Raw genomic sequence first — 57,671 nt, 5'->3', positions numbered from 1 at the left:
CGAAGTCGATATTGACCGGCAGACCCAGCTTGATCGCACTTGGCCCGACCGTCATCAGGGGCCGGACATAGCTGTAGGACAAGTCGCCCTCACCTTCTTCCACATGCCGGCTGGGGTTGGCGGCGAAAATAAAGTCAGCCTTGCCGAATTCTCTGGGAAGCACTTCCGACAGTTCTATGGCCCGGTTGAGCCCTTGGCAGTTCAACTGCCCCAACCCCATCGCCGGTTTTTCGGCGTGGCGAAGAAAGACCAGAGTCTGGGTGCCGTTCTTGGGTTCGGCATGCACCCCTTTACCCATGGCAAACAGAACCAGTGCAGATGCCACAAGCACTGACGGGAAAAAGAACCAGGCGATGCGGCGCTGAAGACGGGCGGTCAAAGGCATTTTTGGAATATTCATTATCTTCTGAGTCCGTTGCGCATTTGAAAGGGATCAGCCCATTGGCTGGTGCGAATGTGCAAGCGTGTGCAGTTCGTCCCGAGAGTTTCTGCGGATCAGTAGAGCAAGGGCGCAATAGCGAGCACCCCTGACCACGCGCGAATCTTAGTGCGCACATGTTTCGAAATTAAGAATGTGGACGATTAAGAGTGTCAAAAAGCGATTCTGTTGCAATCGCCATGAAAAAAACCGTCCCGCGTACAGAGAGAACTGTCAGAAAACCGTCGAAAGCAGAGTAATAAGGCCTACTGTTGCTCGCCCAACAGCAAACTCACAGGCTGCTACCTGTTCAACAACGCGTTGTACTGAGAAACGTCCCGAGCCCTTGCCTGCCAAAGGCTTCAGGTCATTGGCACAGAGCGTGCAATATTCCATTTTGTGAATTTCACACACTTTGGACTGCTGATTTTGAATATACAAATCAGTCATTGCAGCCCTGTTCCTTTATCTGGACGCCCACTATGACACACCCCCCCGTTTCTTATCGGCTGCTGACCTCACGCCGTCTCGTCCGCTGGGTGGCCGCGGCCTGTGCAATCGCGTGGAGCCTGCAAGGCGTGGTTCAGGGCGCAGAAACGGCGCCTGCCGAAGTGCGCCTGGATTATGCCTATTACTCGCCGGTCAGCCTGGCGCTCAAGCATTTCGGCTGGCTGGAGAAAGCTCTGCCGGATGCCAAAGTCACTTGGGTACTGAGTCAGGGCAGTAACCGCTCGCTGGAATATCTGAACAGCGGCAGCGTCGATTTTGCTTCGTCGGCCAGCCTGTCCGCGGTACTGGCCAAGGCCAACGGCAGCCCGATCAAGTCGGTCTACGTCTATAGCCGTGCAGAATGGACGGCTTTGGTGGTGCGCAAGGACTCAACCCTGCAATCGGTCGCCGAACTCAAAGGCAAGAAAATCGCCGCGACCAAGGGCACCGATCCTTACCTGTTCACCTTGCGTGCCCTGCAACAGGCCGGGTTGAAAAAAGATGATGTCGAGCTGCTGCACCTGCAGCATCCAGATGGCCGTACCGCGCTTGAGAAAGGTGACGTGGACGCGTGGGCCGGGCTTGACCCACATATGGCGGCCAGTGAAATCCAGTCCGGCGCTCGCTTGCTTTACCGCAATAAGGACTTCAACAGTTATGGCGTTCTGAGTGTCATTGAAACCTATGCCAAAGAGCACCCGCAAGCGATCAGGACTGTATTGGCCGCCTATGAAAAAGCCCGTGAGTGGGCGGTGAAAAACCCCGATGAGCTGGCAAAATTGCTGGCCACCGAGTCGGGCCTGCCGCTGGATGTCGCCAGGCTGCAATTGTCACGCACAGACCTGAGCAATCCGCAATTGAGCGCAAAAGACGTGGAAGCGTCCAGGTTGGCAGCACCGATTCTGGTGTCTGAGGACTTGGTGCGCAAAGGTGTGAATGTCGAACAGGTGATTGATCAGTTGATCACGCCTGAATTTTCCAGAGCCGTGACCGCGAACCCATGACCAGCCGAGACAAATCGTTACCCGCCTCGGCGCCGCCAGTACTGTCTGACGAGGCGCAACGCACACTCTGGCAGCGCTACAAAACGCCACTCAAGGGCCTGGTCGTGCCTGCGGTGATCGTTGTGTTGCTGGAAATAATCGTACGCATCGGCTGGTTGCCGTCCTATCAGATGCCAGCCCCCAGCGACATCCTGCTGACGCTGCGGGATCTGGCAGATGGCGCACTGTGGAAGCACATCAGTGCCAGCCTGTTGCGCGTGCTCAGCGGATTTTTCATCGGCGCCGGTCTGGCCTTGGTGTTTGCCGCCTGGGTGGGCCTCAGTCGAGAGGCAGAGGCTTATCTGGAACCGACCTTCGCCGGCCTTCGCTCCATACCGAGCCTGGCTTGGGTGCCGCTTCTGCTGCTATGGCTGGGCATTGGCGAAACCTCGAAAGTCGTATTGATTGCGATCGGGGCGTTTTTCCCTGTTTACCTCAACGGCGTGGCAGCGATTCGAGGCATTGACCGCAAGCTGGTGGAGGTCGGGCAGATGTATGGCTTCAATCGTTACCGCCTCACTCGGCGCATATTGTTGCCTGCCGCCCTGCCCGGTCTGTTCACCGGACTGCGTAGCGGCATGAGCCTGGCCTGGATGTTTCTGGTGGCCGCCGAGTTGATCGCAGCCACCAAAGGCCTGGGTTATTTGCTCAGTGACGGCCGCGAAACCTCGCGCCCGGACATCGTGCTGGCCGCCATCATCGTTCTGGCAACACTGGGCAAGTTGAGCGACAGCGTGCTGGCGGGTCTCGAAAAACGCTTTCTCGCCTGGCGAGACACCTTCAAGGGTCAGGGGGATTGATCAATGCCGGATGTGTTGATGGATATTCGAGTGGAACGCAAGGCTTTTGCTGGCGATACAGTATTGCGTGACATAGCCCTGTCATTGCGGTTGGGTGAAGTCGTGAGTCTGCTGGGCCCCAGCGGCTGCGGTAAAAGCACCCTGCTCCGAATCGTCGCCCGACTGGAGCAGGACTTTCGGGGTTCGGTGGAGCGGGTACAGGGCGAGGTTGCGTTCGTGTTTCAGGAGCCGCGCCTGATGCCCTGGCTGACCGTCGAACAGAATATCGGTTTCAGCGACGATGACAGCTACGATCGCGCCTGGGTCAAGCAACTGATCGAGGAAGTGGGTCTGTCGGGGTTTGCCGATGCCTTGCCCAAAGCGCTGTCAGGGGGAATGGCGCAACGCGTGGCACTCGCCCGAGGCCTGTATTCGCATCCGGCAATATTGCTGCTTGATGAGCCATTCAGCGCGGTGGATGCATTTACCCGCATGAAGCTCCAGGACCTGCTGCTGCAACTGGCTCGGCGTCATGCCATCGCACTGTTGCTGGTCACTCACGATGTCGACGAGGCGTTGTACCTGAGCGACCGGGTGCTGGTCATGGGCAACCGCCCCGGCACCATCACCCATGAACTGCTGGTCGAAGTGCCAGCACCCAGAGATCGCCGAGATCCGTTGCTGGCTCGCCTGAAGGCCCAGGCACTGACCGGCCTGCATCAGGCGCATGTCATTTGACACGCCAGACAGCAGATGGTCGGCCCTTCAGGGGGTGTTTTTGAAGGTGTCCCAGATGCCCAGGCGCAGGACTTCGATATTGATCGGCACCTGCACCATGACAAACAACCGGCTCAGCATCTCGGCATCGGGGTATACGTCGGTATCAGTCCAGAGCGCAGGACTGATCAAGGCATCTGCTTTCTCGTTACCGTTGGCGTAATGCACGGTATTGGTGATGTTGGCGATCACTTCCGGCCGCAGCAGATAATTCATGAAGGCGTAAGCGCCCTTGGTGTTCGGGGCATCAGCAGGAATGGCAATCATGTCGAACCACATCGGAGCCCCCTCCCTGGGCACCACGTAGGTGATGTTCGGACCGTCTGCGACTTTCTTGGCCAACTCCTGAGCCTGGGAAATATCGCCCGAATAACCTACCGCTACGCAGATTTTGCCCGCAGCCAGGTCGGCGATGTAATCGGCCGAGCTGAAATTGCGAATATATGGCCTTACGCTGTCGAGCACTTTCCTGGCCTGCGCATAGTCGCTTGGTACTTCACTGTGCGGCTGCAAGCCGAGGTAATTGAGGGTAATGGGCAGCAGCGCAGGCGCGCTGTCCAGAAACGCAACGCCGCATTGGGCAAGTTTTTTCATGTTTTCCGGTTTCAGGACCAGCCCCCAGGAGTCAACCGGCGCATCTTTGCCGAGCAGCGCTTTGACCTTGACGGCGTCGTAGCCGATTCCGGTGCTGCCCCAGAGGTAAGGAAAACCATGTTGGTTGCCAGGATCGCCAGCCTCGAGAACCTTGAGCAATACCGGATTGAGGTTTTTCCAATTGGGCAACTGGCTTCTGTCGAGGGTCTTGAGCAGGCCCTTGTCGATCTGCCGCCCCATGAAGTGGATGGACGGAAAGACCAGGTCATAGCCCGAATGACCCGCCACCAGCTTTGCGTCCAGCGCTTCGTTGCTTTCGAAAGTCTCATAAGTGGTCTTGAAGCCACTGGCCGCTTCGAATTTTTCGAGCGTGTCCGGAGCAATATAGTCTGTCCAGTTATATATATTGACCGTTTCAGCCGCATGGCTGGTCGAGGCAAGCAGCATCAGTGCAGCAAAGGATCTTTTCAGCATGCGCAGTTCCTCGGGTCAGTAGTGACAGCTTGCCCGAGGTGCTACGGGAAAACCAATGTGGTACGGGGGATATCCACGCCCTCAAAGTCGTTAATAACTGTATGGCGCGACCCTATCAATACCTTTTAATGATACCGCTCATATAATTGAATTTTTTCATCAAGCGTCATAAAAATTTTTTCCAGCAAAAGCCTGACTGATGCTATTTTCAGTGTTCGTCAGATCGCTCAGTAAACCTGCTGGAAAGCAGCGTCCCGACAGATGATTGGCAAGGCCGCTCATCGTCTGGTCATCATGACTTTGCCAGACACATCCTGACTGGTCTGCCTACCCCATGGAGCATTGGAAGCTCGGTTGATTCAGGTGGGCCATCGCTATGAACAAAGTCACCTTTCCCAACGCCTGCCAGTTGATGCGCTGGCACTTTCATCCAGTTGGCTTCGAAGCCTCGATGGATGCGCCTGGCAGCATGATTGCCCGACTGTTCGATCGCGCAAGTGGCGAAACGGTAGTGGCGATTGCCGGCTTGCCTTGCTCCACGGTGATGAACGCAGCCGACGTAGAGCGCATCATCGAAGCGATTGAGGACGAGCTCGAATTGTTCGGTTCAAGCACGCATCAGCAGATAACCAGCTTCTCCTGAGCATGTAGTCGAAGTGAAATCATCGACTGCACCTGGGCTCAGCCAGCCTGAACCCTGCCACGCAGATCATCAAAGAACGGCTTATCCCGGGCAATACGGTCTGATGCCTTGGGCATGTGAGCACTGTCGGCCGCCGCTGCACCTGCTGTTTCGTCTATGTACCAATAACAATGCCGTGCCGAGCGGGTGATGGCCACGTAAGCGAGACGCAAGACTTCATCCTTTTGCGCGGTATCGAACGGCTGAAGATCGTTCGCGTCGCCCAGACCGGCAAGCCGATAGACCTGATTCTTGTAAGGCGAGACGGTGAGGTGCTGACAATCGCCCAACAGGAATACGGCATCTGCCTGCAGCCCTTTGGAACTGTGGTAGGTGAGCGTCCTGATACGCCGACCCTGATTGCCCGTTGCAGCGTCGGCATCGATCAACGCCTGCAGACGCTCGGCAAACCGGGCTTTCTCGCTACCCTTGCGATAGAGCAACAGAATCGAATCGCCGTCGTTGTAGTGCTCGGCCACACGCTCGGCCAGCTCGTTCTCGTCGCGGTCCAGTACTTTGACAGGCAACAACTCCTGAGGCGCACCGCTGGCACGGGCTTTCTTGCCGGGAATGGCCGGTGCGGCACGAACAATATGCTCGGCCGCGTCGATGATGTGTTGATGGCTGCGAAAATTCTCGCTGAGCATGACCTTGGTGGTCGCCGGAGAGGAAAACTCCTTGGCGAACTCCATGAAGTACTTCGGCGAACTGCCCCGCCACCCATAGATCGATTGCCAGTCATCACCCACGCACAGCAATGATGAATGCTGCGCGATACGCCCGACGTGCATTGCGGGACCACGACGCCTGATCTCTCGCAAACTGGCGCGAATCCACGAAACGATCTGTGGCGAAACGTCCTGAAATTCGTCGATCATCAAATGTGACAGCGGTCTCAACATCTCGTCACTGACGTGTTTGAGGTTTTCCGGCGAGGTTTCTCCGAACAATGCAAACATGCGGTTGTAGGTCATGATCGGAGGCGTCTGGGCCTGAAGGTGTTGTTCGAAGGCTTTCCAGAACAGGCTGAGCGCCTCGAAGAAGAAGCGGTCCGGGTCATCGCTGGCGAAACTCATTTCGGCGACGGCGTCTGGCACATCCAGCCCGAGGTTCTCGATGAAGCCGGCGGCGCTGACAAAGCAGTCCAGCAACGGTGCTGCGCTCAACTCGCCTTTGACACGATAATCGAATCCCGGCCCGGCCACTGCAGCCCCGGACAACGACTGCAACACCTCGCTGGCTGATCGATAGTTATCTAACCATATCAATGGCTTACTGCAGAAAGCTTGAAACAGGGTGCGCTTTATGACGCCTTCGGCCCAGACTGGCAGTTTGGCGCCCGGGCGTTTCAGCTGCTGGTCCTCACTGGCGTCCAGGCCCAATACGACCCAGGCATCCAGCTCCGCGATATAACCGTGAAAATGAAACGGAAAACCATTTATTTCAACGGTTTGGCGCATAGGCTCAATGCCCTTTATAGGCCAGACCCCGGCGCGGATCCACAGGTCCTCGACAGTGTCACACCACTCTTCATCCCGTTTCGAGGACAGTTCGGTCACCGTGACGCGCTTTTGCACGTCAGGGTGATCGCGGTCCAGCTCCTTGAGCTGCAAGGAGTGTCGATAAAGCGGCGCCATAACCTCGCGAAAACGCTCATTGCTGGCGTACAGGTCGCGATAACACAGGTTCAACTGCTGGCGCTGAGCGTCGTTGATCCGCAGATCAAAGGGGTTGCTGTCCGCATCCTCTGCCCCCGCAGACTGATTGCCAAGGTTCTCGAACGCTCGCAGCTGATCAAACCCCGGCAGGCTGCGCACCAGCGGCAGAATGCGCGAGTGGAAGGTGCGCACCAGGTCCCGGGCCTGTTTTTGCCCCATTGCATGCCCCCACAAGGCCATGACATCGATCAGCTTGCTGATGAAATCCTTGCGCGATTCCCGGGTGAAGGTCACCACCGTCATCGCGTTCAGCTCAAAGCCCAGATAGTGATGCAGCAGCAGGATACGCAATACCAGCGATGTAGATTTGCCCGCCCCGGCACCTGCGATCACGTAAGTGGACGGCGTGTCACTGAAAATCATCTTCCATTGCGCGGCACTGGGCTGAGCCTGCGCAGGCAGCTTTTCGGCCACGTCACTCTTGACGCGCTTCTTCAGCTCAGGCGTCAGCGCAACACGCCAGTCATCGAACAGATGATCGTCCACTTTAGGACCGCGATGCAGAGCCGGACGCTTGTCATTGATGACCAGAACCTGACGACCCTGCTCCTGGCCATCGAGATAGCCTTCGGCATAACCCTCGCTGACCCCTTCGATATGACCGTTCAGGTAGCCGTCGGCGTGCCCCTGAAACCACGACGGCGTGTGCTGCGCGCTCAGCCTGGTCAGACCGCGCGCCATCACACGCGCCAGCAGACGTTTGAGAAACGGCAGCTGGCGCGGCGGCAGCAGATCGACATCCAGGTCATGGGGAAGCTCGGAAGGCAGATCGTCGGGCACGCAGACTCCATTGGTGGCTTGCAGACAGAATACAGGCGCCTATGGTGGCTGGATTCGTCTGCAGGTTCCAGTGAAATGCTTTGCTGTCAGTGCGTTAGCCGATCAACTGCATGCAATGTAGCAGGTGCTGTCAAAGCGGCATGACTGTTTTCGGTATCAATGCACCCCGATGCTGAATGACCACGCCGGCAAGCCGATGCCCTGCTTCGGCGGCCTGTAAAGGGTTTTCACCCAGCAGTCGCGCAGCCAGGTAGGCAGCGCTGAATGAGTCTCCGGCTGCCGTTGTATCGACAATGTTCTTGACGCGTTGAGGCGCAACTTCAAAGCGCTCGCTACCCGCCTCGATCAGGCAGCTCTGCGCACCGCGCTTGACCACCACCTCTCCGATGCCGCGATCGCGATAAGCTGCGAGCAATTGCTCGCTGTCGGTGTAACCGTAAAGCGCCTGCTCGTCATCATCGGTCAGCAGCGCCAGATCCACATACGGCAAGCACGCCTGGTAGGCCTCGCGTGCCTGCTCGACACTGGCCCACAGCCGAGGCCGATAGTTGTTGTCGAATGCCACCCTGACGCCGCGCGCGCGGGCACGGCCCAGCGCTTCCAGCAGGCGCGCACGCCCCTGTTCGCCCAGCACCGCCAGCGTAATGCCGCTGAAGTACAACACGTCATAGCTGGCCAGTGCCGCAAGAATCGGTTCGGCAGCCGGCGTCATGAAACAGTCGCGCACGGCGGCCTCATTACGCCAGTAAAGAAAACGACGCTCACCACTGGCATCGGTCTGAATGCAGTACAACCCCGGCAACCGGCCCGACATACGCTGCACTTTGCCCAGACCAATGCCCTCGTCGGCCCACGCCCGGCACATGGCATCGCTGAAACTGTCGTCGCCCAGCGCAGTGACATAGTCAACCTTGGCGCGCTCTCCCAGCAGACGGGAGAGATAGACGGCGGTATTCAGAGTGTCACCACCAAAGCTCTGGTGCAGGCTGCCGTCGGCATGCTGTTGCAACTCAATCATGCATTCGCCGATCAGGGCGATTCGTGGAAGGCTCATAGCGTTGACTCCTGCAAAAGCTTGAACTAGAAACAGGTAGTGAAAGGTTCGATAACCCGCAGGTCATCATCCACCAGGCAACCTGAACGCCACTTGTCGAAGGTCAGACACGGGTGCGAGGTGCCGAAAGAAATGATATCGCCCACGCGCAGCTCGCAGCCGGGCGCAACTGTCATGAAGGCATGCTGATCCATCACCGCAGTGACCTGGCAGGCGCTGACATCGACCCCTGAACCGGGCGACGCACCCGGTTTGTAGCACAACAGCGGGTTGGGCAGCCCTGCATCGTAGGCAACATCGCGCTTGCCCATGGCAATGACCGCGAAACCTGTTTCAGGCATGGACTGCACATGCGCCCAGACTTCAAGGGCCGGACGCAGCGCCTCGCTCAACTCGGCGCGCCGGTCCAGCACGCAGCATTGCGCATCCTTGTAGATACCGTGGTCATGCACCACGTAGCTGCCGGGCCGCAGAACGCTGAGGAACCGCTCGCGAACCGCCTGAGCGTCGAAGGCTTCGGCGATCAGGTCATACCAGGCCGAGCCTGAAGCCGTCACGATCGGGCGATTCAGGGCGAAGGCGCCTTTGTTCTGCAACTCGACCGCCAGGCGCACCAGCGACGCAGCGAATTCCTTGATGCCGGCAACCGCCTGATCACCATGGATGACGCCCTCGTACCCCTCAATGCCGGTCAACGCCAGCGCCGGTTGAGCCTGAACGGCGTCAGCCAGGGCCAGCACCTGAGCTTCGCTACGGCAGCCGCAGCGCCCGCCCGGCACACCGTATTCGATCATCACGTTCAAACGCAGCCCGCGCGATGCAAAAAACGCCCCCAGCGCTGCCACGTTGTCCGGGTGATCGACCATGCAGTGAAATTCAAACATCGGATCAGCCAGCAGCTCGGCGATCACTGCCATGTTCGGCGTTCCGACCAACTGGTTAGCCATCAGCACACGCCTTACACCATGAGCATAGGCAGCCTGGGTCTGCACAGCGGTCGCCAGGGTCATGCCCCAGGCACCGGCGTCCAGTTGGCGGCGGAACAATGCCGGGACCATGCTGGTCTTGCCATGCGGCGCCAGCTCCGCACCGCTATCGGTGACAAAGCGCTGCATCCAGCGAATATTGTGCTCCAGTGCCTGATTGTGAATGACCAGCGCGGGCAGGCTGACATCGCTGACCAGGCTGTTCCCCGGTTGCGCATTACCTTTTTCCATGACGGCGGTGCTCATCGGTAACCTCCTGCAATTATTCGTTGATTCGGCGAGCCAGGCCATTGGCACTGTCGATCAGCACCCGCCGGTAGTCGTCGTAATGGGTTTTTGCGTCAGCACGTGGCGCCACGATGCACAGGGTTGCAATGCACTGACCCCGCTCGTCCTTGACCGGCGCGGCAAAGCAATGGGTGAAGGTATCGGCCACGCTGTCGAAAGAGAAAAAGCCCTCTTCGCCTGCCTTGCGGATTTCCCGCAAAAAAGTTTCCAGCGGCAAACGCTCACCGCCCGGCAGAATGAAATCATCGGGATCGATCAGGTCGATGATTTGCTGATCGGTCAGGTGACTGAGCAATAAACGTCCGGAAGCGGTCCAGGGGATCGGTGCGTTTTCGCCGATGTCCGAAGAAATCCGAAAATGCCTTTCGCCCTCCTTCATCAATGCCACTGTGTATTTGCGGCCGTTGAGCAGGCACATCTGCGCGGTTTCTCGGGTCTGACTGACGATGTCGCCCAAGCAGGCTTCCGCCTCGCGTGTGAAATCGAAATGGCGCAAGTGTGCTTGGCCGAGAAAATACAGCTGACGACCGAGATAGACGTGCCCTTCTTTGCCGACCGACTCCAGAATCCGCCGCTCCAGCAACGACGCCACCAACTCATAGACAGTCGACTTGGGGCTGCCAATGCCGCTGGCTATTTCATTGGGGCGCATAGGCCTGGCCTTTTCCTTGAGGAAATCCAGAATATCGAACGCCCGGTCCAACCCACGCGCCCGGCGTTTGATCACGTCTTCAGTCATGCCGATTCCTTAAGAAAACTTCACACGGCAAGCTCAGGCCGAAAGCCCTGTCGCCTGCCGCTTTGCGCTGACTGCTACTACTTCCGCTTGTAGGCAATACAGTCGATTTCGACTTTGCAGTCGACCATCATGCTGGCTTGTACGCAAGCGCGAGCGGGGGCATGTTCAGGGCTGAAGTATTCGCCGAACACCTTGTTGAAACTCCAGAAATCCCGAGGATCTTCCAGCCACACACCGACGCGCACTACGTCCTTGATGTCATAACCGGCCTCTTCGAGAATGGCGATCAGATTGCGCATGGTCTGGTGCGTCTGCTCGACAATGCCGCCAACGATGATCTCGCCGTCCTGCGCGGGGACCTGCCCGGAAACATGCAGCCAGCCATCTGCTTCGACAGCTCGGGCGAATGGGCGCGGCTGGCCGCCACCTGCGGTGCTGCCAGCGCCATAACGGGTAATAGTCATGAGGTTTTCCTTGGTTGAACGTTGAACATGATGAAACGTTAAAAGCGGATGTTCTTGAGAAATTCGCTCAAGCGTGCCGATTTCGGCTGCTCGAACAAGGCTTTTGGTGGCCCCTGCTCCTCGATGCGACCCTGATTCATGAAGACGATCTGATCTGACACTTCATAGGCAAAACGCATTTCGTGGGTGACCAGCAACATGGTCATGCCCTCCTCGGCCAGGTCCTTTATCACACTCAGCACCTCGCCCACCAGTTCAGGGTCCAGTGCCGAGGTCACTTCATCGAACAGCATCAGGCTGGGATTCATGGCAATGGCGCGAGCGATGGCTACACGCTGCTGCTGGCCGCCGGACAACTGGCCGGGAAAGTGGTTGCGCCGCTCCAGCAGCCCGACGCGATCCAGCCATTTTTCGGCGAGTGCAATCGCCTGGTCCTTTTGCATCTTCTTGACCTTGAGCAGGCCAAGGGTCACGTTCTGCAAGGCACTGAGGTGTGGGAACAGGTTGAATTGCTGAAACGCCATCCCGGTCATGGCACGGTGCTGTGCAATCAGACGTTCCGGGTGACGAACACGCTTGCCGTCTATGTGGCTGTAGCCGATATCCTGACCTTCGAGGCGGATATGACCGCCCTGAAACTCTTCCAGCAGGTTGACGCAGCGCAGCAAAGTGGTCTTTCCAGACCCGCTGGAGCCGATCAGGGTCACGACATTGCCTTTCTGCATACGCAGGTCGACGCCCTTGAGCACCTCTAGATTGCCATAGGATTTATGCAGGCCCTCAATGCTGAGCAGCGCCGGGCCGGGGGTTGCAGTCTGAGTCAATGTCATGGCAAGGCCACCCGTTTTTCGATTTGTCGCCCGAGAAGCTCGATGGCGTAGTTGATAAGGAAGAACAGGAAGCCTGCAAACAGATAGAACTCCAGGGTCATGAACGTCCGGGCGATCACTTGCTGCGTGCTCAAGAGCAGTTCAGCGACGCCGATGACCGAAAGCAAGGTCGAGGCCTTGACGATCTCGGTCGACGAGTTGACCCAGGTCGGCAGGATCTGGCGCATGGCCTGTGGCAGCAGCACGTAGCGAAGCGTTTGACTGAAACGCAAACCTATCGCCTTGCCTGCCTCGATCTGGCCGGGAGGAATGGCCTGTAGCGCACCTCGCACGATCTCTGAAACATGAGAGCCGCAGAACAGCGTCAAGCCTATTGCTCCGGCCTGAAAGGCGCTGATATGCCAGCCCAGCGCCGGTACCATGTAAAAAACCGCCAGCACCAGGACAAATACCGGCGTGCCGCGAATCAGATCCACGTAGAGGCGGACCGGAAGTCGTGCGAAAAAACCGCCATAGGTCAGCACCAGACCGGCCAGCATGCCGATCAGCGTGCCCGCGACAATCGCCAGCGCCGAGCATTGAATGCTGGTCAAAAAGCCCGACCAGAGTACTTCTCGTGCCGTCCATAATTCCTGCAACCAGCCAGGGGGTTGGTACATGATGGCCTCCTAGCGGCGAATCGCCAGACGTTGTTCGAGCGCACGTAAAAGCATCGCAATCACGTAGCAGGCCACCACATACAGCGCGGTGGTCACCAGCCAGGTCTCGATCACCCGGTAGCTCTCGACGTTGATCTTGCGTGCGTAATAGGTCAGTTCCGGGACAGCAATGGCGGCCGCCAGCGACGTGTCCTTGAACAACGAAATGAAGTTGTTGGAAAGCGCAGGCAACACATTGCGCAGCATGACCGGCACGGTTATGTAGGCCCTGACCTGCCATTCGCCCAAACCAATCGCCAAACCCGCTTCACGCTGGCCTTTGTGAATGCTCAGCAGCCCGGCCCGGAAGACCTCGGTCAGGTAGGCACCAGCGTACAGCGACAGCGTGACAATGAACGAGGCCAGCTTGTCCAGGCGTATACCCAGCCCTGGCAAGGCAAAGTAGATCAGCAGGATCAACACCAGAATCGGCGTATTGCGCACTACCGTCACGTAGATGGACGCCACAATGCGCAGTGCCCGATAACGCGATAACAGCGCGAAAGCGTTCATCAGGCCGATCACGCAACCGATGGCGATCGAGATCAGGGCCAATTCCAGGCCCAGCCCCAAACCCGCCAACAGGCTGGGAAAGTCGCGCCATACGGCGTCAAAATTCAATTGATAATTCATGCTTGCCCGTACCTGACAGGGGCAGGCCTGATGGCCTGCCCTGCCCTTGAAGGTCAAAGTGGACTTATTTGTATTCCATCGGAAAGCCGATTGCTGGCACAGGCAGATCAACGCCGAACCACTGCTTGAACGAAGCGGCATAAGCCGGGAATTCGACGCCGGTCATGGCTTCATGCAAGGCGGTGTTGACGAAGTTCAGCCAGTCCTGGTCGCCACGTTTGACGGCGCATGCGTAGGTTTGCGGGCTCCAGGCAAAAGACGGTGAGCGATAGCGACCTGGGTTTTGCACCATCAGGTACTTGACCGAAGACTGGTCGGTCGCGGCCGTATCGGCGCGACCAGAGTTGATCGCCTGGTACATCAGATCGACGCTGTCGTACTGGTCGACCTTGGCCTTGGGCAGTGCCTGATGCACCAGTTCTTCGGCATAGACGTTTTGCAGTACGGCAACGGTGACGCCATCGCCCGCCGCTTTCAGGTCATCGATTTCCTTGTACTTGCTGTTCGCAGGCAGCAGCAGCGCTACACCCTCGCGGTAGTACGGCAGTGTGAATGCCACCTGCTGCGCACGGCTGGCGGTGACGGTGATGAACTGGCAACTGATATCGACCTTGTCAGTCAGCAGATTGGGGATCCGGGCGTCCGAAGACTGCACCACGAACTCGACCTTGCTCGGGTCATTGAACAGGCCTTTGGCGATGATCCGACCGATATCGATATCAAAGCCCTGCAACTTCCCGTCCGCGCCTTGAAAATGCCACGGCGCATTGGTACTGCCTGTGCCGACGACAAGGTTGCCGCGTTTCAATACTGCTTCAAGTTTACTTCCCTGGGCCGCCTGCCCGGTATTAGTCAGGCTGAATGAGGCTGCAAGAACAAACGCACAAGCTTTCAGAAAAGAAGGTCCGCGATGCATGACATAAACTCCGCCGAGGTACTGGTTATTCCGCTATAGCGGACTCTGGTATGTAACAACGGAATAGGCAGCAGAAAGTGTGCCATAAATGGCAAACTAAAAACATCGAGTAAATAAACCGAGATAAAACAACAGCCTGAAAACAAATGTACGGCAGCCGATTGCAAGCGGATTTTTAACGACCCGCTACTGGCTGTCACAATTGAGTGGTAAGGCCCCATTCCTGTGCGGGTACGCTGCAATGGGTGGCAGCGCTACAGTCCGGAATGATGTTGCGCGATGCTGAAGATGTGTGCTTGGTGCGCCGTGGGATGCATGCCAATGCAGGGCATAGGCATGCGGGCGAGCCTTGGGCAGCTCAAAGGCAGGTAGCAATCGCCGCAGAACGCAATGCCGCTTGGGAATCGCCTTGTGGCGCATAAAACTCGACGGTGGTGGCCGGGCCTTTCGCGTGCACATCTGCGAAATAAGTCGATTCGGTGGTGAATACGGTGAAGCCGCCGCCTGACAAGTCATGCAGGAATACATCCGAAGACGTACCGAACATGGCTTCGTTTTGCCAAGTCACCTGAATGCACTGGGCGACAGCGCTATCCTGCTTGGCGCTGGACAGCACCTTTACAGGCCCTGCCGAGCGTGCCGAAGCAGAAGGCGCTGCGCACCCGCTCAACGCGGCAGCTGCAACCAGGGTAAAGCTCGCTAAAAACAGAAACTTCATGTCATGCCCACGCTGATAAAAAGCCGATTCTAGCATTGCAGCGAAGTATCAGCCCTCAGCCAATTGTTCTTCGTACTCCTTAACGTACTCGCCAGCCAGCGTCTGTTTCTGCTTTTCGTCGAGTAACTTTCCCGCCATCTGGAAAAACTTCTGCTCTTCTTCCTTCAAGTGATGATGCACTTTTTCCGATAGCTTTTTCGCCGTTGCCAGCCAGGCCGGGCTCGACATTTCGGTCTCGTCGAGTTCTTCCATCATTTCATCCATTTCATGGTGCTCGGAAATGGCATGACGGCTCAGGTCCACGCCATTGTCGTGAGCCATCAACGGAATGTAGAAATGACGCTCTTCAGCAGTTTCATGGGCCTGAAGCTCTTCCTTGAGCTGCTTGTAGGCTTTCTCGCGCTCGGCGCTGTCGCCGCTGGTCTGGATCAGCGCATCGGCATAGCCACGTTGACGGTCATGGCTTTCGCGCAGGGCTTCGAAAATATTCAAGGTCGGGTCTCCGGGTCGGCTTCCGGGACATGGAAGCATTGTGGACTAGACCCCTGACCAGGATCAGCAGTTCAAAGAAATGCTGGCAAACTACCATTGCACTGTAAAAGCATGCTCAGGCCAGTTCGAAAACCACGTCCTGAGCGCCTTCCCAAAGAGTCTTGACGCCCAGTTTGCGCAGGTTTTCCTTGCCATGAGTGATGGTCAAAAAATGATTACCTGCCAACTGCCCCATCTTGCTGGCAAAACAGCAAGAACCATAGGCCAGGATAATCTCGGTTTCGCTGTAGCCGCCTGGATAGAAAAGAATATCGCCCACCGAAGGATGGCTGGTTGCGTTCTCGAAACCGATCAGTTTGTCATCCAGCTTCAACTGATAATCATCCAGCGGCACCCAACAGCCTTCACCGCTCCAGCGCACATGGATGAACTTCTGCCGATAAGGCAACAACTTCAGAAACGCCTCGACAGTCTGTGGCGCATCCGGGTTGGCTTCAGCCAGAAACTCATATCCGCCAGTGGTGATTCTGATAGTGGTCACTGAAAGAGCTCCTTTAAAGCGTAGGGACCCGAAACGGGTGCAAAAGAATAAACGCGGCCGTAACGCAGAGTCACGGAGTTCCGTTGCGGCCATACAAGAGATAGCCGGGCCGACTGCTCAAACGCTCGTAGTACATATTTACAGCAGGCAGATCCGGATGATCGAGCGGTGTCTCGAACCAGCGATTGACCGAAAGCCCGACGGGAATATCGGCCAGCGTGAACGTTTCTCCGCTCACATAAGCGCCTGTCATTTCCAACTGTTGATCAAGTATCTGCATGTACCGGACCCAATTCGCACACGATGCAGCGGTAGCAACGACGTCCTGATGATCGGCCGAACGGCGTACCAGCGACATGAATGCATAGCCCCATGCCGGGTTCAGATCAGCGCTTTGCCAGTCGATCCATTGATCGATACGCGCTCTGGCAATTGGCTCGAATGGGTAAAGATGACAGCCGTTGTAACGGGCAGCCAGATAGCGAAGGATGCTATTGGACTCCCACAGTACAAAGCCGTCATCGATGATAACCGGGACCATTGCGTTGGGGTTGAGGGCAAGAAACTCCTCAGTATCGGTCGATTTGAAGCCACTGCCCCACTCTTCCCGACTGAACGAAATATTAAGTTCCTCACATGCCCAAAGCACTTTCCGTACATTGATGGACGATGCCTTCCCGAGTATCCGTAGCATTGAAGCCCCCTCTGCAGAGCAACAGTCTTAGCGCTCTAACGGCATCAGATGTTTGCCGAACAAGTGATTTTCATGAACCTCACCCTGAAACTCATAATGAGGTGATCCTTTCATCGCATACCCTTGGCGCGGATAAAACCCCAGCGCACGCTCGTTACCGACCCAGACCGTCGCCCAAAGCAGTGAAGCATGGTGGGCGGCGGCGTGCTGCTCGGCAGCCTTGAGCAATAAGCGTCCGGCACCGCGCCCGGTGAAACGCTCTTGCACATAAAGGCGCTGCAACTCAGCGGCAGTCGAGATGCCCAGCATCGGGTGATCAGTGCGTAAGGTGACCTGAGCAAAGCCGATCAGATGGCCGTCTGACTCTGCCACCGCAATAAGTGTTGCAGGCTCGGCAAGCAGGCGCGCAAAGGCCTGAGGAGAGAACGCGTCGAGGGCTTCGCGGGCGATGGACTCCCGAATGCCCTGCGTCGCGTAGGTGTCGAGAAAAACCTGTATGCCGAGCGCGCTGAGGCAGACCGTGTCTGTGGCAGAGGCCTCACGCAATGTGATGGTGTGGCAAGGAGTGGCGTTCATTACATCAGTTGACCCGGGGGCCGAGGGCTTGAACCCGGATCATACCCGACAGGCAGGCCTGGCACGCAAGCCAGGCCGCCAGCCTCAGCGTCCGGTCATGAGCGACTGCAGACGAGCCTGAGCTTGCTGAGCGTTTTTGCCTTGCTCATTCAGCTCTTGCAGCAATTTGTTGAGTTCTGTCTGTACTACCGGGTCCTTGACGGTAATTGCCGAACCCGAGATATCGATTTGCGACTTGTGCGCCTGAACGTAATCAGCAACCTTCAAGCCACTGGCAAAAGTACCTTTGATCTGTGGCAGTACTTCACGGAACGTGTTCGCCGGTACGCTGACCGTGCGGTCATAAGCCTTGTCGTAGACAACTTTCAAATCATCAGGCTGCTTCAGTTTCGCGTGTGCAGCATCTGCCTTTCCCTGCTCGACAGTCAGTTTTTCACCGACTTCATCAAGGCCTGTCTGCACCGCAACCAGGTCTGCACGACGCTCAAGGACATCGCTGACCGACCGAAACGAACCCTTCTGCATCAAGCCACTGAGTGGCTGCACCGCAGTATCCATGCCGGCTCCGAAATCTGAAATCACAGCATAGTGGGAGCTGTAATCGCCGAAGGCTTTTTTCTCGTCGTCCGTCAGCTTGGGTACATGCAGGCCAGGCTTGTCGATAATGCGGGTTTGCAGGAACTGAGTGAACGCGGTGCGCTGCTCAGGCTCCTTGTCGCCACAACCAGCCAGCAACAAGGGTAACGCGACAGCCAGCAACAAGCCTGGACGGAAAAGGGACTTCATGTCATGAACCTCCGAGATCATAAGAATGCCTGTTCAGCCAAACCGCTCACTGAACATACGCGTGCTTATAGTCTCGCAGTGACATCATCTAGTTCCGTGATGACTGAAAAGATAGGGCACAACACTGTTCCCACATGCGGTCAGAGCGTCGACTTGCCAGCAGCGGGAGCAAGTGCCACTGGCGTCGCAATCAGACGCGAATCAAGGCGTTCTGGAAGTGTGTACATGGCGCCCGTCAGTGGATCGACGATCAACATTCCGATAAGGCCACCGAACACGATATTGCCCCAATACCAGCCGTCTATACCGGAATTCAGCGTCTGCATGTTGCTGGCGTATCCATCCTTGCGGAAAGTCACTTTGTACAATTCGCCATCGAAGTAGCCAGCACCGGCGCGCAAGGTGACCTGATCAGGCGTAACACCGGAATAAACCGACACACCGCTTTGATTGACGATTTCGTAGGCAGCCCCGGAGGGGCTGGACGTGATCGATACCGGGTATTTCGAGTCGCTGACGATGCTGGCACAGCCCGTTACCGCCGCAGCAGCCAGGATGACCGAGATTTTCATGAATGTAGCCAAACGCATTTCGCAGCTCCGTTGCCTGAATTTAACGAAATGATATCACGATGATATTATTTTCATAAGAATCTTTTAATGATCAGCACGTTAGAGGGGCTTTGCTGCTGAGCATCAGGTCACGCGCTGCGTTTACGTCGCTTCATTTGAGCCCAGTTTCAAAGGTGCGCAAAAAAGTTCCTTAACAATTCTTCATGTGATGAACCGTTTCAGCGGCTAGCCTTTACCGGACCAGCAACGTGAACAACAGGAGTCAATCACGATGTTTGCACACGAGGGCCTAGGCCTGATTCTTATCTCCATCGTCTTTCTGCTTGGAGCGATTGCGATGTTCATCCACCCATTTCATGCACTGGGAAACTGGTTCAGGAAGAGAAAGCAGGAGCGAAAATCCAGGTAATACCCTTTTTGACGGCTGGCGTTATTCCCCGTCAGCAGGCAGCCCGGTGATGCCGGGCTACCTGAGAAAACCTCTCTCTTGATACTCCGCACTACTATTGACACCGCGACAGGCATTGATGCACTGATCAAGTGCAACATTAGAGAAATAATCCTCAGGCAAAATATAGCTGCAGTGTTTTAGTGCATCTAAGCCCAAGTTAATACTCAGCGTATCAACCCGAACACATATAATATCAAAACAATATCAGCACACCGATATGGGCAACGCACCCTCTGCATTAGTTGCAGATTGAGATAACAGGCTCTCGAAAATTCGCCACCGCCTATAGCCAAGTGTTTCCAGTATGGTACTCTTTTGAAATTCTTTGATATTGAAATAGTGGCAACTAGCTAATAATATCGCGCACAGAATGTCCCAACTAATTTGCCACTAGTGCTTGCAGGGCAGTCATGACCAGTCAATTATTCAATGCAACCGAGCGCCTCCGGAAAATAGTTGAACATCATGCGCTATCCCCGGCGTGCGTGCTTGATTTCGGCAAATGCAAAGCCAGCCGCAAGGGCCCGGTGTTCCTCATCGGGTCAGGCAGCTCGGCCAGAGACTTCCCGATAAAGGAGTTTGCGGACGTTCCCATGATTACCATGAACGGTGCGTTCTCGATGTTTTCGGGAACCTGCATCAAACCGTTTTTCTATGTTTGCTCCGATAGAGATTTCCCCAATCAACAACCCGAGCTTTTTGCCGCAGCCATGCGTGCCAGTGAAAACGTCGGCCTGTGGGAAGACCAACTTAGAACTGGCATCGCAAAACCCGCCGGACGTGCCTATGCATTGAAGAAGTCACCGCCGGTGTCGACAGTGGCAGCTCTGTGTTCACGAGAAGAGGCATTGGTCAGAAAGCTGTCGCTGTGGAGCAGCCGCAGCAGAGGCATCGGTTTCAGCAAGAACCTTGAATTGGGTTTCTTCGACGCCCGTACAGTCATGTACCTGGCGCTACAGTTGTCCTGTCACCTTGGTTTCGAGAAAGTATTTCTGGTCGGCTTCGATTTGAACCAGTCTGCTGGTCGCTTCTATGAGAGACCTGGCGACAAGTGCTCACCGTGCGGTCTGGATCAACACTACGAATCAAGAATTCTGCCCTCTCTCGAACTGATGGCAAAGCATGTAGTGTGCGACGACTTTCAAGTGTTCAACCTGTCCGAACAATCTCGAGTGCCCGGTGAGATGATCCCGAAACTGAGTATCGATGAAGCCAGGCGCATGCTCAGCGGCATGGACATCGAACAGATGTAACTAAAGACAGCAGCGACGTTGCCGCTGAAACACGTTGCCCAAGCGGGCATCGACATTGCGCAGAATCCGTATATCAGGCGCAGACCGCCATACACCTGACGCCACACCTATGCGACAATGCGCGCCAATGTCTGGCATGAACCCCCACATTCATATCCCGGCAACGCAGTCATGGCAGGCTGACGTTGCTGTCGACGTATGCCCGTTGGATCAGCTCATGCTCAGGCGGAGCAAGCTGAACAGCTACGGCCAGTACCCCAAGCGGTACGCGCTGCTGACCCCGGCGCTCCTCCAGTTATTGCCCAAGTTATTGATAGGTAAAGTAATTGATCTCCACAGCTAACATCACGATGCAGTTCGGCCCCAAACCCTTGTTCGAGAACGTCTCGGTCAAGTTCGGCGCCGGTAACCGTTACGGCCTGATTGGCGCTAACGGCTGCGGTAAATCCACCTTCATGAAAATCCTCGGTGGCGACCTTGAGCCTTCGGGTGGTCAGGTGATGCTGGAGCCGAACGTGCGTCTGGGCAAGCTGCGCCAGGATCAGTTCGCCTACGAAGAATTCACTGTTCTCGACACCGTCATCATGGGTCACGAAGAGCTGTGGAAGGTCAAGGCCGAGCGCGACCGTATTTACTCGCTGCCGGAAATGAGCGAAGACGACGGCATGGCCGTCGCCGAGCTGGAAACCGAGTTTGCGGAAATGGACGGTTACACCGCCGAGTCGCGTGCCGGTGAATTGCTGCTGGGCCTGGGTATCGGCATCGAGCAGCACAACGGCCCGATGAGCGAAGTATCGCCCGGCTGGAAGCTGCGCGTACTGCTGGCTCAGGCACTGTTCTCAGACCCGGAAGTGCTGTTGCTCGACGAACCGACCAACCACCTGGACATCAACACCATTCGCTGGCTGGAAAACATCCTGACCCAGCGTAACAGCCTGATGATCATCATCTCCCACGACCGTCACTTCCTGAACAGCGTGTGCACCCACATGGCTGACCTGGATTACGGCGAGTTGCGCCTGTTCCCGGGCAACTACGATGAATACATGACGGTGGCCACCCAGTCGCGGGAGCAACTGCTATCGGACAACGCCAAGAAGAAGGCGCAGATCTCCGAACTGCAATCGTTCGTCAGCCGTTTCTCGGCCAACGCATCGAAAGCCAAGCAGGCCACTTCTCGTGCCAAGGCAATCGACAAGATCCAGCTGGCCGAGGTCAAGCCTTCGAGCCGTGTCAGCCCGTTCATCCGTTTTGAGCAGACCAAAAAGCTGCACCGCCAGGCGGTCATCGTTGATCGCATGGCCAAAGGCTTCGACGGCAAGACGCTGTTCAAGGATTTCAGCTTCCAGGTTGAAGCAGGCGAACGTGTTGCGATCATCGGCCCGAACGGCATCGGCAAGACGACCCTGCTGCGCACCCTGGTCAGTGAGCTGACTCCAGATGCTGGCACTGTGAAGTGGACCGATGCAGCAGAACTCGGCTACTACGCTCAGGACCACGCCCACGACTTTGAAGATGACTGCACCCTATTCGACTGGATGGGCCAGTGGACGCAAGGCGGTGAGCAAATGGTACGCGGCACGCTGGGCCGCATGCTGTTCTCCAACGACGAGATCCTCAAATCGGTGAAGGTGATTTCCGGTGGTGAACAGGGCCGCATGCTGTTCGGCAAGCTGATCCTGCAAAAGCCGAACGTACTGATCATGGATGAACCCACCAACCACCTGGACATGGAATCCATCGAAGCGCTGAACCTGGCGCTGGAGAACTACCCGGGCACGCTGATTTTCGTCAGCCACGACCGCGAGTTCGTGTCTTCCCTGGCCACCCGCATCATCGAGCTCAGCCCAAGCGGCGTGACCGACTTTAGCGGCACCTACGACGACTACCTGCGCAGCCAGGGCGTATCGTTCTAAGCCCTGACAGCCTGCGACACCCCGAAAGCCCTGTCTTCTGGCAGGGCTTTTTATTTTCAGCCAGGCTACTGGTCTGGCTGGCTGAGCATCTCGATCCACAGCGCGCCCTTGCCCGACGGTGCTTCGCTGACCCGCTGCAAGGCTCCGTCCGAGGCAATGGCATAACTGCCGACCTTATCGCTTTTTTCGCCACTGACCAGCAACCAGCGTCCGTTGGGGGACACAGCGATATTGCGCGGCTGTTGTTCCTGGACCGGATAGTTTTCAACAAACGTCACCTTGCCACTGGCAGGATCAACCTTGAAGACCGAAACGCTGCTGGTGGTCCGCTCACTGGTGAACAGCCACTTGCCATTCGGCGCCAAACGTATGTCCGCAGCCCAGATGCGCGGCGTAGGGTCATCCTTGAGATCATTGTTGCGTGCATCGCGGGCCTGCCCCGGCGCCAGGTTCAAGCGCTTTGGAACGCCGGCTGCCTGGCTGGTCTGCTTCAACGCTCCGGTTTTCCGGTTTATCGCAAAGGAGGTGACGGTGCCGCTCATTTCGCCCACTACGTACAGAAATCTGCCGTCGGACGAGAACGCGAGGTGGCGCGGACCGGTATTCTCGGGAACTGCGACAAAGCCTTCGCCAATGGGCACGAGCTTGCCGTCCTTGGGCTCAAGCCGATATTGCAGGATGCGATCGACCCCGAGATTGCCTGCATAGACGAAGCGATTGCTCGGGTCGGTGCGTACCGAATGCGCATGCATGCCGGTCTTGTAGGTCTGAATACTGTCGCTCGGACGATGCTGCGCATCGATAGGCTGAACACTGAGCAGGTCAGCGCCATAAGAAGCGCCGAACAGGAAGCGCCCACTGCGGTCAGTCGAAAGGTACGCCAGACTCTCCGCCAAGGGTGCCTGACTCAGCGCTTTCAGATGCCCCGTTACAGGCTCAATGGAGAAGCTCAGCACCTTATAAGGCTTTGCACGCAGCGCAGCAAACAATGCCTTGCCGTCAGGCGAGATGGCCATCGGATTGACCTGGTCACCCGCCTTTGTCTGCTCCACGAGGCTGAGTGCCCCGCTTTGCTCGTCCAGCCGGTACTGAGAGATCAGTCCATCAGCCGGGCTGGAAATGTAAGCGAAGGTGGAAGCCTGAACAGGCAAACCGAACGTACAACCGACCGCTGCAGCCAGCATCAGGGTTTTTCTCATGACGGACCTTTTTATTGTTTTGGTGTGATTTGGTTTACAGCGTGATCAGTCATCCTATGACCACTTCTGTTTAACAGCAACTGCATCATGATGCCTCCGGGTCTGGCTGAAAACGTTAGCCTGCTTTCATTTTTTGGCTCCGCGAGCCATGATGAAGCACTCCCACCGCCGCCAGCGAAGAGTCCAATGCCTGTCGCGCAACCCGGTTCCATGACGGTCACTTTGCAGATTGTTTCCATCGTCTTCTACACCTTCATCGCCTTTCTGTGCATCGGCCTGCCGATCGCAGTAATGCCAGGTTATGTCCACGATCAGTTGGGCTTCAGCCCGCTGGTTGCCGGTCTGACAATCGCTTCGCAGTATCTGGCTACGCTGCTGAGCCGGCCCTTCGCCGGACGGGCGACGGACACACTGGGCAGCAAGCGTTCGATCGTATTCGGGCTGTGGGGCATCGGCATCAGCGGTGCACTGACACTGCTGGCCACCCTGCTCCAGGAATTTGCAACAGTCAGCCTGTCGATTCTCATCGTCGCGCGACTGTTTCTGGGCGTGTCGCAAGGTTTGATCGGGGTAGGCACCATCAGTTGGTGCATCGGCAAGGTCGGCCCGGATCACACTGCCCGGTCCATCTCATGGAACGGTATTGCTTCCTATGGCGCCATTGCCATTGGTGCGCCGTTGGGGGTGGTTGTCATAAAGGCTTTGGGTTTCAACAGCCTGGGAGTCGCCTTGATAGCCATGTCGGGTCTGGCACTGTGGCTGATTCGCCACAAACCGTCAGTGCCGATAATAACTGGCGAGCGGCTGCCCTACTGGTCAGTATTCGGCAGAATCGCGCCCTTTGGACTGGGTCTGACGTTGTCCTCTATCGGCTATGGCACGCTGACCACGTTCATCACGCTGTTTTACCTGAGCCGAGGCTGGGAAGGAGCCGCCTACTGCCTGAGCATGTTCGGCGTGTGCTTTATCCTTGCGCGCCTGCTGTTTATCGGAGCTATCAATCGGCTTGGCGGCTACAACGCAGCCATTTTGTGCATGGCTATTGAAACGTGCGGACTAGTGATGCTTTGGCTGTCATCGAGCAACGGCATGGCCCTGGCTGGCGCCGGATTGACCGGTGTGGGGTTGTCGCTGGTTTATCCGGCACTGGGCGTAGAAGCCATCAAAAACGTACCCACGCCCAGTCGCGGCGCAGGACTGAGTGCCTACGCAGTGTTCTTCGACCTGGCACTGGCAATTGCAGGCCCGCTCATGGGCGCTATCGCCCTGGGTCAAGGTTATGACTGGATATTTTTCTATGCCTCGCTGCTTTCGTTGTGCGCACTCGGCCTGACCCTCTGGCTGTCCCGCAAAGCCAGTCGGCAACCTTACGGGGATATGCATGGGTGATGTTATGGAATAAGATTTTTGCTTTTTGTTCCGATAGTTAGCAGATAAAACCGAAATAACGCCACCGGTCGGTCAAGTTCTTGACGTCCTGATGAAGAGCTTCTTGACTTGGTGCTGCAAGCCTCGACAAAAGGCTCGCCAAGCCGTCGTCGCGCGCATTCATGCGACGGCCAAATGTGTGGCAGTTCGGCGCTTCCCCTTCTTCAACGGCCTCTCTGTCCGCTCGACCGGGAGAGCCGTCATGAGATTCTGCAGTCGTCCTCTGTGCCATACCCGCAATGTTCTGCCCGCTTTTATTCTGGCGGTCATACCACACACTGCTGAAGGGGCCTGCAATCTCGCCCCAACTGACAATAATCCGATTCAGCTGTGCGAAAGCGGCACCAGTGGCCCTTATACCGACGTGAATTCAGCTTCGCATAATCTGGTGTTTCCACAGGCCGGCACAGCGACCGTCAATGGCAATATCAATTACGGGGCGCAGGCAGACCGCATAGAGATGGCGTCAGGTCGGGTCTTTGGCAGCGTCAATCAGGGCGCAGGTGGCGATACATTTCTGTTTTACAGTGGCGAGATCACCGGTGAAATAAGCCAGGGCCTCTCCCGACACTTTCACCATGACCGGTGGCACGTTGGGTTCACTGGCTCAGGGCGACGGGCTGGACACCTTCCTGATGACCGGGGGCACGATTATCCGCGCGTTCGAGGATGGCGACCGGGCTGTCATGACCGGAGGCAGTATCGGCCGGGTGGACATGAAGCTCGACAATAACGTATTCGAATTGTCGGGCGGCAGCATCACTAACAACCTTGTCGCAGGCTTTGGTCAGGACACGATTATCGTGTCGGGCGGGAGTATCGGTGGCGCGGTCAGCGTCAGCGGTGGTGATGACAGGATATCCCTCAGCGGTGGGGAAATTCGCGGCGAGGTGCGCACCAGCTTTGGCAATGACCGTTTCGAGTGGTTGAGCAATGGTTACGTGCGCAACAGTGTGTTGATGGCAGATGGCAACGACACAGCGCGGCTTTACAACCTCAGCGAATACCTGACCAACTCCAATCCGCTGCTGGACGGCGGCCTTGGCGACGATGTTCTGACGTTTGACAGCACAACGCTTTCCCACCCGAATCGTTATCCCGCCTGGGAAACAGTCAATCTCTTCAACGGGTCACAACTGGACATGGTCGGAACACTGACTCTCGGCGATGACCTCAGCCAGACCGGTATCCTGAATATCGACGCCACCAGCACCCTGCGTTCAACATCCGGCAGCATTGTCGCGTTCAACACCGCATCCCGTGCGACTCTCGACAACGCCGGGACGCTTGACCTGACCGGCAGCGGTAGCTCGGTAACCGATACCCTTACCATCAACGGCAACTACTTTGGTCGGGCTGGACGGTTACTGCTGCAGTCGACGCTGGGAGACGAAAATTCGCCCAGCGATAAACTGGTGGTGTCACAGGGCACCATCGGCGGTACGACCAGCATGCTGGTCAGCAATATCAATGGTCTGGGGGCACTCACCCAAGGCAACGGAATAGAGGTGGTGCAGGCGACCCGAGGCGCTACCAGCGAGGCGACTGCATTTTCGTTACAAAACTCGCTGTCCGTTGGTGCGTATGACTATTACCTGTTCAAGGGTGGCGCTACGGCGGGCAGCGAAAACAGCTGGTTTCTGCGCTCGGCAGTGATTGCACCGCCTCTGCCCGAAACGCTGCCACCGAGCGAATCTGTTCCTGGGCCGGACCCTGCGCCCATAGCGGAACCATCACCCCCGACAATGCCCGCCTCCCCTCTACCAACCGAACCCGCCGTGCCCCCGGCACAACCGCCACCCACTCATCCCATACTCGCACCTGCACAACTTCCGGCAACCACGCTGCCCGTAGCGGCAATCGGCACGCCATCGCTGCCGGAGCCGATTCGCGGCGCGGCCCCTGTGCCGCTGTACCGACCGGAAGTCGCCAATTACGCGATTGTCCCGCCCGCCGCAGCGACGCTGGCGCTGACTTCGCTGGGCACCTTCCATGAGCGTCAGGGCGATCAGAGCCTGCTGGCACAATCCGGGGCAGCGCCGGCTGGCTGGGCGCGGGTGTTTGGCAGTGACTTCAAACAGCAGTGGTCAGGCACGGTCAGCCCCGGCCTGGACGCATCGCTCAAGGGCTATCAGATCGGCCATGACGTGTACGCCTGGTCACTCGATGCACAGCGGACCCTGCGGGTCGGTCTGTTCGTCGCCCAAAACCGCCTGGGCGGCGAGGTGCGGGGCTTTGCCGGTGGTTTTCAAAAGCGGCAAACCGGACGAATAAAACTGCGTGGCGACAGCGTAGGCGCCTACTGGACACTCTCAACGCTTGCCAACGGTTACATCGATGCGCTGGTGATGAGCACGCGCCTGGACGGCTACAGTCGCTCTGACCGAGGCCTGCGCATCGACACTGATGGTCATGCGCTGAGCCTGTCCCTGGAAGCCGGTTACCCGCTTGCACTGTCATCGCGATGGATCGCCGAACCGCAGGCGCAGATCATTCATCAGCGCATTGATCTTGATGATCAGCACGACGGTATTGCACGGGTGGGTTTTGACAGCCAGCCCTACAACACCGGGCGACTGGGCGTACGATTCAAGGGCCGATACGCGATGGCGGGCATGCCCATCGAGCCCTACCTTCGGGTCAATGTCTGGCGCAATGAAGGGGGGCATGACACGGTAATATTCGATCACACACAACGCGTCAGGACAGCCCACCGATCAACGACGGGCAGCCTGGGCGCAGGAATAGTCATCAAAATCGCCAATGAAACCAGCGTGTACTGGAGCGCGGATTACAACCGTGATCTGGACAATCAGGTGTTCAACGGAATAAACGCCAGCCTGGGGGTCAGGCTGGCGTGGTAGCGCGGAGGAATGATCGGACGTGCCAGGTCCGACCTTACTCAGTTGTTTGCAGGCTTTAGAATCAGCACAGCAAGTGGTGGCAAGTTCAGAGTAACGGACGCCGACAGGCCATGAGCAGGCTCGTCTTCGCTGATCACCTCACCGCCGTTACCTAAGTTGGAGCCTGCGTACGTTCCGGAATCGCTGTTCAGCAGCTCTGTCCAGGCGCCCTGCACAGGCACGCCGACGCGGTAGCCCATACGTGGCACTGGTGTCATGTTGACCACCACCAGAACCGGGTCGCCTTCGCGGCCCTTGCGCAGGTAGGCAAATACGCTATTGGCCTTGTCGTCACCGATCAGCCACTGGAAACCGGCCGGATCGGAGTCGAGTTCATGCAGCGCCCTTTCATCGCGGTATAGCTTGTTCAGGTCAGTGACCAGCTGTTTGACGCCGACATGCTCGGCATACTGCAGCAAATACCAGTCAAGCTCCCGATCGTGGTCCCATTCACGCCATTGACCGAATTCGCAGCCCATGAACAGCAGCTTCTTGCCCGGATGAGTCCACATGAAGGACAAGTACGCACGCAGATTGGCGAACTTCTGCCAATGGTCGCCAGGCATCTTGTCGATCAGCGAATGCTTGCCATGAACGACTTCATCGTGCGAGATCGGCAGCACGAAACGTTCCGAATAGGCGTACACCAGGCTGAACGTCAATTCGCCGTGGTGGTGCTCACGGTGAATCGGGTCCTGCTCCATGTAGCGAAGCGAATCGTTCATCCAGCCCATGTTCCACTTGTAATTGAACCCGAGACCGCCTTCCTGGGTAGGCTTGCTGACACCGGGCCATGCAGTGGACTCTTCGGCAATGACCATCGTGCCCGGTGCTTCCAGCGCAACAACGTCATTGAGGTGACGCAGAAAATCGATCGCTTCAAGGTTTTCGCGGCCGCCATGCCGATTCGGCACCCACTCGCCAGCCTTGCGCGAATAGTCGCGATACAACATCGAAGCCACGGCATCCACCCGCAGGCCGTCGATGTGGTAATGCTTGAGCCAGTGCAGTGCCGAGGCCAGCATGAAGCCATGAACCTCAGTACGGCCCAGGTTGTAAATCAGCGTGTTCCAGTCCTGGTGGAAGCCTTCCTTGGGGTCCACGTACTCATACAGAGCAGTGCCATCGAACTGCGCCAACCCGTGCGTATCGGTCGGAAAGTGCGCAGGCACCCAGTCGAGGATGACGCCGATTTCTGCCTGGTGGCAGGCATTTACAAATGCTGCGAAGTCTTCAGGTGAACCGTAGCGTGCCGTCGGCGCGAACTGGGCCAGTAACTGGTAGCCCCACGAGCCACCAAACGGGTGCTCCATGATCGGCATCAGCTCGATATGGGTAAAACCGAGTTCCTTGACGTAAGGGATCAATCGGTCCGCGAGCTCGCGCCAATTGAACTGACGCCATTGACCTTCTTCGTTCTGCTCCATGCGCCAGGAGCCGGCATGCAGCTCGTAGATCGACATCGGCGCCGTGACTGCGTGGCGTCCCTCGCGCGATTTCAGCCATTCATCGTCATGCCACTCGAACTGCAACGGCGCGGAAATTTTCGACGCAGTGTCAGGCGGCAGCGTGGTAGCGAGTGCCATCGGGTCGCTCTTGAGCGGCAAAATTCCGTGGGCACCCAGGATTTCATATTTGTAAACCTCTCCCGGCTGCAGGCGCGGGACAAATATCTCCCATACCCCAGTGGGATGCCGCAGACGCATTGGGTGACGTCGGCCGTCCCAGCTGTTGAAGCTGCCGACCACAGACACACGGCGCGCGTTTGGCGCCCAGACGGCAAAACGCACACCGGCGACGCCATCAACCGTGGTCACTTGCGCACCCAAGCAGCTGCTCAGATCACGGTGATTGCCTTCGGCAAACAGGTACAGGTCCATTTCGCCCAACAACGGGGCGAAGCTGTAAGGGTCTTCGGTGATTTGCTCACCGCCGGCCCAATTTATTTTCAGCAGGTAAGGCTGCGGCTGCTCGAGATGGCCCACAAAAAAACCCGGGACCTCGCTCATCTCCATTTCGCCAAGTTCTCTACCGTCATCCCTTGCCAGCAGGCGTGCGCTCAGGGCGCCGGGCAGATAGGCTCGGACAAACTGACCGCTTTCACCATCGCCATGCGGACCCAGGATCGAAAACGGGTCACGATGTTCAGCACGGATCAGCGCATCCAGATCTACGGCAGCGGGGATCGCGCGGCGACCCTTGGCGGTTTTTTCAGGCGCATTCATATTGGCTCTCCATCAGACGGTTGCAGCAACCCACGCAAGCCTTGCAAGGGAACGGCCAGCCACGCTGGGCGATTCTCGGCTTCGTAGATCACTTCATAAGCGGCTTTTTCCAGGGTGAACAGTTCCAGTGCAGCGTCCTCCCCTTTTGCATCCTTCCAGGCATGGGCCATCTCGGTGGTTGCCGAGCGATAGCCTTCGATGAAGGCGGCGCGGGCCTGCGACAGGTAAGTTTCGGCGACACGCTTGCGCGCCGCTGCCGCTTCCGGCGATGTGTCGACACTTTGCGCACTGCGTACGGCCATCGCCGCCGCATAGTCGAAGGAGCGAAGCACCCCACTCACATCCTTGAAAGGGCTGTGCTTGGCGCGACGCTCTTCAAGCGCACGAGCCGGCTCCCCTTCGAAATCGATCAGGTAGGCATCGCCCTTGACCACCAGTACCTGCCCCAGGTGCAGGTCACCATGTACGCGGATACGCAGGCCGCCGGCAGAGCGTTTGGCAAGGGTGTCGATACGCTGACGAATCTGCTTGCGATGCGCCAGCAAATCACTGACCAGCTGCTGATCGTGTTTTTCCAGATCGCCCTTGCGCTGCTCGAGCAACTGCAACGCGCGCTCAAGCTGAGCGTTTACGCTGGCACCAGAGGTCTTGCTGTCCGGTGCGCTGGTGACTTCAACGGCAAAGTCCGGGTTATCAGTAGGCGCGGCGAGGATCTGGTGCATTTCACCCAGGCGCTGGCCCAGGCTGCGTGAAAAGTCCGCGAGCTCCAGCAGGGCGTTGTAATGCTGTTCCTGGCCAGACACGCCATGCGCCAGCTCGTCGCGGACCGCACGTTCGAGGTTGTTCTGCGTCCATTCCCAAGCATCGCCCTGATTGCTCAGATAGCCTTGAGCAATCATCAAAAGATTCGGCTTGCCGTCGTTACCGACGCGCACCAGCGATCCCAGCAGTGGCGAAATATTCTTGAAACCGGCCTGAGTAAGAAAGGCGCCCATCTCCAGCTCAGGGTGCGTCCCGGCACTGACCTTGCGGATCAGCTTGAGTACCAGGCTGCTGCCTACCACCACCGAACTGTTGGACTGCTCGGCGGACAGATAGCGAACTTCCGACTCGTTGTTCAGACCCAACGGTGCCAGCTGCGAACTTTGTTCAAAACGCAGCTCACCATCGGCACACGGAATCACGGTGTCCGACTGCATGCCTTGAATGACTGCACGAATGAAGGTTTCCAGCGTGAAGCCATCGGTGATCAGGCCGACATCGCGGTTGCGGCGAACCCTGGCGAGCGCCAGCTGTTGCGGCAGTGCGCTACTGATGTCGTCTTCGGCCAACAGACCGAATGGCAACTGATAACGCTCGGTCTGGCCATCTGCCGTAACCTCGATCTCGCTGAGCAAAACCGGATGAGCTTCGTCGCCAAAGCGTACTGCGTAGGCGATCTTGACCTGCTCGATGGGCTTGTCCTTGCCACCGAACCAGCGGCGTTTGGGCAAGTAATTAGCGAGCGAGGTGTTTTCCATGGTGCCGCGCAGCGGCTCGTCGAGCAATTCTTCAAGATGCTTTTTAAGCACCAGGGTCGGAAAGTCCGGCATGCTTTGCGCGGGTTCAATGTGCCAACTGGGCATTTGATTCTCCGGGGCCAATAGAAACCAATAAAAACCATACGGTGGGAGCGTGAGTAGATAGCTCAACTGACCGATAGGCGGAAACGCACTGCCGCCGAGCATCTCTACCGGAACCGTGCCAGCGTAAGCAGACAGTTCCAGCTCGGCCGCTTGCGCAGCGCTGGACATGTTGGCGACACACAACACGATCTCGTTGTGACCATCGGGAGCGGTGTATTCGCGGGTATAGGCAAGAATTCGCCGATTCGACGGCGAGAGCATTTTCAGCGTGCCGCGGCCAAACGCCTTCTGCTGCTTGCGCACAGCCAGCATGCGCCGGTTCCAGTTCAGCAGCGAATGCGGGTCGCGCTCCTGACTCTCGACGTTGACTGACTGAAAGCCATACATCGGGTCCATGATCGGCGGCAGCACAAGGCTGGCCGGATCGGCACGCGAGAACCCGCCATTGCGGTCGATGGACCATTGCATCGGCGTGCGCACACCGTCCCGGTCGCCCAGGTAAATGTTGTCGCCCATGCCGATCTCATCGCCGTAGTACAGGGTTGGTGTACCCGGCATCGACAGCAGCATGCTATTGAGCAATTCGACGCGACGGCGGTCACGATCAACGAGTGGCGCCAGTCGGCGGCGAATGCCCAGGTTGATACGCGCGCGGCGATCGGCGGCGTAATAATTCCACAGGTAATCCCGTTCACGGTCAGTGACCATTTCGAGGGTCAGCTCATCGTGGTTACGCAGGAAAATCGCCCATTGGCAGTTTTCCGGAATCTCCGGCGTCTGGCGCAAGATGTCGGTGATCGGAAAGCGGTCTTCCTGCGCCAATGCCATATACATACGCGGCATCAAGGGGAAGTGAAACGCCATGTGACATTCGTCACCGTCCGGCCCTTTGCTGTCGCCGAAATACAGTTGCGTGTCTTCCGGCCACTGATTCGCCTCGGCCAGCAGCATGCGGTCCGGATAGTTCGCGTCGATCTCGGCACGAATGCGTTTGAGCACCTGATGGGTCTCCGGCAGGTTCTCATTGTTGGTGCCATCACGCTCGATCAGATACGGGATGGCATCCAGCCGCAGACCGTCGATGCCCAGGTCCAGCCAGAAGCGCATGACTTCAAGTACCGCTTCCAGGACGTGCGGGTTGTCGAAGTTGAGGTCCGGCTGATGGGAGTAGAAACGGTGCCAGAAATACTGCCCCGCCACCGGATCCCAGGTCCAGTTCGAGGTTTCGGTGTCCAGAAAGATGATCCGCGTACCGTCGTATTTCTGATCGGTATCTGACCAGACGTAGAAGTCCCGCGCCTTGGAGCCAGGCTTGGCATTGCGGGCTTTCTGAAACCAGGGGTGCTGGTCCGACGTGTGATTGATGACCAGTTCGCTGATCACCCGCAGGCCACGCTTGTGCGCCTGGGCAATAAAGCGCTTGGCGTCGGCCATCGTGCCGTAGTCGTCGTGGACGTCCCGGTATTCGGAAATGTCGTAGCCATCATCCCGGCGCGGCGACGGATAGAACGGCAAAAGCCAGATCGTGTTGACGCCTAGAGCAGCGATGTAATCAAGCTTTTCAATCAGGCCTGCAAAATCGCCAATGCCGTCGTTATTGGCATCGAAAAACGATTTCACATGGACCTGATAAATCACCGCATCCTTGTACCAGAGCGGGTCTTTGATAAATGTCGCTTCACCGGGTTTCTTAGCCATTGCTGACTCCTTGGGAGTATTACTGCGAGGCCTGGATACGCCAGATTCCGAAAGGTTGCGACGGGTCGAGACGCGTATGCTGGTACTTGCCATACCAGGTCCAGCGATGACCGGTCATCAAGTCTTCGCCAGAGGTCGCGGCATCGTCGGCCAGGCCCATTTCCCAAAGAGGCAATTCAAAATCCGCTTCCTGCGCGTTGTGCGGATCAAGATTGATGGCCACCAGAACAAAGTTGCTGCCATCGGCAGAACGCTTGCCAAAGTACAGAATGTTGTCATTCCAAGCGTTGTACAGCTTCAAGCCCAAGTGGGTCTGCAGCGCCGGGTTCTGTCTGCGAATGCGGTTGAGCTGAGCTATTTCGGCGATGATGTTGCCGGGCGCGGCATAGTCACGAACGCGGATCTCGTACTTCTCCGAGTCCAGATATTCTTCTTTACCGGGGATCGGTGCGGCTTCACATAATTCGAACCCTGAGTACATGCCCCACAGGCCTGACCCCATGGTCGCGAGCGCAGCACGGATCAAGAACCCGGCCCGGCCGGAATCGTGCAGGAAGCGCGGATTGATATCCGGTGTGTTGACGAAGAAGTTCGGGCGATAGCAATCGCGCCACGGCACGTCGTTGAGTTCAGTGAAGTATTCCGACAACTCGGCCTTGGTGTTTCGCCAGGTGAAGTAGGTGTAGCTCTGGGTGTAGCCGACCTTGCCCAGGCGCGCCATCATTGCTGGCTTGGTGAACGCTTCGGCCAAGAACATCACTTCAGGGTGCTGGCTGCGCACTTCCCCGATCATCCACTGCCAGAACGGCAACGGCTTGGTGTGCGGGTTGTCGACGCGGAAAATCTTCACGCCTTCCTTGACCCAGCCCAGCACGATGTCACGCAGTTCAAGCCACAGGCCTGGAATGGCATCGGGGGCATAGAAATCGACGTTGACGATGTCCTGATACTTTTTCGGCGGGTTTTCTGCATAACGAATGGTGCCGTCCGGACGCCACGAGAACCAGCCCGAGTGCTGCTTGAGCCAAGGGTGGTCCTGTGAGCACTGAATGGCAAAATCCAGGGCGATCTCAAGACCGTGATCAGCTGCAGCTTTGACCAGGTTGCGGAAGTCTTCGCGACTGCCCAACTGCGGATGGATGGCTTCATGGCCGCCATCTTCACTGCCGATTGCATACGGGCTGCCCGGATCATCAGGGCCTGCAGTCAGAGAGTTGTTAGGCCCCTTGCGGTGGGCGCGGCCGATCGGGTGGATCGGCGGGAAATACAGCACGTCGAAACCCATGTCGCGAATCATTGGCAGACGCGAGTGGACGTCGTTGAAAGTACCGTGACGTGACTTGTCGTCTGTCATCGAACGCGGAAACAACTCATACCAACTGGCGAACTGCGCCAGCTCGCGCTCGACATCCAGGGGGAACTCCACGCTGCGGCTCAAAAACGCCTGATTGTCTGCCTGCTTCATCAGGTTCGCGGTGTCGCTGTGCAACAGCAGCGCTACCTTCTCGTCGCTGTCGGATTTTTCAAGCCGCCCTACCAGGTCTTCGATGTGCTGACGCTGTTCACCCTGACTGCGCTCTGCAGCATGCACCAGATGAATACGCCCTTCTTCCAGCTCCAGTTTGATGGACACACCGGCGCCGAACTTCTTTTCCAGTTCGTAGCGATAGCTGCCAAATTGGTCGATCCAGGCTTCAAGGCGAAACACATGGCGGCAGACAGATGTCGGGGTGAACTCACCGATCCAGCTGTCGTTGCCCAGTTCGCGCATGGGGGCCGTGTGCCAGTATTCTTCATCGGCAGCGCGCCAGCGAATGTTGACCGCCATCTTGTCATGCCCATCGGCGTAGACCTTGCTGGTGACCGTAACCGCTTGCCCGGTGATTGCCTTCGCCGCAAACAGCCCACCGTCAATGACCGGCGACGTGTCTTCGATCACGATGCGGGGCAATTGCAGCGCTTGGGTAAGAGACAAAGGAAGGGTTGGGTGCGGGACATCGGTGGCCAGAGAATCCGGACCGTATGGCTGTTCATTCATCGAGCATCACTCCTCACGCCCCAAGGACGCTCCTGTGCATTCCATGCAATGGAAAAATTGACGGTATGGCAGCAGATGATCTAATTCAGCTGCCTAGGTTCCGAGCTGTCAACGAAAGTAAAGTTCAAAGGTTTTACGGTTGTTTGACCGGTGTGTCGAGGTGTGGGGTCAAGGTGCGAGCGAAGTGCGCTCGGGAAATCGGTGAGCAAGTGCGATAGGTAAAACGATTGAATCATCAATACGCAGCGGCAGTCGAAAGCTGCACCCACAAGGAGGCTGATGCCATGACGTTACCCAACCCGACAGAAGTGCCAGAGCCGAACATCGATGATCCCATCCTGCCTGATCCGCCGCCTGAGCAGAAACCGCCTCCATCGACACCTCCCCCCAACGAAACTCCCGTGGGCGACCCGCCAGCCAATGCGCCGCCCGTCGTGGTGTGAGCCGTATAAGGCAGTGCGATGGTGCCTGTGTTTCAAGCACAGGCGCCCTCAGCGCCCTCCCGCCACATCGATGAACGTGCCCGTCGCATAGGACGCCTTGTCCGATAGCAGCCAGAGGATGGCTTCGGCCACTTCTTCTGCGGTGCCGCCACGGCCCATTGGCAATGCCCCCTCCAGCTTGCTGACGCGGAACGGATCGCCGCTCAGGGCGTGAAAGTCAGTAAAGATAAAGCCCGGCCTGACTGCGTTGACACGAATGTTCTCCCCCGCCACTTCTTTGGACAGCCCGATGGTGAAGGTGTCCAGCGCGCCTTTGGAGGCGGCGTAATCAACGTACTCGCCAGCCGAACCCAGTCGCGATGCCAGCGAGGACACATTGACAATGCTGCCACCGTGCCCGCCATGTCGAGGCAGCATGCGCAGCAGGGCGTGTTTACTGCACAACATGGGGCCGACCACGTTGTTCATCATCATCTTGAGCATGCGAAACTCGGACATATCCTCGACCCTCGAAGCCTGGGCCAGAGTGCCTGCGTTGTTGACCAGATGAGTGACATGACCAAGTTCCGAGTCGACTCTGGCAAACAGCCGCATTATTTCATCTTCGTTGCTGACGTCGGCCTGCACGGTGATCGCGTGCGCGCCCAGCGCTCTGACCTGCCCGGCGGTCTTTTCCGCCGAGGCGTGGTCGGACAGGTAGTTGATACAGATCCGGTAGCCCTGAGAGGCGGCAAGACGCGCAGTGGCGGCGCCGATCCCGCGCGAACCGCCGGTGATGATGAGGACTTTTTCCATGGGCTTTCTCGTATTTTTTCTGAAGCCGGCGTTGAGGCGCAGTGGACACCTGCACGTTCGCCAGACTCCGCTGATCGTGCCAGCCTTTGTCATCCAGCGCCATCAAAGCGTGTCAGAAAACCTCTGCCTGCCATCGTCAACACCGGAGGCGCCCTTGGCTTCGGTTGCCCGGATCTCGTCGAGAAACTGCTGCGCAGGCAAAGGGTGACCGAGCAGGAAGCCTTGCAGAGCGTGGCAGCCCAGGTGGGTCAGAAAGCGCTGCTGCACGGCGGTTTCCACGCCTTCGGCGACGATTCGCAGGTTCAATGCCTGGCCTACGGCGACGATGGCCGACACGATGGCAGCGTCGTCGGTGTCGTGCTCAAGATCACGCACGAACCCTCGATCAATCTTGATTTCATTGGCCGGTAGCCGCTTGAGATACATCAGGCTGGAGTAACCCGTACCGAAATCATCGATCGACAGGTCAACGTCCATCTCCGAAAGCCTTTTCAGCACTGCCAGGCTGACATCAGCGTCATGCATGGCGGTGGTCTCGGTAATTTCCAGCGTCAGACAGTTGGCCGGAAGCTGATGGCGGTCCAGGGTGTCAGCTACTGCCGTGACCAGCCCGGAATGGCAGAACTGCAAGGCCGACAGGTTCACCGATATGCGCCAGTGAGGGTAACCCTGGGTGTACCATTCGCGCATTTGTCTACAGGCTTCGTCCAGCACCCATTCGCCGATCTGGATGATCAGGCCGGTCTTCTCGGCCAAACCGATGAACAGGTCCGGGCCCAGCAGACCGCGTTGCGGATGGTTCCAGCGCAACAGCGCCTCTGCCCCGACCGGCAAGCCGCTCAATGCGTCGAATTTGGGTTGGTAGTACAGACAGAAATGCTTCTGCTTGAGTGCCACGCGCAAGTCCTGCGACAGCTGAAGCTGGTTGAGTGCATTGCTGTTCATCGAGGCATCGAAACAACTGAAACCGTTCTTGCCCGCTGCCTTGGTGTGGTACATCGCCGCATCGGCGTTGACCAGCAGTTCGTGCTGCGTCACGCCATTGCCAGGATAGACGCAGATACCGATGCTCAACGAAATCTGCAGTTGATGCCCGCCTATTTCGAAGGGATGACTGATCACGCTGACCTGGCGTGCAGCGACCAACGTTGCTTCCTGGGGATCGTTCAGCTCGACCAGCAGCACGAACTCATCGCCCCCGACCCGCGCAAGCGTGTCCTCGCGATGCAGGTTCTCGCGCAGCCGTATCGCCACCTGTCGCAGCAGCAAGTCGCCGACATGATGGCCAAAAGCATCATTGACCGGTTTGAAACCGTCCAGATCCATGAACATCAGCGCAAAACAGCCGCCCTGCTCCCGGGTCTTCTGCATCGCATGCTCTATACGGTCGGTCAGCAGCACGCGATTCGGCAAACCTGTCAGTTTGTCGTGCAAGGCCAAGTGGGTCAGTTCCAGGTTCGCCTGAGTCAGCGAATTCGCGAGCACCGCAGTGCGCGCCTCCAGGTGGGAGTCAAGAAGGCAGGTCAGCAAGGTGATACTCAGCACTGCCAGGCTGGTGACGAGTACAAGGGGGTTGAGATCATCCGCACTCACACCGCTGCTCCATGCCCCGCAGAAGCTGCCATCGGCAAAGTGGGCAGCGGCCATACCGGTGTAATGCATGCCGACGATGGCCACACCAAGCACCACCGCTGCTGCAGTTCGAGCCAGATAGACGCGCGGTCGTTGCTGGCGAAGCATGAAGCCCATCCTCAAGCCGGCGGCCGATGCCAGGACGGCAATGATCAGAGACAGGATCAGCCATCCCGTGTCGTACTCGATGGCAGGCTGCATGCGCATTGCCGCCATGGCGATGTAATGCATCGAGCTGATACCGAGACCGAGCAGCAGTGCGCCCAAGCACAGCGGCAGTGCGGTCAGCTGCCGCTGGCTCACCAGCCACAAGGCAAATCCGGATGACAGGATTCCGATTACCAGAGAACACAACAGCAGCGCAATGTCATACGCCAGCTCGAACGGCAGCGCGAACGCCGACATGCCGATGAAATGCACGGACCACATACCGACGCCCATTGCGAACGCACCGCCTGCGATCCACACATACAATGTCTTGCCGTTGGCAGAGACGATTCGCCCGGCAAGATCGAGTGAGATATAGGACGCTAGTACCGCAACAACGACGGAGATCATGACAAGCGAGGGGGTGTAACTGCCAATCAACATAAACGCACCTGGAGCCCAATGAGCGCGTCCATGCCGATCTTGCGGACGATTGTACGCAATAGCCACCAAATGTCGCGGCACCTGGTCTAAAAGGATGGCTAAACGCCATTAATTTTGTATTTATGAGCGCTACGTCGAAGAAAGTCGTCCGCGGCGCTTTAAAACTTACTCTCTAAGCGTCAGGCCACTGTCTGCATCCCAGCCACCGCCCAATGCGGCAATCAACTGAACACTGGCAATCAGCCTGCTTTGTAACACGCTCAGCACACTACGCTCATTGCTAAGTGCAGTGGCCTGGACGTTGACGACATCCAGATAGCCGATCAGTCCGGCTTTGTACTGGTTACTGGTCAAGCGCAACGAGTCTCTAGCGGAAACCAGCGCCTCCTGGCGCACGGCAGCCTCCTGCTCGTATACCTTGAGCTGTATAAGGTAGTTTTCTACCTCCTGAAAACCGTTGAGAACCGTTTGCCGATACTGAGCAACGGTCTGGTCGTAGACGGCCTCGGAGCGGTCGACCTCCGCCGTCCGCCGTCCGCCATCGAACAGGGTCATCGCCAGCTGCGGTCCTACCGACCAGAAACGGTTGGGCAGGCTGATCCAGTTGGCGAAGGTACTGCTGTTGTAGCCACCGCTCATGCTCAAGGTGAAGTCCGGATAGTATGCAGCCTTGGCAACCCCGATGTTGGCGTTGGCGGCCATCACCGAGCGCTCGGCGGCAGCGATATCAGGTCTACGCTCCAGCAGCTGGGAAGGCAGACCGGGTGGAATCTGCGGTAATTGCGGTATCGATGTCGTGGCGGCCAGACTGAACTCTGCTGGCGCCATCCCCATCAGCACGGCAATGGCGTTCTCGAACTGGGCACGTTGCCAGGCCAGATCGATCAGGTCGGCCTGGGTGCTTTTCAACTGAGTCTGCGCTTGCGCCACCGCATCACTGCCCGAGATACCTGCACGGTACTGGTTCCGGGTCAGGTTCAGTGAGCGCTGATAGGCTTCGACAGTGGATTCAAGCAGGCGCTTCTGCTCGTCGATGACCCGCAGCTGCAAATAGTTCTGTACCAGCTCCGATTGCAGACTAAGACGCATGGCAGCCAGGTCAGCAAGGCTCGCCTGTGCGCTGGCAGTGTCGGCTTCAAGCCCGCGACGCAACTTGCCCCAGATATCCGCCTCCCAACTGACGCCGAGCTGTGCGTTATAACTGTTGCGGATGCCCGACACACTGTTGCCACTATTCGATGTACCGGTGCCCTGCCCTGAACGGGTCTTGCCGGTGGTCAGGTCCAGAGTCGGAAAGAATGCGCCTCTGGAACTGCGCACCAGCGCTTGCGCCTGTCGATACTGCGCGTCGTATTGAGCGACGGTCTGGTTAGAGGTATTGAGCCGCTCGACCAGCGCGTTCAATTGAGGGTCTCCGTACACCTCCCACCAGGCGCCTTTGACCATTGCGTCACTCGGCGTGGCCGCACGCCAGCCCGCGGCGGCCTTGAAATGCACGGGCGCTGCCGCTGACGGCTTCTGGTAGTCCGGCCCGACCGCGCAGGCACTCAGCAGCACGATGCAGAGCCCCAGCCCGATTGGACGAATCAGCCCCTTCGGGCGGGATATGAATGCCAGGCGTTCGGTCATAGCGGGGTTTCCAGAGCAGCATCGGTACGCACGCCGCGCCATTTGTTGTAACGATGGCGCAGACGGTCGAGATAAAGGTAAACCACCGGAGTGGTATAGAGGGTCAGAATCTGGCTGAAGATGAGCCCGCCAATGATCGTCAAACCCAGGGGTTTGCGCATCTCGGCACCTTCGGCGGTGCTCAGCAGCAGCGGCAAGGCGCCGAGAATCGCCGCCATCGTGGTCATCAGAATCGGGCGCAGGCGTTGCAGACAAGCGCTGCGGATCGAGTCCTGAGGGGTCATGCCCTGATCGCGTTCCAGGTGCAGCGCCAGGTCGATCATCATGATGGCGTTCTTCTTCACCACGCCGATCAGCAAAAACAGCCCCAGCAGGGAGATCAGGCTGAATTCGCTGCCCAGCACATAGATCGTCAGCAGTGCGCCAACTCCCGCCGATGGCAGGGTCGAGAGAATCGTCAACGGATGAATGTAGCTTTCATAAAGGATCCCCAGCACCAGATACACCGCCAGCAACGAGCCGAGGATCATCCACGGCTGGCTTTCCTGGGTCGAGGCGAATGCGTTGGCGGTGCCAGCCATCTTCGAAATGATGTCGGCCGGCAGACCGATAGCGGCAATGGCCCGCTCTATAGCTACTGTCGCCTTGTCGAGGCTGGCACCCTCGGCCAGATCGAAGGAAATGTTCTCGGCCGCGAACTGACCGTCATGAGACACCCGGTCATTCGCCAGACTACGCTCGTAATGGGCGATGCTCGACAGCGGCACGCGCTGCCCGTCGGATGTGATCACCTGAACCTGCTCCAGGGTCACAGGGTCCCGAGCGTATTTGGGGCTGACCTCCATGACCACCTTGTACTGGTTGAGGCTGTCATAGATGGTCGACACCTGACGTTGACTGTAAGCATTGTTGAGCACCGCCGTGACCATGTTCATGTCGATACCCAGCCGTTTGGCTGTGTCGCGATTGACTACCAGAGTGACCTGTTGCGCGCCGCGACCTTCCCGTGCATCGATGGCCGTCAGTTCCGGGACCGACTTGAGCGCCGCCACGATTTTCGGGTACCACTGGCGCAGGCTGGCAAGGTCGGCACTCTGCACGATGTATTGATACTGCGAGCTGGTCTGTTCACGTCCGCCGCCCAGTTGCAGATCCTGATCCGGGGCCAGGAACAGCCTGCCGCCCGGCACATGCGGCATATTCTTGCGCAGGCGTTCCACTACCTTTTCAGCAGAAAGCTTACGCTCCCCGATCGGCTTGAGGCGCACGATCATGAACGCGTTGTTGGTGCCGCCACTGCCACCGATGAAACCGGCGACACTTTCCACCGCAGGATCGGCCAGCACCGAGCGGCGAAAGGTTTCCATTTTTGGCTGCATGACCGAAAAAGACAGGCCGTCATCGCCACGCACAAAGCCCATCAGTTGCCCGGTGTCCTGCTGTGGCAGAAAGGTTTTGGGCACTACCACATACAGCGCGACATTGACGATGACAGTGATCAGCAGACTGAGCAACGTCAGCCGCGGGTGACGCAGCACCCAGCCCAGCGAGCGATCGTAGCCTGCCACCATGCGGTCGTTGACGCGTTCGCTCCAGCGCTGAAAGGCGTTTTCTGCGGCCGCGTCGTGGGGCTTCAGCCAGCGCGCGCACAACATCGGGGTCAGGGTCAGGGACACAATCAGCGAGACAATGATCGCTACCGACAAGGTGATGGAAAACTCGCGAAACAGACTTTCGACCAGTCCGCCCATGAAAAGTATGGAAATGAACACCGCGACCAGCGAAACGTTCATCGACAGCAAGGTGAAGCCCACCTCCCTGGCCCCCAGAAAAGCTGCTTTCATGGGGTCAAGACCGTTGTGTATGTGCCTGGAGATGTTTTCCAGCACCACAATGGCGTCGTCGACCACCAGCCCGGTGGCGAGGATCAAGGCCATCAACGACAGGTTGTTCAGGGAAAAGCCGAACAGGTGCATGATCGCAAAGGTGCCCACCAGCGATACGGGAACCGCCAGGGTGGGAATCAGCGAGGCCCGAAAACTGCCGAGGAACAGAAAGACCACCATGACCACCAGTACCACGGCGATCAGCAGTGTCATTTCGGCCTCGTGCAGCGTCGCCTTGATCACCGGCGAGCGGTCCATGGCGATATTGAGACTGACACTGGCAGGCAGCACAGCGCGCAAGGCCGGCAACTGTGCCTTGATCTGCGCCACGGTCTCGATGATGTTGGCACCCGCCTGACGGTTCACGACCAGCAAAACCGCCTGATCATTGTTGTAGAAGCCGCTGTTGTAACGGTCCTCTACTGCGTCGCTGACTTTCGCGACATCCTTCAGGCGCAGCGTCGCGCCATCCTTGTAGCGGATGATCAGCGGAGCATAGTCCTTGGCGGTTTCAAGCTGGTCGTTGGCCTGAACCTGCCAGTTGTGCTGATCATCTTCAACAAAGCCTTTGGGCCGCCGCACGTTGGAACCGGTGATGGCGGTACGTACATCGTCAAGCGATATGCCGTACTGGGACAGCATCTGCGGCTCAAGTTCGATACGCACTGCAGGCAACGAACTGCCGCCGATCTGCACTTCCCCTACCCCGGGCACCTGCGACAGGCTCTGTGACAGGATGGTCGAGGCGATGTCGTACAGCTGGCCCTTTTCAAGCACCGTCGACGTCATCGACAGGACCATGATCGGAGCCTGGGACGGGTTGACCTTCTTGTAGGTGGGCATGCTGCGCATACCACTAGGCAGCAGGTTGCGCGAAGCATTGATGGCCGCCTGGACTTCACGAGCCGCGCCGTTTATGTCGCGTTCCAGATCGAACTGCAGAATGATCCGAGTCGTTCCCTGGCTAGAATTGCTGGTCATGGTATTGACCCCGGCAATGCTGCCCAGCGAACGCTCCAGTGGGGTGGCCACGGTGGAGGCCATTACTTCGGGACTGGCACCCGCAAGGCTCGCCGATACCACAATGACCGGGAAGTCCATGTTCGGCAAAGGCGCCACCGGCAGCAGGCGGAAGCTGACGGCCCCCAGCAGCATGATCGCCAGGCTCAGCAGTACAGTCGCCACCGGGCGACGGATAAACGGCGCTGACAGGTTCATGTGTCAGCCCGCTCCATTCGGTCCTGACCGGCAGGCTTGCGACTCCAGCGGCGGCCCAGACGGTCGAAGTAAAGGTAGATGACAGGTGTGGTAAACAGCGTCAGAACCTGACTGAGCAACAACCCCCCGACCATCACCAAACCCAGCGGCTGACGCAGTTCGGCACCGGAGCCGCTAGCCAGCATCAGCGGAATGGCACCGAAAAGCGCAGCCAGCGTGGTCATCAGAATGGGCCGAAAGCGCAGCAGTGCAGCTTCATAGATCGCTTTCTCGGGCGCCACGCCCCGGTTGCGTTCCGCATCCAGCGCGAAGTCGATCATCATGATGGCGTTTTTCTTGACGATGCCGATCAGCAGAATGATGCCGATGATAGCGATCATTCCCAGATCGTTACCGCTGATCAACAGCGCCAGTAACGCACCGACCGCCGCCGAAGGCAGGGTCGAAAGTATTGTAATCGGGTGAATGTAGCTCTCGTAAAGCACGCCCAGCACGATGTACATGGTTACAACCGCTGCCAGAACCAGCAGCAGCGTGCTGGACAGCGATGCCTGAAAGGCTTCCGCGGCCCCCTGAAACTGCGTCTGAACGCCAATCGGCATGCCTATTTCGTGCTGAACCTGCTCGATGACTTCGACCGCCTTGCCCAGTGCGATACCGGGCGCAAGGTTGAACGACATCATGACCGCCGGAAACTGCCCGAGGTGGGCAATGGCCAGTTGTGCCTGACGCTGCTCCACCCGAGCCAGGCTCGACAGCTTTACCTGTGCGCCATCGGTGGTCTTGACGTGGATCTGCTCGAGCGCTTCAGGACCCAGCTCACTGGCCGATGCGGCCTGCAGCACCACCCGGTACTGACTGGCCTGGGTGTAGATGGTGGATATCTGTCGCTGGCCAAAAGCGTCGTACAGCGCGTCGGTAATAGAGGCGACAGTAACGCCTACCCGGCTGGCTGCGTCGCGATCAATGTTCAGATACACCTGCAAGCCCTTGTCCTGCAGGTCGCTGGCTACATCGGTCAACTCGGGTCGTTTGTCCAGCGCGTCCACCAGCTTCGCGCTCCACGTCGCCAGCAACTCGGCATCGGGAGAAGACATGCTGAACTGATACTGGGTACGGCTGACCCGGTCTTCGATGGTCAGGTCCTGCACCGGCTGCATGAACAGGCGAATATCCGAAAGTTTGTCGACTTCCGGTTGCAGGCGCTGAATCACCTCGCTCGCGGTAAGGTCGCGGGCGCTGTGGGGCTTGAGGTTGATCAGCAGGCGGCCGCTGTTGAGTGTTGCGTTGTCGCCATCGACGCCGATGTAGGACGACAGACTGACCACCGCAGGGTCTTTCAGGATGATGTCCGCCAGGGCCTGTTGACGCTGGCTCATGGCTGCAAACGAAACCGACTGCGGCGCTTCGGAAATGCCCTGAATCACGCCGGTGTCCTGCACCGGAAAGAACCCCTTGGGCACCGCGATATAGAGCAGCACGGTCAGCGCCAGAGTGCCTACGGCCACCAGCAGAGTCAGGGGCTGATGCTTGAGTACCCAACGCAGCCTGCCTGCATACACATCGATCAACCAGTCGATCCACGCGCCGCTGGCGCGGTAAAAACGGCTCTGGTCCTCCTCCTTGGGCTCGCGCTTGAGCAGGCGCGCGCACATCATCGGTGTCAGGGTCAGCGATACCACAAGCGATATCAGGATCGCGACCGCCAGGGTGATGGCGAACTCGCGAAACAGACGCCCTACCACATCGGCCATGAACAACAGCGGGATAAGCACCGCTATCAGCGACAGGGTCAGGGATATGAGGGTGAAACCGATCTGCTTGGCGCCCTTGAGCGCGGCCTGCATGGGCGTCTCGCCCTCTTCAATGTGCCGGGAGATGTTTTCCAGCATCACAATGGCGTCATCGACCACGAAGCCGGTCGCAATAGTCAATGCCATCAGCGTCAGGTTGTTGACCGAGAAACCGGCCAGATACATCACACCGAAGGTGCCGACCAGCGACAGCGGCACGGCAATGGAAGGAATGATCGTCGCGCTGAAACGCCGCAGGAACAGGAGCGTGACCAGTACCACGAGCACGATGGCGATCAACAATTCGTGTTGAACATCGGTCACGGAAGCACGAATGGTCTGCGTGCGGTCGGTCAGCACGACGACATCAAGGCCGGCCGGCAGGTTTTCTGTGATTCCGGGCAGCAGTGTCTTGATCCGGTCGACCACATCAATCACGTTGGCGCCTGGCTGGCGCTGAATGTTCAACAGCACCGCCTGACTGCGGTTGGCCCAGGCAGCCAGCCGTTCATTCTCGGCACCATCAACGATTTCAGCCACATCCTTCAGTCGCAGCGGCGCGCCGTTCTTGTAGGCCAGGATCAGGTTGGCGTATTCCTCCGGGGATTTCAGTTGATCATTGGCGTCGAGCATGGAAACCCGGGTCGGACCGTCGAAGTTACCCTTGGGCTGATTCACGTTGGAGGCGCTGATCAGCGTGCGGACATCGGACAGGTTGAGACTGTTGGCTGCCAGGGCCTCGGGGTTGACCTTGATCCTTACCGCCTGACGCTGGCCGCCCGCGATGCTGACCATGCCCACACCACTGATCTGCGAGATCTTCTGCGCCATGCGCGTATCGACCAGGTCATTGAGTTTGGGCAACAGCATGGTTTTGGAGGTGATCGCGAGGGTCAGGACCGGCGTGTCTGCCGGGTTGACCTTGTTATATACCGGAGGTGCCGGGAGGTCGGTCGGCAACAGATTGGTGGCTGCGTTGATCGCAGCCTGCACCTGCTGCTCGGCCACGTCCATGTTGATTTCAAGACTGAAGCGCAAGGTAATGACCGAGGCGCCTCCAGAGCTGGTGGACGCCATCTGGGTCAGGCCCGGCATTTGTCCGAACTGACGTTCCAGTGGCGCGGTCACGGAGCTTGTCATCACCTGCGGGCTAGCGCCGGGGTACAGGGTCATCACGCGAATGGTTGGATAATCAACCTGGGGCAACGCCGACACTGGCAGCAAGGTATAGGCGATCAAGCCAGCCAGTACGATGGCCAGCATGCTGAGAGTGGTAGCGACCGGGCGCAGGATGAACAGGCGCGACATGTTCATACGTTTGGTTTTTCCACCTTACCGAGCGCTGCCGACTTGTCGACGCCGCTGTCAGGCTTGCCTTGCAGCTTCTGCCCTGGGCCTGCCGGAACATCCTTGCTGTCGTTGACGACTTCGACTTCCGCGCCATCGCGCAGACGATCGGTACCCTCCAGCACGACTCGCTCGCCGACCGCCAGACCCTCAGTGATGACCGTAGAGGTTTCATCACTGGGGCCGGTCTTGAGCAATTTGAGTTTGACCTTCTTTTCACCGTCGAGCACATACACAAAAGTGCCGTCCGTGCCGAACTGCACGGCCGCCGTCGGCACTAGAACAGCCTGCTTCAGGGTGTCGGCTCGCAGCCGCACGTTGACGAACTGATTGGGGAAAAGGATTTCGTCACCGTTATCGAAACGCGCCTTGAACTTCAGGGTACCGGTCGCCACGTCGATCTGGTTGTCGAGGCTGGCAAGCACGCCGGTGGCTTGCAGTTTTGTATCGCCGCGGTCCCAGGCTTCGACAGGCAGTTTGTCACCCGTGCGATAGCGGGCAATGACCTTTGACAGATCCTTTTCCGGCAGTGTGAACGCTACCGATATCGGTTGAGTCTGGGTAATCACGACCAGCGCAGTGGTGTCATTGGCAGCTACCAGATTGCCGACATCGAGCTGTTTGAGGCCTACACGCCCTGCAATCGGCGCACGAATACGCGTGAAATCCAGGCTCAACTTTGCGTCAGCCACAGCAGCCTGATTGGTCTTGATAGTGCCCTGATACTGACTCACCAGCGACTCGGCCGTGTCCAGTGTCTGTTTGGCAATACTGTCTTCGGCGTACAGGTCACGGTAACGCTTCACATCAAGCTGAGCATTCTTGAGCAGCGCCTGATTGGTCGCCAGCGTACCTTCGGCCTGTAGCAACGCGACCTGATAGCTGCGCGGGTCGATTTCCGCCAGCAAGTCACCTGCCTTGACCATCTGCCCTTCCTGGAAGTAGAGCTTGACCAGTTCCCCCGCCACCCGGCTGCGCACATTGATGGTATTCATCGCCGTTACCGTACCGAGCGCCTTGTAGTAGATCGGAAAGTCGCCCTGCGTTACTGGCGCGACGCGTACCGGCACCGCAACCGCCGATGCACCGAAGCCGGGGCGTGCCATACCGCCCGCACCAGCCTTCTTGCTCTCGGCACCCTTGCCGGAAGTGGCTGCGGGCCAGAACCACCAGCACAGGGCGACAACGACCAGCAGGATCAACAGACTGATCAACCAGCGACGGGATTTACGGGAGCCAGACGATTGCATGAATAAATCAACCATTACAGGTGGGGGTTCTAACAGAAGGGTGAACAATAAGCACAGTTGCGTTACAAGCAAAGCGCCTTTACCAAGCGCTTACTTTTGATAAACGTATGAGGCACAAACAAAAAACGGCCCGAGCGTACTCAGGCCGTAGTACATGTTGCAGAACGTTACTTCAATACTGCCAGTGCGGCATCGTAGCCTGGTTCTTCGGCGATTTCCGACACCAGTTCGCTATGCAGTACGTTGTCGTTTTCGTCAAGAACGACGACTGCACGTGCAGTCAGGCCCTTCAACGGACCGTCAGCGATGGCAACGCCATAGTGCTGACTGAAATCGGCACTGCGGAATGAAGAAAGGTTATGAACGTTATCGAGCCCTTCAGACCCACAGAAGCGGGCTTGTGCGAATGGCAGGTCAGCCGAGATGCACAGGACGACGGTGTTGTTCAGGTCGTTGGCACTGGCATTGAATTTACGTACCGACGTTGCGCAGGTCGGTGTATCGACGCTTGGGAAGATGTTCAATACCTTGCGTTTGCCAGCGAAGTCGGCAAGGGTCTTATCGGCAAGACCTGCGCCCACCAGCGTGAAGGCAGGCGCCTTGCTGCCGACTTCAGGCAGGTTACCGTTGACTTGAACAGCACCGCCTTTGAGGGTCACTTGAGCCATGAAACACATTCCTTTTCTGAGAGGATAAAAGAGCCGGAAGTTAAACACGAAAGTGTGCCCCCGGCCTATATCGGATAATTCCGATTTTTTTCAGGAAACCAGTCTGTCCCTGATATCCGGGTGGGCACACAATTCCACCAGCCAGTCGACGAATACCCTGACCCGCCGTGACAGTTGCCGATGAGGCGGGTAAAGCGCCGTCAACGGTAGCGGCGGCGGTCGGTATTCGCGTAACACTTCGATAAGCGCCCCTGTGCGCAACTGCGCAGCAACGTGATAGCGAGGGACCTGGATCAGACCAAAACCCGCATCGCAGGCAGCCACGTAGCCTTCGGCGCTGCTGACGGCAATAGAACGCTCCATGCCATAATCGTCCAGTTCTCCATCGGCCATGAATTCCAGGCCATAACGTTTGCTGGCACGAGTGGCGAAATATTCGATGACCTGATGTTGCCGGAGGTCGTGCAGATCGAGTGGTGTACCGTACCGTTTCAGGTACTCGCGACTCGCACAGGTAATCTGCGTCAGGCTGCCCAGCGGTCTGGCGACAAGCGCATCGTCCAGTGCAGCGCCAGCTCGCAATACACAGTCAACGCCCTCGCGAATCAGGTCGACAGGCCTGTCACTCATGCCTATCTCAAGCCTGATCTGCGGATAGCGCCGTGTGAATTCGGGCAACGCAGGGATAACGATCATGCGCCCCAGGCTGACCGGAACATCGATGCGCAGCAGCCCTTTCGGCTCGATACCCTTCGACGAAAAGGCTGCTTCTGCTTCTTCCAGATCAGCCAGCAGGCTGACGCAACGCAGGTAATAAGCCTTGCCGTCGGGTGTGGTGCTTACCTGACGTGTGGTGCGCTGTAACAGTTGCACACCCAAGTGCGCTTCCAGCTGCTTGATCATGATGGTCACCGACGCACGAGGAACATGCAGACTCTCGGCGGCCTTGGCAAAGCCGCCCAGTTCGACGATACGGGTGAATACGCGCATGGCGTTGAATCGATCCATGATTACCGGAAGCCCGAGTGCAGAGTGTGTGGTCAGGATCACACTGTTTTAACAGGGTAAACCGGTTGAACGAAAACGCTGGCCGCTCGCAGCGGCCAGCGCTATTCAGAAGTCTCTTTTATAGAAAATATCCAGTGAGCTGGCAACACCACTGGCGGCCTCAAGGTAAACCCGCTTGCTCAACAGATAGCGCAACGCAATGGTATTGGCCGGCTCGAAGACACCTACACCATAGCGCAGGCTGAGCTTCTCGGTGATCTTGCCGCTGGCCACCACATTGGTTTTGTCACCGGTCCCCGATGTATCCAGTTCGAAGTCCTTGATACCCAGGTTGTCCGCGAGCTTGCCGGTGGTCGAAGAGCTCCCGGCAACGCCCAGCGCCAAGGCAGCCTGAGCAACCATGTTGTTGTCTTCGCCAGAGGTGCTCAAGGGCCTGCCCATGACCAGGTAGGAAAGCGCCTGCTCCTGACTCATCGCAGGCTCGGAAAACACCTCGGTAGTGGGCTGCTCGGCACTGCCGGTCAGACGAATACCGGCAATCACATCGTCGGTCTGGCGAATGGCCTCGATATCCAGATAGGGCTGGTCCACCGGGCCTGCAAACAGCAAGCGAGCCTTGCGGATGGTCAGCCGTTGCCCATAAGCGCGATAGCGGCCGTCATTGAGATTAAGCTCTCCGCGAGTGTCCAGGTTGTCACCTATGTGTACCTGCCCGACCAGATTGGCGGTCAGCCCGAAGCCGCTGAAACTGAGTGTCTCCTGGCCGACTTGCACGTCGATGTCCATGGCCACTGCAAGTGGCGGCGCACCTTGTTCGGTTTGCTGCCCAACGATCACGGTGTCGCCCGAGAGCTTGACCGTGGACGGCGGCAGCTCCCGTACGGTAATCGTGCCTTTGGGCACCAGCACTTTGCCGGAAATGGCCAGCCGGTCGCCCTTCATGGATATTTTCAGGTCAGGCGCCGCCTCAACCGCAGCATAAGGCTCGACATTGATCGGCAGACGAGACCCCTTGAGGTTCACATCAACCATCAGGTTCTGCCCCCAGGCCACCTGACCGCCAATAGAACCCTGGCCAGTGCTGCCACTTTTCCAACCACCTTCGATTTGCACGGTCTCTCCGGCAATCAACGCTTGAACCTTCAGATCGTGCAGCTCCATCGGCAGCTCGGCACCGGCTACCTCACCGCCTTCAAGGGTTACGCTGCCGTTGACCAACGGCGCGAGCAGGCTTCCCGACAACCGGCCGGCACCGTTCAGCCGCCCGTTGAGTTTCTGCACCGTCGGCGCGAACGGCCTTGCCACCGAGATGTCCAGCCCGGACAGATTGAAGTCACCTGACAGAGTCTTGTCTTTTGCCAGCGGATCGATCTGCGCGTTCAACAGCAAACGGCCCAGTTTCCCGCCCTCAAAGTCCAGACGCGAGTCGATACGCCTGGGGGTCATGGTGCTGCTGAGCTTCAGGGTCTGATAGGGGAAGTCCAGCCACTGCCCTTTATTGCGGACCCGTAGCATGCCGCCTCCGGCATCAAGCGTGATCTGCCCGCTGGGGCCTGCCGCCGGAATGTCGAGCCTCACATACGCATTCAACGCGCCCTTCCAGGCGAAGTCCTTGGGCATCCACTGCGCCAGACTGTCGAGTGGGAAGTTTTCCAACTGATAGCGCAGATGTGGCTCTGGCATCAAGCGCTGGTCGCCGCCGCACAGGCTTGCGGCTCCAGACAGCCAGCAGTGCGCGCCGAAGTTCAGCCTGCCATCGGCCAGGCGCTCGATTTTTGCCGGTTGCTGCAGGCGCCAGTTCTGGCCACCACTTTGCACCGAACCGCTAGCCAGACGACCGCGCCAATCACCCTTTTCAAGCGTGCCGTCCAGTGCAACAGCAAGCTTGAGCAATGGTCCTTGCAGGTCAAGCTTCAACTGCTGGACCTTTAACGTACCCTGCCCGTCAAGCAGCAAGGTGCCTAATGCGGTATCGCCCGCCTGGATGCCTGCACCCTTCAGGCTGATGGTGGCACGCTGCGCCGGATCCAGTCTGGCGTCGAGTGCCAGGCTTTGCAGACGGTTTTCCTGGAACACGAGCTGATTGCCCTGCAAAGCGAGTTTTCCCTCCGGGGCCTGCAGTGTGCCGGCCAGGTCCATGCGACCCTTCGCCTGCCCCGTCAGCCGTGGCCACAACTGGCCCAGACGCGGCAGGTCGATATCAAGCTGCCCTTTCAGTCGCTGCTGCACACTGCCAGCGCCCTGAATGCGGTTGTCACCCAGGCGAATGTTCAGGCTGCCGACATTCCATTGCTGATCGCGACCGTCGGCCCTGACTTGCAATACGGCAGGTTGGCCGCGCAGGCGACCTTTCAAATCAAGGTCCGCAGTGAGTTGCAGCTGCTGGTTTCGGAGCTGACCGCTGCTGCGCAACGGACCTGCCAGTGTTCCGGGCAATTCGGCAACCCAGAACGAAGGATCCAGTGCGCTCAGGTCAAGCGCCGTATCCCAGCCGATACCATCGGCAAATTGCAGATTCAGATGGCCACTGGCCTTGCCTTGTCCTGCGACCAGCTCCAGCTGCGGGAGGTGAACCTCCTGCAGGTTGCCGCTGAACGGACTGACCAGCGTAAAAGCGCCTGCGGGGCCTTTGAGGCTGGCGTTGAAATTGCCCAGATACTGGCCGTCGGTATAGGAAATATCACCTTTGAAACTGTGCAGAGACACCGGCGGTTCGGATTCCAGCGGATACAGTCGCTGCCAAGGGAAGTCCAGCCAGTCGATTGTCGCATCGGCTGAAAGCCCGTTCTGCCAGTTCAGTTTGCCATTAATGGCAAGCCGCTCTTGATCATTGGCGGCCAGGTTCAGTGCCGCAAGCGTTGCACCGCTGGCATCGACTCGCCCTTGCAATACCAGAGCAACCGGGCCTTTGCGGGCTGGCAGACTGGCCGTACCGCCGATCAGATAACCCTCATCCAGATTGCCTTCGGCCGTCAGCAGCAACTGGTCGAGCTGCAGAGTGTCGGGCAGCGCCGAACTCGGCTTGAAGTGGTCGGCAACCAGCTTCAATTGCGCAGGCAGATGCGCTGTCAGAGGCTGCAATTCGCCACTCAGCACGCCCGCCAGGTAACCACTGCTGTCAGCCTTGAGGTGCAGGGTCTTGAGCAAATTACCCTGAATATCCAGAGCCAGCGTCCACGCCTGCCCGTCCTGTGGAGGCAGTTGCAGTTGCCCTTGGGCACTGAGTGGCCAGTCACCCTCGGGTTTGAGCAGGCCGTTGAGGTCCAGAATCAGCGCATCGCGTTGCAGATGCGCGCTGTCTATCTGCAGCCCTGCGGAGGTCCAGTGCGCCGCCAGCTTCAAATCGCGTAATTGCTCGACGCCGTCCAGTTGCAGGCTACCCAGTTGTACGTCGCCCAGTTGCAAGGCCAGCGGCAGGGTGAGCGCTGGCAGGCTGACTGGCTCATCACTGTCTGGCTGGCTGCCAGGGGGAAAATGCAGGAGCACTTGCCCTGCATGCAGGCGGTCAATACACAGCGTCATTTTCAACAGGCAGGCAGGCGTCCATTCGAACTCGGGCGACTGTACCTCGACACGATCCTCGCCCTGCTGCCATATCAAACGGTCCGCATGCCATTGCCCGCCGAGCCGCCCCTGAAAATTCTCGACCTGCAGGCCAGGGACACGTGCCAAAGCCCAGCCACTGCCAGCCTGAGTGCCAAGCAGCAGCCAGACACCGATGACCAGCAGTGCCAGCAACACGATCAGGCCAAGACCGACCGCCTTTGCGCCGCGTTTGATATTGACCTCGTTCAAAGCTCCGGCCCCATCGAGAAGTGCAGACGTATGCCGCCGTCATCGTCCAGAGCGTGCGCCAGATCGAGACGCAACGGCCCCACTGGCGAAACCCAGCGAACACCGAAGCCGACACCGGTTTTCAGGTCCGGCCTGTCAAGGTTGTTGAACGAATTACCCTGGTCGACAAACGTTGCCACACGCCACTTTTCGGCAATCGAATACTGATACTCGACGCTGCCGGCGAACATGTACCTGCCCCCGATGCGATCGCCGTCGGAGTTGGTCGGGGACAGCTTTTGATAGTCGTAGCCGCGCACGCTTTGATCGCCACCGGCAAAAAAGCGCAGCGAAGGCGGTATGGAGGTGTAACCGTCGGTTAGAGTGCCGCCTAGTTGCACGCGACCGAGAAAACGATGGTTCTGGGCGACTGTCGTCAAGCCCTTGAGCAACACGTTGGCATGCACCAGATTGGCATCCGACAACATGCCCTCTTTGGCCACTTGCGTCTCGAACTGCAGACGGTAGCCCTGATGTGGATCGATGCGATTATCGCTGCGCAGGTATGAGTAACTGATGCCTGGCATCAGCAGTGTGCTCAAACCCGCATCATCACCCAGCCGATACTCTTCACGCTGCCATTTGAGAGAAATGACCCGCTCCCAGCCGCTGGGCAGCTTGCTGTGCCATTCCGGCCCGGCAGTCAGCAGCTTGCTGAGGCTGTCAGTGCCCGCGATCTCTTCATACTGATAGCCGCCGGCATACCGCATCTTGTCGGTCAAAGGTGGATCAAGTGGCACGTCGTACCACAGACCGACGTTCTGCCGGGGTGCGGATATCTCCGACTCAAAGCCGTAGCTGTGCCCTTGCGGGTTGGCCCAGTGCCGGGTCCAGTTGGCTTTGCCGCGTGGCCCGACGTCGGTGGAATAGCCCAGACCAAGACCCATCGTGCGCGGCTTGCGGGTTTCCAGCTGGACGATGACCGGAATCACATCGTTCACCGCCGCAGTCGGCGCTGCGTCGACACGCACGCCCTCGAAATAGCCACTGGCCTGCATGTCCTGGGTCAGTTCGGCAATCAGTTGCGAGTCGTATGGGGTGTTTTGCTTGAAAGGCACCATGCGCCTGAGCAGTTCTTCATCGAATGGCGTGTTACCACTGAACTTCACCTGGCCGAGCGTATAGCGCGGACCGCTGTCAAATATAAGCTCGATGTCGGCAACCCCGGCACGCGGGTCGATGGCCAGGCGCTGGCGGGTAAAGCGACCACTGAAAAAACCATAGCGGGATGCCTGGTTCTGGATCAGGCGCTTGGCATCTTCGTAATTGCCGTGGTTGAGTACTGCGCCGGTCGTGAGCGCGTCGCTCTTCGGCACCTTGAAAGCCTTGAGCGACGCTGCCGGCCCGTCGACCCGGATCACCACGTTGCGCAGGTGTACAGGTTCACCAGGTTTGATATTGATGACCAGACGCGGCTCGGCACCGTCCTTTATCTCGCTGTCGATCTGCGCCTGATAATACCCCAGCGCCTGAGCCGCTTTTTCGGCCTGCTGCTCGGCGCCCAGACTGAAGTTGCGCAGCGCCTCTGCATCACGCCCTCCGAGATCGCCGATGTACCCTTCGACGTTTGACTTCAGCTCGGGATTGGCAGGCTCGACCCTTACGTCCAGACGAGCCTCTGCCAGCGCCGCTGCACTTATGGTCATCAGGAAAAGGCTGCCGAATAATCTGAAAAGCTTCATGGGCGAAGATGCTATCACGATCGACAGGCTGTTCTGAAAGCCCACGAATGGGCCGCTATTCAAACCGTTACGTCAGCTACCGGCAGTAAAACCTGAGGGTTCGGATGAAAGAACACGTGTTCTCGGACCGGTCCCACAGCGATCTCGCCAATTTCCTCATAACCCTGTCGTTTATAGAACTCGAGATATCGGGGGTTGCCAGTATCTACGACGATGCCCTGAGAGTTTTCATCCACAGCGCACCAGTCATGCAACGCGCCTAACAATTGCTCGCTTAAATCCTGACCCAGCTTCTGCCCCTGAAACTCTGGGTCCAGGCCAATCAGGGGCAGCACATGCACAGTTTCTGATGGCACGCATGCAAGTACGGCGTTGTAATAGGCCAGGTAACGCTGCGTGCAGCCCAGCCCGGTGTCCATCACCATACGCAGGCGCCACGCCCAGCTCTCGGTGACGCCAAGACGGCGCTGCGGAGGCGCGATCAGGGCTACGCCGACCAGACGATCTTCAAGAAACAGGCCCAGCGCTGGCTGGTTCTGCAGGAAATGCTGCTTGACCAGTTGGCGGATGGTCGCCAGTACGCGTTGCTCGTACCCCTCACGCTCAGCATTGAACAGGTACGCAAACGTCGGGTCGTGCCGGTAGGCCCTGAACAGCAAAGAGCGGGTTTCACGGGAATAGCCGCTGTCGAGTTGGCGGATTTCGCCCGTGATGGCAACAGGTAGGGACATAAAGGGCCTCATGTTAACGGAACTGCGTCTTGCGCAGCGGTTCTGGCAAGCAGCCTTTCGAGTGATGGCCATTGATAACAGTTCCAATAAATTCTCGGACCACCGCTGCTACGTTGTACCTACGCAACACTGGTCCTGAACCGGCAGGTCGGCTAGCATCGCCGTTTGCTTTTGCTCAGGACCGCCGCTTTATGAAAATCGTCTCGTTCAACATCAACGGGCTGCGTGCCCGCCCCCATCAGTTGGCGGCGCTGATCGAAAAACACCAGCCTGATGTCATCGGCCTTCAGGAAACCAAGGTTTCGGATGAGCAGTTTCCCCATGCAGACATCGAAGCGCTGGGCTACCACGTGCATTTCCACGGCCAGAAAGGCCATTACGGCGTGGCACTGCTGTCGCGCAATCCGCCGCTGGACCTGCACAAAGGCTTCGAAGGCGACGACGAAGAGTCGCAGAAGCGCTTTATCCGGGGCACCTACGCGGACAGCAATGGCCAGCCGGTCACGATCATGAATGGCTACTTTCCCCAGGGCGAGAGTCGCGACCACCCGACCAAGTTTCCAGCCAAGCAGCGTTTTTACGAAAACCTCCAGAGCCTGCTGGAAAGCCATTTCAGCAATGAACAGCCGCTGATCGTCATGGGCGACGTCAATATTTCCCCAGAGGACTGCGACATCGGTATTGGGGCTGACAATGCCAAGCGCTGGCTGAAAACCGGCAAATGCAGTTTTCTACCCGAAGAGCGCGAATGGATGGAACGCCTGAAGAACTGGGGGCTGGTGGACAGTTTTCGCTATCTGAACCCAGAGGTCAGCGATCGCTTCAGCTGGTTCGACTATCGCAGCCGCGGTTTTGAAGACGAGCCCAAGCGCGGCCTGCGCATCGACCTGATCATGACGTCGACCGGTCTGCAGCCGCGCATCAAGGCCGCTGGCGTGGACTATGATCTGCGGGGCATGGAAAAGCCTTCCGATCACGCCCCTATCTGGCTTGAACTGAGCTGATCAGGTTTGCGCCGCACGACCCGTGTTCATTCCTGAGCGGGTCGCCTGCGCAATGACCGAGCAATCGTCATATTCCAGCAATATCACTGTCTTATTCTCCCGTCACCCTCCCGTGATTCATGGTGACGCCGATGCTGCGCGCTCTGCTAACGGCGCTGATCCTGACGAGCGCCACCCTGCCCGCCTCCGCGATTGCGGCATTGCCAATGGCTTCGGGCGACGCGCCAGTGCTGCGCATCCAGGGCTCCAACACCATCAACGCCCAACTGACGCCTGCACTGGTTGAAGAACTGATGCGTCAACAAGGCATGCAAGCAGTGCGGTCCCTCCCCAGCGCCGTCAACGAGCTGCGAGTCGTCGGTACGACGCCAACCGGGCAACTGGTCAGCATCGACATCGCTGCGCACGGCTCGGGCACCGGCTTTTCTGCCCTGAAGGCCGGTAACACGGACATTGCCGCCTCTTCGCGTCCGATCAAGGATCAGGAAGCGAAAGACCTGGCCGGACTTGGCGACCTTAAAAGTGCGGCGGGAGAGCAAATCATCGGCATTGATGGCGTCGCAGTCATTCTGAACCCGGGCAATCCGCTGAGACAGCTGGATACTGTGCAGCTGGCGCGGATTTTCAGTGGTGAGGTCAAGGACTGGAGCGAGGTGGGTGGCAATCCGGGAGCGATTCATCTG

At 58.0% G+C, this 57,671-nt stretch carries 44 protein-coding genes and 1 pseudogene (2 of these 45 running past the window's edge); 11 read left to right on the top strand and 34 right to left on the bottom strand.

Annotation, left to right across the window (positions count from 1 at the left end):
- On the bottom strand, window positions 1-400 hold the 5' portion of the coding sequence (locus POR16_RS11995; RefSeq protein WP_042932330.1) for a hypothetical protein. The gene continues 287 nt to the left of window position 1, outside the view; only the first 400 of its 687 coding nucleotides appear in the window; the start codon lies at window positions 398-400; the stop codon falls past the left edge of the window.
- A gap of 252 nt (window positions 401-652) precedes the next feature.
- Window positions 653-868: a hypothetical protein gene (locus POR16_RS11990; RefSeq protein ID WP_005890885.1), complete on the bottom strand. Its 216-nt coding sequence runs from the start codon at window positions 866-868 to the stop codon at window positions 653-655.
- A 32-nt stretch (window positions 869-900) separates the two neighbouring features.
- Here POR16_RS11990 and POR16_RS11985 point away from each other — a divergent pair, with 32 nt between their 5' ends.
- From POR16_RS11985 to POR16_RS11975, 3 genes are read left to right on the top strand one after another with little or no spacing between them, the layout of a single operon-like run.
- Window positions 901-1,911 (top strand): aliphatic sulfonate ABC transporter substrate-binding protein, encoded by a 1,011-nt coding sequence (locus POR16_RS11985; RefSeq protein ID WP_005890886.1) that lies wholly within the window; start codon window positions 901-903, stop codon window positions 1,909-1,911.
- Window positions 1,908-2,750, top strand: coding sequence for an ABC transporter permease (locus POR16_RS11980; RefSeq protein WP_122381305.1), 843 nt, complete (start codon window positions 1,908-1,910; stop codon window positions 2,748-2,750). The genes POR16_RS11985 and POR16_RS11980 overlap by 4 nt, the downstream gene beginning before the upstream one ends.
- Window positions 2,751-2,753: 3 nt before the next feature.
- Window positions 2,754-3,467, top strand: coding sequence for an ABC transporter ATP-binding protein (locus tag POR16_RS11975; RefSeq protein ID WP_005890892.1), 714 nt, complete (start codon window positions 2,754-2,756; stop codon window positions 3,465-3,467).
- Window positions 3,468-3,494: 27 nt separating this feature from the next.
- Here the strand turns inward: POR16_RS11975 and POR16_RS11970 are convergent, their stop codons facing one another.
- Window positions 3,495-4,574 carry a polyamine ABC transporter substrate-binding protein gene (locus POR16_RS11970; RefSeq protein ID WP_005890894.1) on the bottom strand — a complete coding sequence of 360 codons (1,080 nt, stop codon included), beginning with the start codon at window positions 4,572-4,574 and terminating at the stop codon, window positions 3,495-3,497.
- Between the two features lie 376 nt (window positions 4,575-4,950).
- On the opposite strand from POR16_RS11970, the gene POR16_RS11965 reads away from it, so the two are divergent.
- Window positions 4,951-5,217, top strand: coding sequence for a DUF1652 domain-containing protein (locus tag POR16_RS11965; RefSeq protein ID WP_005890896.1), 267 nt, complete (start codon window positions 4,951-4,953; stop codon window positions 5,215-5,217).
- 38 nt (window positions 5,218-5,255) lie between these two features.
- Here the strand turns inward: POR16_RS11965 and POR16_RS11960 are convergent, their stop codons facing one another.
- From POR16_RS11960 to POR16_RS11885, 16 genes are all read right to left on the bottom strand, one after another.
- Window positions 5,256-7,754 carry a UvrD-helicase domain-containing protein gene (locus POR16_RS11960; RefSeq protein ID WP_162010093.1) on the bottom strand — a complete coding sequence of 833 codons (2,499 nt, stop codon included), beginning with the start codon at window positions 7,752-7,754 and terminating at the stop codon, window positions 5,256-5,258.
- Window positions 7,755-7,884: 130 nt separating this feature from the next.
- The gene (gene kdgK, locus POR16_RS11955) at window positions 7,885-8,808 is read right to left on the bottom strand and encodes a 2-dehydro-3-deoxygluconokinase (protein WP_005892865.1); all 924 of its coding nucleotides are present in this window, start codon (window positions 8,806-8,808) and stop codon (window positions 7,885-7,887) included.
- A 26-nt stretch (window positions 8,809-8,834) separates the two neighbouring features.
- The gene (locus tag POR16_RS11950; RefSeq protein WP_005892867.1) at window positions 8,835-10,040 is read right to left on the bottom strand and encodes an amino acid deaminase; all 1,206 of its coding nucleotides are present in this window, start codon (window positions 10,038-10,040) and stop codon (window positions 8,835-8,837) included.
- Window positions 10,041-10,056: 16 nt separating this feature from the next.
- Window positions 10,057-10,821, bottom strand: a complete 765-nt coding sequence (locus POR16_RS11945) for an IclR family transcriptional regulator (protein ID WP_005892868.1) — start codon at window positions 10,819-10,821, stop codon at window positions 10,057-10,059.
- Window positions 10,822-10,898: 77 nt separating this feature from the next.
- Window positions 10,899-11,285: a RidA family protein gene (locus POR16_RS11940; RefSeq protein ID WP_005892869.1), complete on the bottom strand. Its 387-nt coding sequence runs from the start codon at window positions 11,283-11,285 to the stop codon at window positions 10,899-10,901.
- A gap of 38 nt (window positions 11,286-11,323) precedes the next feature.
- On the bottom strand, window positions 11,324-12,115 hold the full coding sequence (locus POR16_RS11935; RefSeq protein WP_005892870.1) for an amino acid ABC transporter ATP-binding protein: 792 nt from the start codon (window positions 12,113-12,115) through the stop codon (window positions 11,324-11,326).
- Window positions 12,112-12,774, bottom strand: coding sequence for an amino acid ABC transporter permease (locus tag POR16_RS11930; RefSeq protein ID WP_005892871.1), 663 nt, complete (start codon window positions 12,772-12,774; stop codon window positions 12,112-12,114). Before POR16_RS11930 ends, POR16_RS11935 begins: the two co-directional genes overlap by 4 nt.
- A gap of 9 nt (window positions 12,775-12,783) precedes the next feature.
- Window positions 12,784-13,446 (bottom strand): amino acid ABC transporter permease, encoded by a 663-nt coding sequence (locus POR16_RS11925; protein ID WP_005892872.1) that lies wholly within the window; start codon window positions 13,444-13,446, stop codon window positions 12,784-12,786.
- Between the two features lie 64 nt (window positions 13,447-13,510).
- Complete coding sequence (locus POR16_RS11920; protein WP_005892873.1) at window positions 13,511-14,362, bottom strand: transporter substrate-binding domain-containing protein; 852 nt, start codon at window positions 14,360-14,362, stop codon at window positions 13,511-13,513.
- A 358-nt stretch (window positions 14,363-14,720) separates the two neighbouring features.
- Window positions 14,721-15,080, bottom strand: coding sequence for a hypothetical protein (locus POR16_RS26585; protein WP_042932522.1), 360 nt, complete (start codon window positions 15,078-15,080; stop codon window positions 14,721-14,723).
- Between the two features lie 48 nt (window positions 15,081-15,128).
- Complete coding sequence (locus tag POR16_RS11910) at window positions 15,129-15,572, bottom strand: hemerythrin domain-containing protein (RefSeq protein ID WP_005892875.1); 444 nt, start codon at window positions 15,570-15,572, stop codon at window positions 15,129-15,131.
- A gap of 115 nt (window positions 15,573-15,687) precedes the next feature.
- Entirely contained in the window at window positions 15,688-16,113 is a 426-nt protein-coding gene (locus tag POR16_RS11905; protein ID WP_005892877.1) for a DUF3830 family protein, read from the bottom strand.
- Between the two features lie 70 nt (window positions 16,114-16,183).
- Window positions 16,184-16,807, bottom strand: a complete 624-nt coding sequence (locus POR16_RS11900; protein WP_005892879.1) for a glutathione S-transferase family protein — start codon at window positions 16,805-16,807, stop codon at window positions 16,184-16,186.
- A 27-nt stretch (window positions 16,808-16,834) separates the two neighbouring features.
- Window positions 16,835-17,383 carry a GNAT family N-acetyltransferase gene (locus POR16_RS11895; protein ID WP_005892880.1) on the bottom strand — a complete coding sequence of 183 codons (549 nt, stop codon included), beginning with the start codon at window positions 17,381-17,383 and terminating at the stop codon, window positions 16,835-16,837.
- Between the two features lie 84 nt (window positions 17,384-17,467).
- Window positions 17,468-18,169, bottom strand: coding sequence for a DUF3053 domain-containing protein (locus POR16_RS11890; protein WP_024690039.1), 702 nt, complete (start codon window positions 18,167-18,169; stop codon window positions 17,468-17,470).
- A 140-nt stretch (window positions 18,170-18,309) separates the two neighbouring features.
- Window positions 18,310-18,759 carry a hypothetical protein gene (locus POR16_RS11885; RefSeq protein ID WP_005892883.1) on the bottom strand — a complete coding sequence of 150 codons (450 nt, stop codon included), beginning with the start codon at window positions 18,757-18,759 and terminating at the stop codon, window positions 18,310-18,312.
- 843 nt (window positions 18,760-19,602) lie between these two features.
- Between POR16_RS11885 and POR16_RS11875 the strand changes: the two genes are divergently transcribed.
- Window positions 19,603-20,445 carry an LPS biosynthesis protein gene (locus POR16_RS11875; protein ID WP_042932524.1) on the top strand — a complete coding sequence of 281 codons (843 nt, stop codon included), beginning with the start codon at window positions 19,603-19,605 and terminating at the stop codon, window positions 20,443-20,445.
- Window positions 20,446-20,771: 326 nt separating this feature from the next.
- Entirely contained in the window at window positions 20,772-22,361 is a 1,590-nt protein-coding gene (locus tag POR16_RS11870; protein ID WP_005892888.1) for an ABC-F family ATPase, read from the top strand.
- 65 nt (window positions 22,362-22,426) lie between these two features.
- Here POR16_RS11870 and POR16_RS11865 read toward each other — a convergent pair whose 3' ends face one another.
- Complete coding sequence (locus POR16_RS11865; RefSeq protein ID WP_005892891.1) at window positions 22,427-23,560, bottom strand: lactonase family protein; 1,134 nt, start codon at window positions 23,558-23,560, stop codon at window positions 22,427-22,429.
- Window positions 23,561-23,746: 186 nt separating this feature from the next.
- Here POR16_RS11865 and POR16_RS11860 point away from each other — a divergent pair, with 186 nt between their 5' ends.
- Both POR16_RS11860 and POR16_RS11855 read left to right on the top strand, forming a co-directional pair.
- A complete protein-coding gene (locus POR16_RS11860) occupies window positions 23,747-24,949 on the top strand; it encodes an MFS transporter (protein WP_005892892.1) in 1,203 nt (400 codons plus the stop codon).
- Between the two features lie 241 nt (window positions 24,950-25,190).
- Window positions 25,191-27,852 (top strand): annotated as a pseudogene (locus tag POR16_RS11855) (autotransporter family protein).
- A gap of 38 nt (window positions 27,853-27,890) precedes the next feature.
- Here POR16_RS11855 and glgB read toward each other — a convergent pair.
- Genes glgB through POR16_RS11840 form a run of 3 tightly spaced genes read right to left on the bottom strand, consistent with a single transcriptional unit; the run spans window position 27,891 to window position 35,477 of the window.
- On the bottom strand, window positions 27,891-30,116 hold the full coding sequence (glgB, locus tag POR16_RS11850; protein ID WP_005892897.1) for a 1,4-alpha-glucan branching protein GlgB: 2,226 nt from the start codon (window positions 30,114-30,116) through the stop codon (window positions 27,891-27,893).
- Complete coding sequence (treS, locus tag POR16_RS11845; RefSeq protein WP_005892898.1) at window positions 30,113-33,439, bottom strand: maltose alpha-D-glucosyltransferase; 3,327 nt, start codon at window positions 33,437-33,439, stop codon at window positions 30,113-30,115. The genes glgB and treS overlap by 4 nt, the downstream gene beginning before the upstream one ends.
- Window positions 33,440-33,458: 19 nt before the next feature.
- Complete coding sequence (locus tag POR16_RS11840; RefSeq protein ID WP_005892899.1) at window positions 33,459-35,477, bottom strand: alpha-1,4-glucan--maltose-1-phosphate maltosyltransferase; 2,019 nt, start codon at window positions 35,475-35,477, stop codon at window positions 33,459-33,461.
- Between the two features lie 284 nt (window positions 35,478-35,761).
- Between POR16_RS11840 and POR16_RS26300 the strand changes: the two genes are divergently transcribed.
- Window positions 35,762-35,920 (top strand): hypothetical protein, encoded by a 159-nt coding sequence (locus tag POR16_RS26300; protein WP_005892900.1) that lies wholly within the window; start codon window positions 35,762-35,764, stop codon window positions 35,918-35,920.
- Between the two features lie 48 nt (window positions 35,921-35,968).
- Here the strand turns inward: POR16_RS26300 and POR16_RS11835 are convergent, their stop codons facing one another.
- The 11 genes from POR16_RS11835 to POR16_RS11785 form a co-directional block, all read right to left on the bottom strand.
- Window positions 35,969-36,715 (bottom strand): SDR family oxidoreductase, encoded by a 747-nt coding sequence (locus POR16_RS11835; RefSeq protein ID WP_005892901.1) that lies wholly within the window; start codon window positions 36,713-36,715, stop codon window positions 35,969-35,971.
- A gap of 102 nt (window positions 36,716-36,817) precedes the next feature.
- Window positions 36,818-38,938 carry a putative bifunctional diguanylate cyclase/phosphodiesterase gene (locus POR16_RS11830; RefSeq protein WP_005892902.1) on the bottom strand — a complete coding sequence of 707 codons (2,121 nt, stop codon included), beginning with the start codon at window positions 38,936-38,938 and terminating at the stop codon, window positions 36,818-36,820.
- Between the two features lie 165 nt (window positions 38,939-39,103).
- The gene (locus POR16_RS11825) at window positions 39,104-40,567 is read right to left on the bottom strand and encodes an efflux transporter outer membrane subunit (protein ID WP_005892904.1); all 1,464 of its coding nucleotides are present in this window, start codon (window positions 40,565-40,567) and stop codon (window positions 39,104-39,106) included.
- Window positions 40,564-43,671, bottom strand: a complete 3,108-nt coding sequence (locus tag POR16_RS11820; protein ID WP_024671498.1) for an efflux RND transporter permease subunit — start codon at window positions 43,669-43,671, stop codon at window positions 40,564-40,566. Before POR16_RS11820 ends, POR16_RS11825 begins: the two co-directional genes overlap by 4 nt.
- Complete coding sequence (locus POR16_RS11815; protein ID WP_122381306.1) at window positions 43,668-46,778, bottom strand: MdtB/MuxB family multidrug efflux RND transporter permease subunit; 3,111 nt, start codon at window positions 46,776-46,778, stop codon at window positions 43,668-43,670. Before POR16_RS11815 ends, POR16_RS11820 begins: the two co-directional genes overlap by 4 nt.
- Complete coding sequence (locus POR16_RS11810) at window positions 46,775-48,076, bottom strand: MdtA/MuxA family multidrug efflux RND transporter periplasmic adaptor subunit (protein ID WP_024671496.1); 1,302 nt, start codon at window positions 48,074-48,076, stop codon at window positions 46,775-46,777. Before POR16_RS11810 ends, POR16_RS11815 begins: the two co-directional genes overlap by 4 nt.
- Before the next feature lie 152 nt (window positions 48,077-48,228).
- The gene (gene tpx / locus POR16_RS11805) at window positions 48,229-48,729 is read right to left on the bottom strand and encodes a thiol peroxidase (RefSeq protein WP_005892911.1); all 501 of its coding nucleotides are present in this window, start codon (window positions 48,727-48,729) and stop codon (window positions 48,229-48,231) included.
- 90 nt (window positions 48,730-48,819) lie between these two features.
- Window positions 48,820-49,737, bottom strand: coding sequence for a LysR family transcriptional regulator (locus POR16_RS11800; RefSeq protein ID WP_005892912.1), 918 nt, complete (start codon window positions 49,735-49,737; stop codon window positions 48,820-48,822).
- Between the two features lie 105 nt (window positions 49,738-49,842).
- On the bottom strand, window positions 49,843-53,532 hold the full coding sequence (locus tag POR16_RS11795) for a translocation/assembly module TamB domain-containing protein (protein ID WP_122381307.1): 3,690 nt from the start codon (window positions 53,530-53,532) through the stop codon (window positions 49,843-49,845).
- The gene (locus POR16_RS11790) at window positions 53,529-55,253 is read right to left on the bottom strand and encodes an autotransporter assembly complex protein TamA (RefSeq protein ID WP_053480059.1); all 1,725 of its coding nucleotides are present in this window, start codon (window positions 55,251-55,253) and stop codon (window positions 53,529-53,531) included. The genes POR16_RS11795 and POR16_RS11790 overlap by 4 nt, the downstream gene beginning before the upstream one ends.
- A 59-nt stretch (window positions 55,254-55,312) precedes the next feature.
- On the bottom strand, window positions 55,313-55,984 hold the full coding sequence (locus tag POR16_RS11785) for a GNAT family N-acetyltransferase (protein WP_005892919.1): 672 nt from the start codon (window positions 55,982-55,984) through the stop codon (window positions 55,313-55,315).
- Between the two features lie 191 nt (window positions 55,985-56,175).
- Between POR16_RS11785 and xthA the strand changes: the two genes are divergently transcribed.
- Window positions 56,176-56,988: an exodeoxyribonuclease III gene (gene xthA / locus POR16_RS11780; RefSeq protein ID WP_005892920.1), complete on the top strand. Its 813-nt coding sequence runs from the start codon at window positions 56,176-56,178 to the stop codon at window positions 56,986-56,988.
- Window positions 56,989-57,119: 131 nt separating this feature from the next.
- A protein-coding gene (locus POR16_RS11775; protein WP_005892921.1) for a substrate-binding domain-containing protein crosses the window boundary here: on the top strand, window positions 57,120-57,671 show its 5' portion. The gene runs 789 nt beyond the window's last position; the window shows 552 of its 1,341 coding nt (coding positions 1-552); its start codon is at window positions 57,120-57,122; its stop codon lies beyond the right edge, outside the window.

Source organism: Pseudomonas coronafaciens pv. oryzae str. 1_6 (assembly GCF_000156995.2).
In the GTDB taxonomy this organism is placed as follows: Bacteria; Pseudomonadota; Gammaproteobacteria; order Pseudomonadales; family Pseudomonadaceae; genus Aquipseudomonas; species Aquipseudomonas tremae.
Note: the sequence above shows the minus strand (reverse complement) of the source record. Positions and strands in the feature narration are given on the sequence as shown.

Coding starts and splice junctions, on each gene's coding strand:
- POR16_RS11975 (WP_005890892.1), top strand. CDS start 2,754: ATGCCGGATGTGTTGATGGATATTCGAGTGGAACGCAAGGCTTTTGCT.
- POR16_RS11835 (WP_005892901.1), bottom strand. CDS start 36,715: ATGGAAAAAGTCCTCATCATCACCGGCGGTTCGCGCGGGATCGGCGCC.
- treS (WP_005892898.1), bottom strand. CDS start 33,439: ATGGCTAAGAAACCCGGTGAAGCGACATTTATCAAAGACCCGCTCTGG.
- POR16_RS11965 (WP_005890896.1), top strand. CDS start 4,951: ATGAACAAAGTCACCTTTCCCAACGCCTGCCAGTTGATGCGCTGGCAC.
- POR16_RS11950 (WP_005892867.1), bottom strand. CDS start 10,040: ATGAGCACCGCCGTCATGGAAAAAGGTAATGCGCAACCGGGGAACAGC.
- POR16_RS26300 (WP_005892900.1), top strand. CDS start 35,762: ATGACGTTACCCAACCCGACAGAAGTGCCAGAGCCGAACATCGATGAT.
- POR16_RS11985 (WP_005890886.1), top strand. CDS start 901: ATGACACACCCCCCCGTTTCTTATCGGCTGCTGACCTCACGCCGTCTC.
- POR16_RS11895 (WP_005892880.1), bottom strand. CDS start 17,383: ATGAACGCCACTCCTTGCCACACCATCACATTGCGTGAGGCCTCTGCC.
- POR16_RS11830 (WP_005892902.1), bottom strand. CDS start 38,938: ATGTTGATTGGCAGTTACACCCCCTCGCTTGTCATGATCTCCGTCGTT.
- POR16_RS11840 (WP_005892899.1), bottom strand. CDS start 35,477: ATGAATGAACAGCCATACGGTCCGGATTCTCTGGCCACCGATGTCCCG.
- POR16_RS26585 (WP_042932522.1), bottom strand. CDS start 15,080: ATGAAGTTTCTGTTTTTAGCGAGCTTTACCCTGGTTGCAGCTGCCGCG.
- POR16_RS11785 (WP_005892919.1), bottom strand. CDS start 55,984: ATGTCCCTACCTGTTGCCATCACGGGCGAAATCCGCCAACTCGACAGC.
- POR16_RS11935 (WP_005892870.1), bottom strand. CDS start 12,115: ATGACATTGACTCAGACTGCAACCCCCGGCCCGGCGCTGCTCAGCATT.
- POR16_RS11980 (WP_122381305.1), top strand. CDS start 1,908: ATGACCAGCCGAGACAAATCGTTACCCGCCTCGGCGCCGCCAGTACTG.
- POR16_RS11990 (WP_005890885.1), bottom strand. CDS start 868: ATGACTGATTTGTATATTCAAAATCAGCAGTCCAAAGTGTGTGAAATT.
- POR16_RS11825 (WP_005892904.1), bottom strand. CDS start 40,567: ATGACCGAACGCCTGGCATTCATATCCCGCCCGAAGGGGCTGATTCGT.
- POR16_RS11885 (WP_005892883.1), bottom strand. CDS start 18,759: ATGCGTTTGGCTACATTCATGAAAATCTCGGTCATCCTGGCTGCTGCG.
- POR16_RS11900 (WP_005892879.1), bottom strand. CDS start 16,807: ATGCTACGGATACTCGGGAAGGCATCGTCCATCAATGTACGGAAAGTG.
- POR16_RS11925 (WP_005892872.1), bottom strand. CDS start 13,446: ATGAATTATCAATTGAATTTTGACGCCGTATGGCGCGACTTTCCCAGC.
- POR16_RS11875 (WP_042932524.1), top strand. CDS start 19,603: ATGACCAGTCAATTATTCAATGCAACCGAGCGCCTCCGGAAAATAGTT.
- POR16_RS11820 (WP_024671498.1), bottom strand. CDS start 43,671: ATGAACCTGTCAGCGCCGTTTATCCGTCGCCCGGTGGCGACTGTACTG.
- POR16_RS11865 (WP_005892891.1), bottom strand. CDS start 23,560: ATGAGAAAAACCCTGATGCTGGCTGCAGCGGTCGGTTGTACGTTCGGT.
- POR16_RS11810 (WP_024671496.1), bottom strand. CDS start 48,076: ATGGTTGATTTATTCATGCAATCGTCTGGCTCCCGTAAATCCCGTCGC.
- tpx (WP_005892911.1), bottom strand. CDS start 48,729: ATGGCTCAAGTGACCCTCAAAGGCGGTGCTGTTCAAGTCAACGGTAAC.
- POR16_RS11860 (WP_005892892.1), top strand. CDS start 23,747: ATGCCTGTCGCGCAACCCGGTTCCATGACGGTCACTTTGCAGATTGTT.
- kdgK (WP_005892865.1), bottom strand. CDS start 8,808: ATGAGCCTTCCACGAATCGCCCTGATCGGCGAATGCATGATTGAGTTG.
- POR16_RS11970 (WP_005890894.1), bottom strand. CDS start 4,574: ATGCTGAAAAGATCCTTTGCTGCACTGATGCTGCTTGCCTCGACCAGC.
- POR16_RS11930 (WP_005892871.1), bottom strand. CDS start 12,774: ATGTACCAACCCCCTGGCTGGTTGCAGGAATTATGGACGGCACGAGAA.
- POR16_RS11945 (WP_005892868.1), bottom strand. CDS start 10,821: ATGACTGAAGACGTGATCAAACGCCGGGCGCGTGGGTTGGACCGGGCG.
- glgB (WP_005892897.1), bottom strand. CDS start 30,116: ATGAATGCGCCTGAAAAAACCGCCAAGGGTCGCCGCGCGATCCCCGCT.
- xthA (WP_005892920.1), top strand. CDS start 56,176: ATGAAAATCGTCTCGTTCAACATCAACGGGCTGCGTGCCCGCCCCCAT.
- POR16_RS11920 (WP_005892873.1), bottom strand. CDS start 14,362: ATGCATCGCGGACCTTCTTTTCTGAAAGCTTGTGCGTTTGTTCTTGCA.
- POR16_RS11815 (WP_122381306.1), bottom strand. CDS start 46,778: ATGAACATGTCGCGCCTGTTCATCCTGCGCCCGGTCGCTACCACTCTC.
- POR16_RS11790 (WP_053480059.1), bottom strand. CDS start 55,253: ATGAAGCTTTTCAGATTATTCGGCAGCCTTTTCCTGATGACCATAAGT.
- POR16_RS11890 (WP_024690039.1), bottom strand. CDS start 18,169: ATGAAGTCCCTTTTCCGTCCAGGCTTGTTGCTGGCTGTCGCGTTACCC.
- POR16_RS11940 (WP_005892869.1), bottom strand. CDS start 11,285: ATGACTATTACCCGTTATGGCGCTGGCAGCACCGCAGGTGGCGGCCAG.
- POR16_RS11800 (WP_005892912.1), bottom strand. CDS start 49,737: ATGGATCGATTCAACGCCATGCGCGTATTCACCCGTATCGTCGAACTG.